Genomic DNA, 56,423 nt, shown 5'->3' with positions numbered 1-56,423 from the left:
CCAGGTCGACGCCGCCCGCCCCCCGCACCCGCATCGGGCGCAGGTAGTTGTCGGCGTGGAACCCGGTGGCGAGGACGACGACGTCCAGCGGGTGGAGCACTCCGTCGGTGGTCCGGATCCCCTCCCGCTCGAAGCGCAGGATGCCGTCGGTGACGACGTCGACGTTCGGGCGCTGGACCGCGTCGTAGAAGGTGCCCGAGATGACCAGGCGCTTGCAGCCGATGTCGTAGTCCGGCGTCAGCTTGGCCCGCAGGACCGGGTCGCGCACCGCGGCCAGCGCATCCCGGATCACCTGGTTGCGCGCCTCGACCTGCTCCGCCGTCCCCGAGACCGCGATCTCGCCCAGGCGCAGGCTCTCGGCCTCCATCGCGGCGTAGTGCTTCCGGGCCCCCTCCGGCGAGGCCAGCATCTCCGCCCGCACGGCCTCGGCGACGGGCTCGTTCGCCCGCGGGTAGACCCACTGGGCGGTCCGCTGGAACAGGTCGAGGTGGGCCACCTGCTGCGACGCGGCCGACACGATCTGCACCGACGACGAGCCCGTGCCGATCACGCCGAGCCGCACACCACGCAGGTCGAGGTCGGGGTCCCACTGCGAGGCGTGGCGGACGACCCCCGCGAAGTCGGCCATGCCGGGGATGTCCGGGAAGCGGGGCCGGTGCAGGCGACCGACGGCGCCGACGACGATGCCGGCGGTCCAGCGCTCCCCGCTCGCCGTCTCGACCTCCCAGGCGGTCCCGTTCCACGCGGCGGAGGTGACCTCGGCGCCGTAGCGGAGGTGGCCGGCGAGCCCCCGGTCGGTGGCCACGGAGTCGAAGTACGACCACAGCTCGCGGCCGGTGGCGTACCGCATGGGTGCGCTCGTGTTCGGCGCGAAGGAGTAGCTGTAGTAGATCGCCGGGACGTCGCAGGCGACCCCGGGGTACACGTTGTCGCGCCAGGTCCCCCCGAGCGACCCGGCCTTCTCGAGGATCACGAAGTCCTCGATGCCGCGCTCCCGCAGGCCGATGCCCATGAGGATCCCGGCGGCCCCCGCGCCGATGACCAGCACCGAGACCTCGCGGGCCGCGGGCACACCTGCTCCCGCGCGCATCACTCCGAGGGAGACCGCTTCTCGAGACCCACGACGACCTCGTCGTCGCGGCCGGGGCCGGCGACCAGGCCGTCCTCGACCGGGAGCGTGTTGGCGGGCGTCGTCCACTCGGGGTCGGCGTCCTCCGTGCTCGCCGGGGCCTCCTCGAGCTCGGCCGGCGACACCTCCTGCCCCACCGTGCGGCTGCGGTCGCGCTGGATGCGCGGGTCCGGGATGGGGACGGCGGCGAGCAGCGTCCGCGTGTAGGGGTGCTCGGGCGAATCGAACACGCGCTGGGTCGGGCCCATCTCCACGATCCGGCCCTGCCGCATCACGGCGGTGCGGTGCGCGATGGCGCGGACCAGCGACAGGTCGTGAGTGACGAAGAGGTAGCTCAGGCCGCGCTCCTCCTGCAGGTCGCGCAGCAGGTTCAGCACCGAGGCCCGGATCGACATGTCGAGGGCGGCGACCGGCTCGTCGCAGACGATGAACCGCGGCTCGGGAGCCAGCGCCCGGGCGATGGCGATCCGCTGGAGCTGCCCGCCGGAGAACTCGAAGGGATAGCGGTCGGCCTGGTCGGGCCGGATGCCGACGCGGTCGAGCAGCCCGAGCATGCGCTCGTGCCGCTCCTCGCGGTCCCCGACCCCGTGGACCTGCAGCGACTCCTCGATGGTCTGCCCGATCACCAGGTGCGGGTCCAGGGAGGTGAACGGGTCCTGGAAGACCATCTGCGCGTTGCGGCGCCAGCGCCGCAGCTCGGCGCTGCCCAGGGCCAGGACGTCGCCGCCGTCGAAGGTCACCGAGCCGCTGTCGGGCTCGATGAGCCGGATCGCCATCCGGCCGACGGTGGACTTGCCGGCGCCGGACTCGCCGACGAGCGCGAGGGTCTCCCCCGCGGGGATGGAGAACGAGACGTCGTCGACCGCCGCGACGGGCTCGGCCTTCTTCCTCCCGAACCGCTTGCGCCCCGCGAAGGCCTTGCGCAGGCCCTGCACCTCGACCAGGTCAGACACGGGTGGCCACTCCCTGCAGCTCGAGCTCGTGCACGCGGACGCAGGCCGACCCGTGGCCGGCGTCCGCCCGGATCAGCGGGGGCTGCTCGGTGGTGCAGCGGTCCTCGGCGTAGGGGCAGCGCGGGTGGAACCGGCAGCCCTGCGGCATCGAGTCCAGCGGGGGCACGCTGCCCGGGATGGCGACGAAGCGGTCGCTCGGGGCCAGCACGTTGGGGATCGCGCCGAGCAGGCCCTCGGTGTAGGGGTGGGCCGGCCGCAGGAAGAGGTCGTCCACGGGTGCCCGCTCCACGATCCGGCCCGCGTACATGACCGCGACGTCGTCGCAGATGTCGGCGACCACGCCGAGGTCGTGCGTGATGAGCAGCAGCGCCATGCCCAGCTCGTCCTGCAGGTCGTGCAGGAGGCTGAGGACCGACGCCTGGACGGTCACGTCCAGGGCGGTGGTCGGCTCGTCGGCGATGAGCACCTTGGGCTCGCAGGCCAGCGCGATGGCGAGCATGACGCGCTGGCACATGCCGCCGCTGAACATGTGCGGGTAGTCGTGCATCCGCTCGGCGGCCCGGGGGATGCGCACCATGTCCAGCAGCTCGACGACCCGCGCTCGCGCCTCCTTGCGCGAGGCCCCCTGGTGGCGGCGGACGACCTCGGCGATCTGGTCCCCGACGGTGAACGCCGGGTTCAGGCTGCGCCGCGCCTCCTGGTAGATCATCCCGATGTCGCGGCCGCGGACGTCGGACAGCTGCCTGCGGTCCAGCGACAGCAGGTCGACGTCGCCGAGCAGCACCTGCCCGTCGGTCACCCGGGCATTGCGGGCCAGCAGGCCCATGACGGCGAAGGCGGTCATGCTCTTGCCCGACCCCGACTCGCCCACGATGCCGAGGGTCTGCCGCGGCCGGAGGTCGAACCCGACGTCGCTGAGCACCTCCAGCTCCTGCCCCTGGGTCCGCACGGTCACCCGCAGGTCCCGGACGCTGAGCACCGGCCTGTCCGGCCGGCCCTTCTCGAGCGCGGTCATCTCTCCCCCCGTCCGCCGAAGGCGTCGCGCAGGCCGTCCCCGAACAGGGTGAACGCCAGGATCAGGACGGCGATCACCACCGAGGGCGGGTAGATCGGGAACGTCGTCTCGTAGATGGCCTGGTAGCCGTCCCGGACCATCGTGCCGAGGCTCGCGGTCGGGGTCTGGGCCCCCAGGCCCAGGAAGCTGAGGCTGGATTCCGCGATGATCGCCGCACCCAGGTGGAACGTCAGCTGCACGATGAGCGGGGACAGCGCGTTGGGCAGCACGTGCCGGCCGAGGATCCGCGCCGGGCTGCAGCCGACGGAGCGGGCCGCCTCGATGTAGTCGGCGTTCCGGGTGCTCAGCGCCGCCGCGCGGGCGATCCGGAACAGGGTGGGCGCCAGGATCACGCCGAGCGCGATCATCGCGTTGGTGAGGCCGGGGCCGAGCACCGCGACGATCGCGATCGCCAGGATCAGGCCAGGCATGCTCATGATCGCCTCGGCGACGCGGGAGAGCACCGCGTCGACCCACCGGCCGGCGTACCCGGCGATCAGCCCCAGTGGCAGGCCGAGGACGACGGCGACGGCCACTGCGAGCAGCGCGGCGAACAGCGAGGTCCGCATCGCGTACATCAGCCGGCTCAGGAAGTCGCGGCCGAAGGCGTCGGTACCCAGCCAGTGCTCACCGCTCGGCGAGAGGAAGCGGGCGGTGAGCTCCTGCGCGTCCGGATCCGCCGGCGCCAGGACGGGCGCGGCGACCGCGATCAGGGCGAGCAGGAGCACCACCCCTCCGGCCACCAACGCGACGCGGTTGTGCCGGAGGGCCCGGGCGGGCCGGGACCGGGCGCGGCGGCGGATGCCGGTCAGGAAGGCGGTCATGTGCGCAACCTCGGGTTCAGGTAGGCGTAGGTGATGTCGACCAGGAGATTGACCAGCAGCACCAGGATCGCGCTCAGGAGCACGATGCCCTGGATCATCGGGATGTCCCGGTTCGAGACGGAGTCGAAGGCCAGGGCTCCCATGCCGGGGATGCCGAAGATGAACTCGATGGTGATCGACGAGCCGAGGATCGCCCCGACGATCACGCCGAGCATCGTGAGCACCGGCGCGGCGGCGTTCTTGGCCGCGTGCTTGAGGACGACCGGGCGGCCGCGCAGGCCCTTCGACCGCGCGGTGCGGATGTAGTCGGCGTCGAGCGTGTCCACCATCGACGCGCGGGTGTGCCGGGCGAGCTCGCCCATCGGGATGGTCCCCAGGGCGATGCCGGGCAGGACGACGCTGCGCAGCCACTCCCCCGGGTCCTCGCCGAACCGCACGTAGCCGGTCGCCGGCAGCCAGCCGAGCGTCAGCGCGAACAGGATGACCAGCAGCAGCCCGAGCACGAACGGGGGGACGGCGAGGCTGAGCGCGGCGAAGGCGCTCACGCCCCGGTCCACCCACCCGCCGGGCCGCATCGCGGCTGCGATGCCCACGCCGACACCGACGACGATCGCGAAGGTGAGCGCCACGGCGCCCAGCGACAGCGTGATCGGGACGCGGCGCAGGATCGCGTCGAGCACGTTCTCGCCCGAGACGTAGGACTGGCCGAAGTCCCCCTGCACGGCGTTGACCAGCGAGTTCCAGAATCGGGAGAGGGCCGGGTCGTTGAGCCCCAGCTCCTCGCGGACTGCCTCGACCTGCTCCTCGGACGCCGACGGGCCGGCGATCGTGTCGGCCGCGTCGCTGTCCACCAGTTCCAGGATCAGGAAGAGCAGCGCCACGACGATCACGATCAGCGGCACCATCGCGAGGAGCCGGCGGGCGATGTAGCCCCACATCGGTAATCGCGTCCCTTCGTCGGGCCCGCACGACCGGTCCGGTCCTGCGGCGGATGGGTGGTGGGAGGTGGACTCGCCGGGGGCTCCGGCGGCGGGACGGCCACGGCGACGGTGGTGCCCGTCGCCGTGCCCGGGTGCCGCCCGTCACATTAATTGACGTCGACGTCGACTTCTAGTGCTGGCGCGGAACCAGTCGGGCAACGAGTCGAACCCGCCGGTCGGGGGCCCTCCGGAGCGAACTCCGCGAGGACCCCCGCCGGATGAGCCGCTGCTACGAGCGGCCGACGTAGCGGAAGTCCGCCGCGGCGGCGTAGGTCAGACCCAGCCGGTCCAGGCCGACGATGTCGCCGGCACCGGCATAGCCGAACTGCGCGGTGCAGATCGGGATGAGGATCGCCTGCTCCATCACCCGCTCGTTGATCTGCTGGTACAGCTCCGCACGCGCATCGGGGTCCAGCTCGGCACGCGCCTCGTCGGCGAGGGCGACCAGCTCCGCGTCGTCCGCGGCGAGCGGCGTCCGGCTGAAGATCGCCGAGGTCGTGAACAGCGCGGGGTCGACCTCGCCGGGGATGGCGTTGGTCGCGGCCGGGAAGCCCTGCTGGTTGAACACGGTGATCGACTCGGCGGGCGGCACCCCCTGCCCCTCGAGCGTGACGCCGATCTCGTCCAAGCCGCCCTGCAGCGCCGTCGTGATGGTGTCCTGCGTGCCACCGGCGGGATACACGATCCCGAAGCTGAGGTCGGCCGCCCCCGCCTCCTCCAGTGCCGCCTGGGCCGCATCCGGGTCGTAGGCGTACGGGTTCTCGTAGTCCTCGTCGTGGCCGAGCATGCCCTCGGGGTAGAGCTGGTCGATCGGGTCGCAGGAGCCGTTGAGCGCCCCCTCGCCGATGCCCTCGCGATCCACCGCCTGGGCGAGGGCCGCGCGGACCGCCTGGTCGCCGAGCTCCGGCGAGTCCGGCTTGATGAAGATCGCCGTGGGCGTCCGCGAGACGGCGGTGAGGTTGGTGAACTGCCCGTTCGCGGCGAGCCGCTCACCCTCGGCCACCTGCAGCGACGCCAGGAAGATCATGTCGTAGTCGCCGGCCTGCAGCCCCGAGATGCGGGTCGTCGCCTCCGCGACGCCGACGATCTCGATCTGCGCGAGCTGCCCGGCCTCCGGGTCCCAGTACTCGCCCTCGGCCCGGTCGAAGGTGACGCTCACGCCGGGCTCGAACGCCGAGACGACGTAGGGCCCGGAACCGGCCTCCGGCGGCACCTCGAGGTTGAGGTCGACGCCCGGGTCGTTGATCACGGCCGGGTTGAGCACCGCACCGGAGCCGGTGGCCAGCGCCGCGGGCAGCGTGGCGTCCGGGGCGCTGAGGTTCAGCTGCACCGTGTACTCGTCGACGGCCTCGATCGACTCCACCCGGTTCAGCGCCGCGCCGGCCTGGAACGTCGACCGCTTCGCCCGCTCGAGGCTGGCCTTGACCGCCTCCGCGTTCACCGGCGAGCCGTCGTGGAAGGTCACGTCCTCGCGGAGCTGCAGGGTGAACTGCAGGCCGTCGTCGGAGTACTCCCACGACTCGGCGAGCATCGGGCTGACCTCGCTGGCGTTCGGGTCGTCGGGCGTGCCGAGCATCGTCAGCCGGTCGTAGACCGGGAAGATGTACTGCGAGCCGTTCAGGCCGGCGGTGATGGAGCCGTGCGGGTCCAGGCCGGGCGGAGCCGTGCTCGAGGCATAGCGGAGCGTCGCGGAGCGGTCGGCCTCGGCGGCACTGCCGCTCCCCGAACTGCTGCTGCCGCCGTTGTCGTCGTCCGACCCCCCGCCGCAGGCCGCGAGGACCAACGCAGCCGCCGCGAACGCCGCCGATGTGCGGATCCCTCTACCCATGATGATGCCGCTCCCTGATGGAAATCGTGACCTGGCTCATTCCCCCGTCACCATGCCGCCGCGACCGGTTTCGACATAGACGTCAGTTTCATTCTTGACCGTTTCGTGACCTGGGTCACTCTGCGTGACCGTCACCCGGACGGGTCAGAGCGGGGTGTCGGCGGGCAGCAGCCAGGAGGGGCCGAGCTCCTTCACCGTGGCCACGCCCATCAGCGTCATGGTGCGGCGGATCTCCTGCCGCAGGATCTCGACGACGTCCTGCGCGCCCGCCGGCCCCCGGGCCGCGAGCCCGTAGAGGTAGGGCCGGCCGATGCAGACGGCCGTCGCGCCGAGGCACAGCGCCTTGACGACGTCGCTCCCCCGCCGGACACCGCCGTCCACCAGCACGTCGACCCGGTCGCCGACCCGCGCCACGATCGCCGGCAGCGCGTCGAGGGCGGCCACCGCGCCGTCCAGCTGGCGGCCGCCGTGGTTGGACACGATGACGCCGTCGACCCCGCGGTCGACGGCGATCGCGGCGTCGTCGGCGTCGAGCACGCCCTTGACGTACAGCGGGCCCTGCCAGTGGTCGCGCACCCAGGAGAGGTCGTCCCAGTCCAGCTCGGGCCGCATCATGCGGTACTGCGCCCCCAGCGACTGCACCGCGGCCTTCGCGCCGCCCTTGGGCACCAGGTTGCGCGCCGAGATGCGCCGGTGCCGCAGGAACCCCGCGGACCAGCGCGGCCGCAGCGCCCCCTCGAGCACGCGCCGCGGGGTGACGATCGGGGGGATGCCCATGCCGCGGGTGCGCTCGGCCTCCCGGTTGCCGTGGACGGGGACGTCGACGGTCACCACGAGTGACCGGTAGCCGGCGTTGCGGGCGCGGTCGATGAACGACTGCGTGAGGTCGTGCCGCCCGGTGTCGGGGTCGGCCCACGGGTAGAGCTGGAAGACGTGATCGGTCTCGGTGGCCGCCGCGACCTCCTCGATCGTGTAGGAGCCGGCGGTGCTGACGATCGACACGGTGCCGGCGCGCTCGGCCGCCTGCGCGACGCCGACCTCCCCGGTCCAGTGCGACAGCCCGGCCACCCCGGTCGGCGCCAGCAGCACCGGCAGCGAGACGTCGGTGCCCAGCACCGAGACGCCGAGGTCGGTGGCCTCGTTGCCCGTCAGCACGCGGCTGCGGAGCCGGTACCGGTCGAACGCCGAGCGGTTGGCATCCAGGGTGGTCAGGTCCTCCGCACCCGAGTCGACGTAGGCCCACACCATCTCCGGCACGGCGCGCCGTGCCCGCCGGCGGTAGTCCTCGACGGTGATCGGTGCGCTCTTCGACGACAGGCGGTACTGGAACGCGGGCACGGGACTCCCCTACTTGATCGCGACGGGGGCGGCCGGCGACCCGACGCCGCCGGTGACCCGCAGCGGCGGCGCGGAGAGGAAGACGTCCCACCGGCCGTCGGCGGCGCAGTCCTCGGCGAGGGCCTCGAGGTCGAACATCTCCCCGAGCATCATCCCCAGGTCGCGGATGAGCACGCAGTGCAGCGGCAGCATCGAGCCGGGCACCGGTGACGGCATCGCCTCGACGGCCCAGTTGTCCGACGCCACCGTGGCGACGTCGTGGCCGTGCAGCCACTCGGCGCAGGCGAGGTCCAGGCCCGGGCTGACCGTGATCCACTCGGGGGTGGAGCCCTCGACGACGGCCTTGCGCCGCCAGCCGGTGCGCACCAGCACCGCGTCGCCGGGCCGGACCTCGACGCCCTGCGCGCGGGCCGCACGGTCCAGCTCGTCGGGGCCGATCCGGTCGTCGTCGGCGGCGATCCAGTCGACGCCGCGCAGCCGGGCCACGTCGAGCAGGACCCCGCGGCCGACCATCCCCGGCGCCATCGCCTCGATGCCGTTGTGGATGGCACCCCGCCGCGCGGTGACGGTCGCGGCGGCCGGGACGTCGTTGTAGAGCCGGTCGGCGTACCCGACGTGCCCGAGCCCGTCCCACTGGGTGGCGCACTGCAGCGGCATGGTGACCTGGTCGTCGACGATGAACGACCCGTCGGGCAGGTCCCAGTCCCCCGGCAGCATCGTCATCGTGTGGATCGGGTTGAACCGGCCCCCGCCCTGCTGCGGCCCGCCCTTGCCCAGCGGCAGGCTGAGCTCGAACACCCGGCCGCTGCGAATGCTCTCCCGCGCCGCCAGCACCCGCTCGGGCGTCAGGTGGTTGAGGGTGCCGCGCCGGTCGTCGGGGCCCCAGCGACCCCAGTTGGACAGCCGCCGCCCCAGCTCCTCGAAGGTCTCCACGTCGTCCTCTCCTCAGCCCGCGGCCAGCGGCACGGCCAGGGGGCCGCGCAGCGAGAAGCTGCGGCCGAAGTCCACCGGGCCGGCCAGCTCGAAATCGGGCAGCACGTCCAGCAGCCGGTCCAGGAGCACCGCCACCTCCAGCCGGGCCAGATGGATGCCCAGGCAGACGTGGATGCCGAAGCCGAAGCCCAGGTGGCCGCGCACGGGCCGGGCGACGTCGAACTCCGCCGGCCGCTCCCAGCGCTGCGGATCGCGGTTGGCCGCGCCCAGGACCGGGGTCACCGCCGCCCCGCGCGGAACGGTCACACCCTCGACCTCGGACGCGTCGCCGGTGGCCCAGCGGGGGTCGGTCTGCACCACCGTCGACCAGCGGTGCACCTCCTCGACCGCCTGCGGGATCAGGCTGCGGTCGGCGACCAGGGCCCGCCGCTGGTCGGGATGCCTCGCCAGGGCCACCAGCGCCGTGGCCATCAGCTTCGCGGTGGTCTCGTTGCCGGCGAAGACCATCTGGGTGTTGCTCGCGACGATCTCGGACTCGTCCATCTCGGCGGCGAAGTCGGCGTGCACCATCCGCGAGACGAGGTCGTCGGCCGGGGGCCGGCCGCGCCGCTGCGTGACCGCTTCGGCCATGTAGCGGTTGAGCTGCTGCGTGGCCTCGGCGCTCGCGGCCAGGGCGGCCCGCTGCCCGGGCGTCGGGTCCGGCACGTTCGCCGCGGCGGAGGCGCCGATGGCGTCGCTCCACGCGCTGAACCGGTCGACCATCTCCGGCTCGACGCCGAGCATCTCCGCGATCACGAGGGTGGGGATGGCCCGTGTCAGGGATCCGACCGCGTCGAGCACCTCGCCCGCCCGGAGCCGCTCGGCGAACGGCCCCACCCGGGCGGCCACGATGCGGGTGACCAGCTCGCGCCGCCGCTCGGCCAGGGTGTCGCGGCGGAAGTCCGGGGCCCACACGTCGCGCATCCGGTGGTGGCGCGGGGTGTCGATGGCCATCATCGTCAGGCCGCCGAAGATCCGCCGGACCGTCTCCGCCCCCGGCTGCGAGTCGAACGCGTCCAGGGTGCTCAGCACCCGGGTGCTCCCCCGGAACGACAGCACCAGGTACCGCTCGTCGTGCGCGTTGAACACGACCGGCCCGCGCGCCCGCCACTCCTCGAGCACGGGGTAGGGATCGGCGTTGAAGCCGGGGTCGCTGAGGTCCTGGTCGACGACCGGGCAGCCGGCCGCGGCGCTCACGAGGACCCCGCGGCGAGGTCGGCGAGGAGGGCCCAGGTGGCCTCGACGGTGGCGGCGTCGGGGCCCGTCACGTGCGCGGCGAAGTCCGTCACGCCCAGCCCGGCGAACCCCGCCAGCCGGTCGCGCACCTGCGCCGCCGTCCCGACCACGGCGAGGTCGGCCACCCCCGCGACGCCCTCCCGCTCGAGCACCTTCCGGTAGGAGGGGAACCGGTCGTTGGCGCCGAGCCGCCGCTGCACGTGCCCGCGGGCCGCCGCCTCGTCGTCGGTGACCGTGACCGGGAGCGCGGCCACCACCCGCACCCCGGTACGGCCGCTCCCGCGCACCGCGGCGCCGACGACGTCGCGCAGCGTGGCCTCGCCGGCGGACCAGGTGACCACGCCCGAGCCGAGCTCCACCGCGAGCGCCACCATCGCCGGGTTGACCGCGCCCAGCAGGACGTCGGTGTGCAGCGCGGGCGCCCCGGCCAGGCGTCGGTCGCCCTCGCCGCCCAGGATCGCGAGCAGCTGCGCCAGGTGCTCCCGGGCGGCGGCCAGAGGGGGCCGCCACGGCTCGCCGAACAGGTCGCGGGTGACGGCCTCGTGCGACGTGCCCAGGCCCAGCACCAGCCGACCTCCGACCGCCTCCTGCACCGTGCGGACCTGCTGCGCCAGGGCGAACGGCCCGCGCAGCGGCATCGGCACGACGGCCGTGCCGAGCTCCACTCCGGGGACCTCGCGGCCGGCGATCGCCAGCGCGGTCAGCGTGTCCTGGCCCCCGAGCATCGGCGCCCAGTACCCGGCCAGCCCGGCGTCGGCGGTGCGGCGCACCTCGGCGACGACGTCGTCCAGGGAGCCGTAGTTGGTGAGGGCGGAGTGGATCGCGATGCGCACGGCCGGGGTCTCCTCGGGCTCAGTGGGCGATGCGCAGGGCGTGCCCGCCGTCGACGAGCACCTCGGCGCCGGTCACGAAGCCGGCGTCCGGGGAGGCGAGCATCGCGACGACGTTGGCGACGTCCTCCGGCGTGCCGACCCGGCCCAGCAGCGACGCGGCCGACAGCCGCTCGACGGTGGCGGGGTCGTGCATGGGGGTGTCGATCGGGCCGGGCAGCACCGAGTTCACCCGGATCCCGTGCTCGGCGTACTCGCGCGCCGCGGTGAGGCTCAGGCCGCGGGCGGCCCACTTGGAGGAGGTGTAGGCCGCGTGCCGGTCGAACGGGCGCAGCGCGGCGTTGCTCAGGTTGTTCACGATCGCGGCGTCGGAGCCCCGGCCCAGCAGGCCGAAGGCGGCCCGCATCCCGAGGAACATGCCCAGGCAGTTGACCCGCCAGAGCCGCTCGAACTGGGCCGCGGTCTCCTCGTGCAGCGGCGCGCGGCCGAGGATCCCGGCGTTGTTGACCAGCACGTCGAGGCCGCCGAAGCGCTCCTCCGTCGCGGTCAGCGCCGCCGACCACGCCGCCTCGTCGGTCACGTCGAGCACGACCGGGACGACGTCGTCGCCGAGGTCGCCGCACGCCGCCTGCAACTCGTCGGCCAGCACGTCGGCGGCCACCACGCGCAGCCCGTCGCGGCGGAGCCGGCGGACGATCGCCAGCCCCTGGCCTCGCGCGGCTCCGGTGACCAGGGCGACCCGGGTGTTCGTCATGCGTCTCCGATGCTCGTGCCGGTGCTCCCCGTCCGGGGGACCCGACAGGCATACCAGGGAAGGGGCCGCCTGCGCTAACTTCGACGTCGGAGTCGAGAAGTACCGAGGGGGAATCATGGCGAGCAGGCAGCTACGCACTGTCCTGGAGGGCGGTCGCTTCTTCGAGGCGCCGCGCTGGCACGAGGGCGCCTGGTGGACGTCGGACTTCTACCGGCACGGCGTCTACCGGGTGACCCCGGACGGCGAGGCGACGCGGGTCGTGGAGGTCGAGGGACAGCCCTCGGGGCTGGGCTGGCTGCCCGACGGCTCGCTGCTGATCTCCTCGATGAAGGACCGGCGGGTGCTCCGCCTCGCCGACGGCGAGCTGACCACCCACTGCGACCTCTCCGGCCACGCCATCGGCGACCTCAACGACATGGTGGTCGACGCCAACGGGCACGCCTTCGTCGGCGAGTTCGGCCGGCTCGGCGCGACGCCCGCCGAGGACACGCTCGTCACGCTCAAGCGGGTCGCCCCGGACGGCACCTACTCCCCCGCCGCGGAGGGGCTGCACTTCCCCAACGGCATGGCCGTCAGCGCCGACGGGCGCACCCTGCTGGTCGGTGAGTCCCGCGGACGCCGGTACTCCGCCTTCGACCTCGCCGCCGACGGCACGCTGTCCAACCGCCGGTTCTGGGCCGAGCTCGACGAGGGGCAGGTGCCGGGCCAGACGCGCGTCGTCCCGGACGGGTGCACCCTGGACGCGGAGGGTCACCTCTGGGTCGCCGACACCCTGTCCGACCGCTTCGTGCGGCTGGCACCGGGCGGCCGGATCGTCGAGGAGATCGCGCTCTCCGACGGGCTGCACTCCTACGCCTGCGCGCTCGGCGGCGAGGACGGCCGCACCCTGCTGCTCGCGGTGGGACGCACGCACGGGCCGGAGGCACGGGACGGCGACGCGATGCTGCTGGCCACCGAGGTCGAGGTCCCGCACGCGGGCCTGCCCTGAAACCCGGCCGCCCCGTGGCATAGGAAGCTTTCCCCACGTCTCCGGCTCGGATACGGGGGAAAGGCTTCCTATGCCTCGACCGTTGGGGCGGGGCAGCCCCCTCGACCGCCGGAGCCGCCGGGGGGCTCGGCGGTCAGGACGCCGCCGACTCCACCTCGTCCGCCGGCACCTTCACGAAGCCGCGGTAGTCGTCCGCGGCCACCTCGTCGCACGCCCGCATGTAGGCGGGGAGGCCGCCCAGGTAGAACATCAGCACCCGCGGCTTGCCGGGGATGTTCGCGCCGATGTACCAGGAGTCGGCCTCGAACATCATCGAGTGCTCGGCCAGCGAGTTGCAGTGCTCGGTCCAGGCGTCCTGGGCCGCGGGCTCGGCCTCCAGCGCGGCCAGGCCGTGGGAACGCACGTAGCCCAGCGCGTCGGCCACCCAGTTCACCTGCTGCTCCGACGTCAGCACCATGTTCGCCAGCACCGAGGGGCTGCCCGGGCCGTTGAGCAGGAACAGGTTGGGGAAGCCGGCCACGGCGATGCCCAGCGCGGTCCGCGGACCCTCGGCCCACTCGTCGCGCAACTGCCGGCCGTCCCGCCCCCGGATGTCCAGCCGCGTCACCGCGCCGGTCATCGCGTCGAACCCGGTCGCGAAGACCAGGTCGTCGATCTCGACCACCCGGCCGCTGCGCAGCCGCAGCCCCGCGGGCTCAAGCCCCTCGATCGGGTCCTCGCGGACGTCGACCAGCGTGACGTCGCCCCGGTTGAACGTGTCCCAGTAGCCGGTGTCCACGCAGACGCGCCGGGCCCCGATCGGATAGGTCGTCGGCGACAGCTTCGCGGCGACCTCGGGATCGCGGACCCGCTCGCGGATCTTCTCGTGCACGAAGGCGACGGCCTCCGCGTTCGCCGCGTGGTCGCTGGTCGTGTCGGTGAAGGTGCGCAGCCACCGCGCCCCGCCGACGGCCCACCGCTCCTCGAAGATCCTGCGCCGCTCGGCCTCGTCCACGTCGAAGGTGCCCTGGGTCGGCGCGGGGTTCGGCGAGCCGCCCGCGTTCTGCCAGGCCCGGGCGCGGCGCTCGCGGTAGCCCGCCTTGGCCTCGGCGAGCGCGTCCGGCTCCCAGGTGAAGTTGTGCGCGGGGATCGTGTAGTTCGGCGTCCGCTGCAGCACGTAGAGGTGGTCGGCCTGCTCGGCGATCCGGGGCGCCACCTGGATGCCGGAGGACCCGGTGCCGATGACGGCGACCCGGCGGCCGGTGAAGTCGACCGGCTCGTGCGGCCAGCCGCCGGTGTGGAAGGTGCGGCCGGCGAAGGTCTCCTGCCCCGGAAGCGAGGGCACGTTGGCCACCGACAGCGGCCCGGTCGCCAGCAGCAGGAAGCGGGCCCGGACCTCCTCGCCGGACGAGGTGCGCACGGTCCAGGTCACGGAGTCCTCGTCGAACGCCGCGGCGTCCACGCGGGTGCCGAAGGTGATGTCCCGGCGCAGGTCGAGCCGGTCGGCGACGAACTGCAGGTACCGCAGGATCTCCGGCTGGCTCGCGTAGCGCTCCGTCCAGTTCCACTCCTGCTCCAGCTCCGGGGAGAAGGAGAAGGAGTAGTCCAGGCTCTCGACGTCGCAGCGGGCCCCCGGATAGCGGTTCCAGTACCACGTGCCGCCGACGTCCGTGGCGCCGTCGAAGCCGCGGACGCTCAGCCCGTCCCCGCGCAGCCGGTGGATCGCGTAGAGCCCGGCGAACCCGGCCCCGACGACGACGGCGTCCACGTCCACGTGCGTGCTGGCGTTGCTCATGGTCGGGACCTCACCTGGTCAGGATCGAGACGGCGGCGACCCCGGGGGCGCCGTAGAGCTGGGCGACGCCCACGCGGGGCACGGTCGGCATCTGGCGGTCGCCCGCGCGGCCGCGCATCTGGGTGACGAGCTCGTGCACCTGGCGCAGGCCGGAGGCGCCGACGGGCTCGCCGTTGGCGATCAGGCCGCCGTCGGTGTTCACCGGGATCCGGCCGGTGATCGTCGTGGCCCCCGCGGCGATCAGGTCGTTCTGCTCGCCGTCGGCGCACAGGCCCACCTCGGCCATGTGCATGACCTCGTTGCCGGCGTCGGTGTCCTGCAGCTGCGCGATCTGCACCTCCTCCGGGCCGATCCCGGCGGCCTCGTAGGCCGCCTTCGCCGCGTCGACCGTCGGGGCGGGCACGTGCTCGATCGCGGCCGACGTGCCGTGCACCTCGAAGGCGCCGTAGCGCCGGGTCCGGGTGGCGACGCTGCGCAGGTAGACCGGGGTGTCGGTGTACCGGTGGGCGATGGCCGCGTCGCAGACCACCACGGCGGCCGCGCCCTCGTCGGGGGTGCAGAACATGTAGTGCGTGAGCGGGAAGTTCAGCATCCGCGAGGCGAGGATCTCCTCCTCGCTGAGCGCCTTGCGCCGGAACGCCTGAGGGTTGATCGCCCCGTTGGCGTAGGCCTTGGCCGCGACCCGGGCCAGCGTCTGCTGGGTGATCCCGTGGTCGTGCATGTACCGGTTGATCTTCATCCCGAAGAACTTGGTCGTCAGGAACAGGCCCATCTCGCCGTACCACTCCGGGGCGGCGTAGGACGTCGGGTCCGCCGTGAACGCGCCGCCCTCGTGCTTGTCCAGGCCGAGGACCAGGCCGATGCGGTGCTCCCCCAGCTCGATCTGCTGCTTGGCCAGGGCCAGCGCGCTGCCGGCGGTCGCGCAGCCGTTGTACACGTTGGTGAAGGGCAGCCCGGTGAGACCGATCTCGGCGACGACGGCGTCCGGCTGGTCGACCTCGTAGCTGCCGCCGACGGCGAAGTCGACGTCGGTCCACGCCACGCCGGCGTCGGCCAGCGCGAGCCGGGCCGCCTCCGCGCCCATGGTCAGCGCGGGCTTGCCGGGGTACCGGCCGAAGGGGTGCAGGCCCACCCCGATGATCGCCACGTCAGGCACGGGCGCCGACCTCCTCGGTCTCGCTGGAACGCTGTCCGTCCGGGTCGGGGGCGAACGCGAACGTCACCACCTCGCGGCCCTCGTCGTCGGTCCGCCACGGCACCACGACCAGCCGCAGCGGCATGCCGATCCGCAGGTCCTCCTCCGACACCCCGGTCAGCAGTGCCTCGACCCGGATCTCCCCGGGGATCTCGACCAGACCCACGTACCACGGGACGCCGAGCCCGCCCTCCCCGATGGCGCCGTTGAACGGCTCCTTCGGGGCGAAGCCCTGCGAGGTCCAGGTCCACAGGGTGCCGCGGGCGCCGATGAGGTGCTCGACCGGGCCGCTCGCGCCGCAGCGGGGGCAGCCGGCCCGGCGGGGGAAGCTGAGCGCGCCGCACCTGCCGCAGCTGCCCCCGATGAGGCGGGGCTCGTCGCTGGGCCAGGTGAACAGTCCGTCGGCGATCGGTACGCCGGCCACGGCGCCTCCACTCTCTCGTCTCATGAGCGCCCGGCCATCGGGGTGAGCGCCTCCTGCCACGTCGCCATCACGTCCCGGATCACGTCCAGGTGCGCGTCCGGCCACGCGAGTCCGGCCTCGAGGGTGTTGAGCCCGACGTGCGTGGCGCCGAGGTCGATCCACCGCCCGAGCCGGTCGACCACGGTCTCCGCGCCGTGCCGGTAGGGCACCGCGCCCTGCAGCCCCAGCGTGTCCGGGTCGCGCCCGGCGCGCTCGGCGGCCTCGCGCACGGCCCGCCACCCGGCCTCGACCTTCTCGCCGTCGCCCAGGTTCGGGTGCGGGATCCAGCCGTCGGCGAGCCGCCCCACCCGGTCGAGCGCCGACGGGGCGTCCCCGCAGCCGATCCACAGCGGGACTCCCCGCGCGGGCAGGGGGCGGATCCCGGCCCGGTCGATCACGTCGAACTCCCCGGCGTGGTCGACGCCGTCCTCGGTGAGCAGCCGGCGCAGCAGCGGGACCTGCTCCTCGAACCGCCGCGCGCGGGTCCGGAACGGCACGCCGAGGCCGACGTACTCGACCTCGTTCCAGCCGATCCCCAGGCCCAACCGCAGCCGCCCGCCGGTCAGCACGTCGACCGTGGCGGCCTGCTTGGCCAGCAGCGCGGTCTGCCGCTGCGGCGCGACGAGGATGTCGGTGACGAACTCCAGCCGCGGCACCTGCGCCAGGAACGCGAACAGCGCCATCGGCTCGAGGAAGGGCACCGTGTGGTCGTAGTACCCGTCCCAGTCCGGCCGGGCCCGCGAGTCCGCGCCCAGCACGTGCTCGAAGGCCAGCAGGTGGTCGAAGCCGAGCCGCTCCACCTCCCGGACGAACGCGAGGACGGCGGCGGGGTCGCTCGGGCGGATCTCCGCCTGCGGCAGCACGGCCCCCAGCGACGGGACGCGGCTCACCGGGCGCCCTCGGGGCTCGCCGGGAGGGGTGCGGTGCGGGTGCGCCAGGTCGCGGTGAAGCGCCGGCGCCGGATCAGCCAGCCGGCGCCGGCGCGGACCAGCTCGTCGTCGTAGCGCCCGAAGATCGACGTCGCCCCCGCGCCGTCGGCGTCGACCAGGACGGCGTGCAGGTAGGCGGTGGCAGTCGCGGCGTCGCCGTCGATCCGCACGCGGTGGCTGCTGTTCTGGTGGAGGGTCGGGCCCAGGGCCTCGTGGAAGGCCGGCGCCCACTCCAGGAACTCGTCGGGACCGCCGGTGCGCGCCGGGCGACCGAAGCCGATCGACGCGTCGTCGGCGAAGCAGGCGCGCAGCGCCGGCCAGTCGTGGGTGTCGATCGCGACGGCGTAGGCGTTCTGCACGCCGATCACTGCCGTGACGTCCTCGGCCTCGTCCACGGAGCCTCCCGTAACGCTCACGCCACCCGCTCCGCACCGACCGGGGACGGGCCGCTTGTCCTTGCGGCCACCGAAATCCTACACTGACGTCAATATCAAGGACAGGGACTGGAGGACCGCGTGCAGGAGCCAGGCCCTGGGGACCTGTCGCAGGAGGACCTGGCGGGATTCGCCGACCGCTTCCGCGACTGGATTGCGGCCTTCTCGGCCGAGCTGGCACCTCTCCTCACGGTGCACAGCGACTACGACACCCGCGTGCGCGACGCGCGGGCCATGCGGCGACTGCTGTGCGAGCACGGCTGGGGCCGCGCCGGCTGGCCCGAGGCCGTCGGTGGCCTCGGCGGGAGCATCTTGCACCGCGCGGTGGTCACCGAGGAGCTCTTCCGCGCCGGCTGGACGGGTCCGACGGTCTTCGAACACCTGGAGATCGTCGCGCCCACGCTCGTGCGCTTCGCGGAGCCGGACTTCGCCGCGGCCGTGCTGCCGTCGTTCCTCGACGGCTCGCGGGCCTGGTCGCAGGGCTTCTCCGAGCCGGAGGCCGGCTCGGACCTTGCCGCCCTCCGGACCCGGGCCGTGCGCGACGGCGAGGACTACGTGGTCGACGGCGCCAAGATCTGGACCAGCTGGTCGAAGTGGGCCGACTGGTGCCTCGCCCTGGTCCGCACCGGCACCCCGGAGGAGCGCCACCGCGGGCTGACGATGATCGCGATCGACCTCTCCTCGCCCGGCGTGGAGGTCCGCCCCATCCGGCAGGCCAACGGCACGGACGAGCTCGCCGAGGTCTACTTCACCGACGTGCGGGTGCCCGCGGGCCAGGTGATCGGCGAGGTCGGCCGCGGCTGGGCCGTGGCGATGTTCCTGCTCGCCCACGAGCGGGGCACGCTGTCGTGGCTGCGGCACTGTGCGTTCCGGCAGTGGTTGACCCCGAGCACGAAGATCATGCGCGAGGACGCCGACCGCCAGCTCGGCGACGTCGTCCTCCAGCTGGCCGGGGTCCGGGCGGCCGCCGTCGAGCTGATGCAGCGCGCCGCCGCCGGCGCGCAGTTGGGCCCGGAGGCCGCCTTCAACAAGCTGCTCATGACGCGCACCGAGCAGAACCTGTTCAACCTGCTGCGCGAGACCGACGGTGCGCGGATCGCGCTGCCCGCCGACACCCCGGAGGAGGTGCTCCAACAGCAGGAGTACCTCTTCTCGCGCATCGTCACCGTCTACGGAGGCACCCAGCAGATGCAGCTCATCACGGTGGCCCGCCACATCCTGGGGCTGCACGATGGCTGACGCCGTCGCACGGCCGGCCGAGTACGTGGGCTTCCGGGACGCCGCGGCCGCCATCCTGACCCGGCACGAGGGCGCCGCGGCGCTGGACGCCTTCGGGTTCGCCGACGTCTACGCCGACGGTGCACACGACCTCCGGCCGGCGTACGCCTTCCTCGAGGCCCAGGGCTTCCGGGGCGCGTCCACCCCCGCGCTGGGGCTGCTGCCGCTGGCCGGCGCGCTCGACGGCCGCCTCGCCGGGGCACCCTTGTTCGGCGCCCCCTTCGGCAGCTCGTCGCTGGTGGCCGTGCCCGGCCTGACGCCGGGGGCGACCGTCGTCGTCGACCGCCCGGGCTCCGGCCTGGTCGCCGTGGCGGACCCGGCGGCGGTCACGCGGGGAGCCCCGTCGCCGGCGGCGGACGACTACCTCGCCGTCCTCGACCCGGACCCGGCGGGTCTCGTGCCCGTCGTCCCCGACGACGAGGCCGAGGCCCTCCGCGAACGGATCGTCGTCCGGGCCCGGCTCGGCGCCGCCGCCGAACTGCTCGGCCTGACCGACCGCCTCCTCACCGACGCAGCGACCTACGCCGGTCAGCGGCAGCAGTTCGGCCGCACGCTCGCCAGCTACCAGGCGATGCAGCACCTGCTGGCGTGGGCGGCGACGGACCGCCACCAGCTCACCTGCCTGTTCGACATCGCGGTCGAGCGCTCCGCGGCCGGCCCGGTGGACCCCGAACTGGCCCGGGCGGTCAAGGCCATGGCCGGGCGGGTCTTCCACTCCGTCGCGCAGACCGCGATCCAGGTGACCGGCGCGATCAGCTTCACCTGGGAGCACTCGCTCAACCGGCTGCACCAGCGGGGCATGGCGCTGGACCAGGTGGCCGGCTCGTCGGCCGACCTGGTGGCGGCGATCGGCCGGCAGGCACGCACCGAGGGCGTGATCCCGGAGCTGTTCACCCTCGCCGGCTCCCTGCCGGCGACCTGACCCGAGAGGGAGCGGCATGGCCCTCACCGTCGAGGACCTGCTGGCCACGCAGGAGATCACCGAGGCGCTGTACCGCGTCGCCCGAGCCACCGACCGGGCCGACCCGGAGCTGTACGCCGCGCAGTTCCACGAGGACGGCGAGGACCACCACGGCCTGGTGGGCGGGCCGGTCGGCAACATCATCGCGAACCTGACGAAGGCCACCCACCTCGTCTACAGCCAGCACGCGATCAGCAACGTGCTCGTCGACCTGCACGGGGACGTCGCGCACGTGGAGTCCTGCTTCGATGCCGCCCACCAGGCGCGCCGCGACGACGGGAGCCTCGAGGACGAGTTCATCCGCGGGCGCTACCTCGACCGCTTCGAGCGGCGGGACGGCGGGCCGTGGCGGATCGCCCGCCGTGTCGTCGTCTGGGACTGGTCGCGCATCCAGCCGTCGGGCGAGTCCTGGTTCGACCGCGTCCGGCAGCGGCCCGGGGTCGAGGACCGGTTCGTCTTCGGCCGGCGCGACCGCACCGACATGGTCTACGACTTCGAGCTCCCCGCCGAGCTGCGCGACCGGGCCGGCGAGGGATCCCGGTGACCCGGGTCCTGGTCCTCGACGAGATCACCGTGAAGCCGGGACTGGCCGCCGAGTTCCGGCTCGCCCACCGCAACCGGTACCTCCCCGGCGCGCTGGGCCGGGGCATGAAGCTCGAGGGCGCCTGGCAGAACCCGCCGGAGCGCGACCTCCCCGAGCTGCCCACCACCCTGTACTACCTGTGGTCGCTCGAGGACGTGGACGCGTGGTGGCGGATGCGCCTGAGCCGGACCGCCGACGGCGGAGACGAGCGCTTCGTCAAGCACGCCTTCTGGCAGGAGGCCGACCGCCTGACGATGTCCCGGCGGCGCACCGTGCTCTCCGACCAGCCGACGGAGGACTGAGCCGTGTTCGTCTCGCTGCGGATGCTGACCCTCCCGACGGACCGCGCCGGGGAGCGCGAGGCCCTGGTCGCCGGGTTGTCCGGAGCCGCGGCGGAGCTACCGGGGCTCCGGTCGTCCTGGGTGGCCCCCATCTCCCCCGTGGCGGTGATCAACGCCGGCGACGTCGTGTGGCGGGCGGAGTTCGGCACCGAGGCCGAGGCGATCGCCGCCCCGCTGTCGCCGGTGTGGCGCGACCGCGTCGCACCGCTGGTGGACGGGGCAGCGGTCACCGGCGTCGGCTACCGGGTCACCCGCACCGCCGTCCGGCAGGCGGGGCCCGGGATCTGGCGCGCGCTCGTCTTCCGGGTGATGCCGCACGGCTACCCGCAGGCGGCCCGCGACCTGGAGGAGGCCACCCTGCTGCTCCCCCGGCACGTACCGGAGATCCGCAGCTGGGCGCTCAGCACGGTCGCCACCGTCGAGGGGCCGAAGGCCTACACCCACGTGTGGGAGCAGGAGTTCGACGACCTCGGCGGGCTCACCGGCCCCTACATGCGGACCCCGGTGCACTACGGGCTGGTCGACGCCTGGTTCGACGCCGAGTACCCGCAGTACGTCGTCGACCCGCACGTCGTCCAGGTCGTCGGGGACATCGACGCGACCATCATGCGCGCCCCGTGACCCCCGACCGCCCGCTGGAGGGCCGCGCCGCCGTCGTCACCGGCGCGAGCCGGGGCATCGGCAGCGCCATCGCCCAGCGCCTGGCCTCGGCCGGCGCCCACGTCGTCCTCGGTGCGCGCAGCGTGGAGCGGCCCGTCGGCGGCTTCGCCGGCACGGTCCACGAGACCGCCGAGGTGATCCGCGCGGCCGGGGGCACGGCCACCCCGCTGGCCCTGGACGTGACCGACGACGCGAGTCGCCGGGCCTTCGTGGCGGCCGCGATCGAGGCCACGGGCGGCATCGACGTCCTGGTCAACAACGCCGGAACCGCGCTCTACGAGCCGATCGGCGAGTACACCCTCGAGCAGGCGACGGCGCAGGTCCAGAGCTACTTCCTCGGCCCGTGGCGACTGTGCAACCTGCTGGTGCCGCACATGATCGACCGCGGACGCGGCTGGATCCTCAACCTGGGGTCGAGTTCGGTGGCCAAGACCCCCGAGCCGCCCTACGACCGGCACCTGGAGTACTTCGGCCACGACGCGCTGTACGCCTCGCTGAAGGCCGCCGTCCACCGGCTCACCCAGGGCCTCGCCGCCGAGCTGTACGGGCACGGCATCGCCGTGAACCTCGTCGCCCCCGTGGGCGGGGTCTTCACCCCCGGTCTCGACAGCCTCGGGCTCGGGTTCGGTCCCGACCACGCCGCCTGCGAGATCCCCGAGCAGATCGCCGAGGCCGCCCTCGACCTCGTCACCCGGCCGCCGACCGAGACGACCGGGGTGATCGCCTTCTCGCACCGGTACCTCGACGACATCGGCCGTCCCACCCACAGCCTCGACGGGCGCACCGTGCTGGTCGACCGCACCCCTCGAGGAGCCACCCCATGACCGGTCCGATCCGCGTGGGCATCGTCGGCGCCAACCCCGACCGCGGCTGGGGCCGCGACGCCCACCTGCCCGCGCTGCGCGCGCTCCCGCAGTTCAGCATCGCGGCCGTCTCGGCCCGCACCCAGGAGGGCGCCGACCGCGCGGCCGCCGCCTTCGGCGCACCGCGGGGGCTCGGCGATTCCCTGGAGCTGGCCCGCGACCCGGACGTCGACGTCGTGGTGGTCACCGTCAAGGTGCCAGAGCACCGGGCCGTCGTGCTCGCCGCGCTCGCGGCCGGCAAGCACGTCTACTGCGAGTGGCCACTCGGCGTGGACCTCGCCGAGGCCCGCGAGATGGCCGCCGCGGTTCCGGCCGGCGTGCACGCGGTCATCGGGCTGCAGGGCCTGTCCGCCCCGGCGATCCGGCAGGCGGTGCGGCTCGTGGAGGACGGCGCGATCGGCACTCCGCGGGTGCTGCGGGTGTTCGCCACCGCCGCGGCGTGGGGCGAGACCGCGGACCCGAACGCGGCCTACCTCCAGGACCGGCGCAACGGCGCCACCCTGGAGACCATCGGCGGCGGGCACACCCTGGCCGCGATCGAGGCGTTGGTCGGCCCCTACGTCGAGGTCGACGCCCGGAACAGCATCCTGCGGCCGAAGGTGCCGGTCGCCGGAACCGGCGAGCTCGTCGACCGCACCAGCGCCGACCACATGTTCGTGATCGGTGCGCACGACAGCGGCTGCGTCTCGGGGCTGGAGGTGCTCGGCGGCACCTCGACCCGGCCGGCGCTGTTCGAGGTGCAGGGCTCCGAGGGCTGGCTGCGCGTGGTCGGCACCGTCCCCGGCACCTACCAGATCCCCCGGCTGGCCATCGAGGCGAGCGTGCCCGTACCCGCGCTGGCCGACCCCGTTCCCCCCGGTCTCATCGGCCCGCCCGCCAACCTCGCCGAGGTCTACACCCGGCTGGCCGGGGACCTGCAGGCCGGTACCCGGACGCTGCCGGACTTCGCTGCCGCCGTCCGGCTCACCGCGCTGCTCGAGGCGATCGACCGCGCCTCCGCCACCGGCGCGCGGCAGGCACCCTGACCCCGGATGGCCACCGCCCCGGTGGAGTCGCGGCCTCGCGCGGCCGACCGCTGACGGAGTGGATCGGTGCCCGAGACCGGCACCGATCCACTCCCTCACCTGTCGAGGGCGCGGCGGAGCGCGTCGACCTGGGCGGCCGTCTCGCGGACGGCGAAGGGGTGGTTCGGGGCGAAGGAGTCGAAGCCGTGGCAGGTGCCGGGGACGACGTGCAGCTCCGTGGGCACCCCGGCCTCGAGGAGCCGGCGGGCATGGTCGATCGCCTCGTCGCGGAGCGGGTCGACGGCCGAGCAGCAGATGTGCGCCGGCGGTAGACCCGCGAACGACTCCGCGCGGGCGGGGCTGGCGTAGGCCTCGGCGGGCCGCCCCGCCAGGTAGCCGTCCCAGGAGAACCGCGCACTCTCGGAGTCGAAGCCGGGCGTCGCCACGAACTCCCGCATGGACGGCGTCGCCGTCGCGTCGTCGAGCATCGGCTGGTGCAGCAGCTGGAACACCGGCTGCGGCCCGCCGCGGTCGCGCAGGGCCAGCGCCACGGCCGCGGCCAGCCCCGCGCCGGCGCTGGAGCCGGACAGCGCCAGGCGGGCGCCGTCGACGCCGAACGCCCCGGGGTCGGCCAGCACCGCCTCGGTGACGCCCACGCAGTCCTCGAACGCGGCCGGGTACGGGTGCTCCGGCGCCAGCCGGTAGTCGACGCTGATCAGCACGCACTCCGCGACGGCGGCCAGCGCCAGGCAGCGCGCGTGGTCGGTGTCGAGGTTGCCCAGGACCAGCCCGCCGCTGTGGAAGAACAGCACGACCGGCGCCGATCGGTCCGCCGTCCCCCGGTAGATCCGGACCGGGACCGCGCGGCCGGCCAGGTCGACGGACGAGTCCTCGACCGCCACCCCGCCGGGGTCGGTGGCCGCGGCCTGCTCGGCGCGGCGGGCGTCCAGGGACTGCCGGATGACCGGCAACGACTCGACCGTCAGCGGCACCCGGAAGAGCGTGGCCTCGGCGACCAGCCGGGCGTCGAGCCGGTCGAGGGCCTGCGGCTCCGTCATGCCGGTACCGGCCCGGCCGCGGTCGGAAGTGAAATCGACGCCGATGTCATGACGACCATGCTGGCGCACGCGGCCACGGCGGACAAGGAGCCACCCCTCCGGGCGAGGCCGGCGCCTTGCGGGCGGGCCGGGTGCCGGTTCTCGCCTATGCTCTTGCGTGATCACGAGGTCGCAGAGCCCGTGCGGCCCGCGACCGGCGGGCGCCGGTCAGGAAGGTGTTTCCCCATGGACACGGAGCCCCGGTCGGCCAAGGGCCGGCGGACCCGAGCGCGCCTCATCGACGCCGGCAAGCGGGTGTTCGAGCGCGACGGCTTCCTGCAGGCCCGCATCTCCGACATCGCCGCCGAGGCCGAGGTCTCGCACGGGTCCTTCTACCACTACTTCGAGTCCAAGGAATCGCTGTTCCGCGAGATCGCCGCGGAGGTCGAGGTCCGCCTCGTCTCCATGGACGACACCGGCGCCGACGGCGAGCGCCCGACCGGGCCCATCGACCGCATCCGCGCGGCCAACCGCTCCTACCTCACCGCCTACCGCGACGAGGCCGCGATCATGCGGGTCATCGAGGAGGTCAGCCGCTACGACGAGGACGTCCGCCGGGTCCGCACCGAGCGCGACGACCAGCTCGCCGCCCGGCTCGAGGCCACGATCGCCCGCCTGCAGGCCGAGGGGCTGGCCGACCAGCGGATCGACACCCGCTACGCCGCGCAGGCCCTGGGCGGGATGGTGGCCCGGTTCGCCGAGACCCTCTTCTTCGGCGCCGGGTCCTTCGACCTCGAGACCGCCGTCGAGCAGCTGACCCTGCTCTGGGCCAACGCGCTGGGCCTCAAGGAGAACCGGGCCCGCAAGGCCCGCGGCGCCGCCGGCGCGGCCTGAGCTACCCGGGACGCCCCGGCATCGCTTAAAGTCGACGTCGACCAAGGTTTTCTCTCCTCTGGAGTTCCCGTGACGTCGAGCGACACCGTCCTGACCACCGCACCGAACGAGGACGGCGTCGCCCTCGTGACGCTGAACCGGCCGGCGGCGCTCAACGCGGCCGACGAGGAGCTGCACGGCGCGATCGCCGAGGTCTGGGGCGGCCTGGCCGATCAGCCGGGGCTGCGTGCCGTCGTCCTCACCGGGGCGGGCACCGCGTTCTCCGCCGGCGGCGACCTCGACCTCCTCGAGCGGATGGTCGTCGACGAGGAGCTGCGCAAGCGGATCATGGCCGAGGCCGGCGAGCTCGTCCGGGCCCTGGTCGCGTTCCCGCACCCGGTCGTCGCCGCGGTCAACGGCCCGGCGGTAGGCCTCGGCTGCAGCCTCGCCTCGATGGCCGACCTGGTGGTCATGGCCGAGGACGCCTACTACGCCGATCCGCACGTCTCCCTCGGCCTGGTCGCCGGCGACGGCGGGGCGCTGACCTGGCCGCTGAACATGGGCCTGCAGCGCACCAAGGAGTGGCTGCTGCTCGGCGGCCGGATGAGCGCGCAGCAGGCGCTGGAGTACGGCCTGGCCAACCGCGTCGTGCCGGGCGACCAGGTCATCGGCGAGGCGACGAAGCTGGCCACGAAGCTGGCGAAGCTGCCGCCGCAGTCGCTGCGCGAGACCCGGCGGGTGCTCAACCAGCCGCTGCTGGCCCGGGTCGAGGCCGCCCTGGACGACGTCCTCACCGTGGAGACCGCCTCCTTCGACGAGCCGGCCTTCCAGGCGACGCTGGCGAAGATGCGGGCGCGGTCGAAGTGACCGACGCCTACTCCCCCGCCGACCGGCAGGACGTCGAGGACCTCCTGTCGGCGTACGTGCTCGCGCTGGACACCGACGACGTCGACGCGGCGATGGCGCTCTTCGCCGAGGGCGCGGAGTTCCGCACCTACGGCCGCGCCTTCGTCGGCGAGAAGCTGCGCCGGATGTTCGAGACCGCGCCCAAGGGCCAGCACCTGACCGGCCGCAGCCTGGTCACCCCCACCGCGGAGGGCGCCACGGTCCGCTCGCAGCTGGTCTTCCTGCCCGCCGACCGCAGCGAGCACCGGCTGACCATCTACGACGACGAGGTCGTGCGCGACGGTGACCGGTGGCTGTTCCGCAGCCGCACGGTGCGCTTCATGGACTCCGCCGGCCGCCTGCAGGAGCGCCCGGAGTAGTCAGGTCGTCTCCCGGCGGACGGCCTCGACCGGGGGCAGCGCCGCGCGGAGCGCCTCGGACACGTCGGTGGGTCCGCCGCCGGCGATGGCCGCGGCCAGCCACTCGGCCGCCCGGGCGGTCAGGTCCATGCCGCGCATGCGCACGGTGCTGAGCAGCGGTGTCGTGAGACGGGCGTGCCAGGTGTCGCCCACCCCCACCAGCGCCATGTCGCCGGGGGCCGTCCAGCCGAGGTCCGACATCGCCGCCAGGACGGCGACGGCGGTGCGGTTGTCGTGCGCGCACACCGCGGTGACGCCCGCCTGCCGCAGCCCCGCCAGCTCCGTGGCCACGGTCTCGCGGACCAGCGGGACCGGCACCGCCACCGGCGGCGCCAGCCCGAGCTGCGCGCAGGCCGCCTGCGCCCCCGACAGCCGGGCCCGGGCGGTGAGCAGCCGGGACGAGTGGGGGCCGGGCAGCAGGAAGGCCAGGCGCGTGTGCCCAAGCCCGGCCAGGTGCCGGACCTGCGCCTCGCCGATGACCATCTCCCAGAACCGGTCGCCGTCGTCCGCGCCCTCCGGCCGCGGGCCCAGGCCGACCACGTGGCGCACCCCCAGCGCGGACAGCCGCTCCCGGGTCGCCGACGACACGAAGCTGGCCAACAGCAGGGCGAAGGGCTGCACCGACGCGACCACCTCGCACAGCCGCTCCTCCGAGCGGTTCTCGTGGGTCAGGGCCGGGTGGCCGAGCTCGGCGACGCCCGCGGTCAGCGCGCTCACGAGCTGGGCGCCGGTCTCGCCGGCCAGCGTCGCGTCGGTGACCACGACGACGATCCGGTTGTGCCCGCGCCGCAGGCTCGCCGCAGCGGCGTTGGGCACGTACCCGAGCTCGGCGGCCGCGGCGAGCACCCGCTCGCGGGTGGCGGTCGACAGGCTCTTGTCCGGGCGGTCGTTGAGCACGTAGCTGACCGAGGCGATGGACACCCCGCTGAGCCGGGCGACGTCGGTGAGCGTCGGCCGATCGCCGCGCCGTGCTGCCACTCGCCCTCCCCGATCCACTCGCCGTGCCAGTCTGCCGCGCCCTCCCGGAGCGGCACGGACAGGACGAAGGTTAAACGCTTGACCCGTCGTGCGACAGCCCCCTAACCTCCGCTGCAATCCCTGCTGCCGCACCGGGCAGCCGGTCGTCCCCGATGCATCCGGAGGACCGATGACCGCCGCCGGCCCGCCGTCCACCCCGAGGGTGCTCGTGCTGCCCGCGGGGCCGCCCGAGGACCTCGTCGCAGCCCTGGACACGGCGATCGACGCCCCCTGGGAGCTCCTCGCGCCGGGCGCCGACCCGACCCCCGACGAACTGCACCGACTCCTCGCCGCCAGCGACGTCGTGGTCGGCGACTGGTCGGGCGGGTGGCCGCTCGGGAAGCGCGAGGCTGCCGCCGCCACCGGGGTGCGCCTCGTGCAGCAGCCGGGCGTGGGCGTCGAGCACGTGGATCTGGCCGCGTGGGCCGCGCGCGGGATCCCGGTGGCCAACGCCGCCGGGACGAATGCGACCGCCGTCGCCGAGTGGTGCGTGGGCGCCACGCTGTCGCTGCTGCGCGGCCTCGGCTGGGCCGACGCGGCCGTGCGGCGCGGCGAGTGGCCCTCGCCGGTCGAGGCGCTGCCCCGGGTGCGCGAACTGCGGGGCCTGCGCGTCGGCCTGGTCGGCATGGGCGCCATCGGCACGGCCTGCGCCCGCCTGCTCGCGCCGTTCGGTTGCTCGCTCGCGTACTGGAGCCGGCACCCCCGCCCGCCCGAGGAGGCCGCAGGCGCGGCGTACCGGGAGCTCGACGACCTGGTCGCCACCAGCGACGTCCTCGTCCTGGCCGTGGCGCTCGCGCCGGAGACGCGGGGGCTGATCGACGCCGACCGGATCGCCCGGCTGCCGGAGGGTGCGCTCGTCGTCAACGCGGCCCGCGGCCCGGTCCTCGACGAGCCGGCCCTCGCGGCGGCCCTGACCGCCGGCCGCCTCGGCGGCGCCGCGCTCGACGTGTTCTCGACCGAGCCCCTGCCGGCCGACTCGCCCCTCCGCACCGCGCCCAACGTGCTGCTCAGCCCGCACCTCGGCGGCGCCACGGCCGCCGCACGCGCCCGCACCATCGACGCCGCGGCCGAGAACGTCGCCCGCGCCGTCCGCGGCGACCCCCCGGCGTCCGTGCTCAACGGCGTCGTCCCTGCCTCCACCCCCTCGCCCAACCAGATCGGGAGCCCCGCATGACCCTCACCGCCCAGCCCGCCGGCGACGTCCGGACCGACGCGGTCGTGGAGATCGTCAACCCGATCGCCACCCCGCGGCAGGAGGAGGAGGGCTTCGACCGGTTCCCGCCGGCGCCCCGCCTCGCCGATCTGCGCGGCGCCACGATCGGCTTCTTCTGGAACGGCAAGGCCCTCGGCGACGTCGCCCTCGAACGCGTCAGGACCAACCTCGTCGCCCGCTTTCCCGACCTGAAGTTCCGCGACTACATCGGCGTCAACGGGCAGCAGCTGCGTCGTTCGACGCCCGAGCAGCTGGACCAGATGGCCGCCGAGTGCGACGCGATCGTCGGCGCGACCGCGGACTGTGGCAGCTGCTGCTCCTGGCTGGTCTACGAGATGGTCGAGCTCGAGCGCCGCGGCGTGCCCACGGTCGCGATCACCGCCGAGGGGTTCGTCGAGGACGCGCACTGGAGCGCCAAGCTGTTCGGCTGCCCGGAGGCGCCGCTGCTGGTGACGAAGTACGCCATCACCAGCCAGCCCGAGTCGCTGATCCACGAGATGATCGACGCCGCCACCGACCAGGCGATCATCGCCTTCACCGAGGACCCGAAGGTCCCCGACGACGAGTTCGTGCACCTCGTCCCGACGCCGAAGACGCCCACGCTGCGCTACTCCGGCTCGGACCAGCTCGACGCCTTCGACCAGATGCAGTCCGACTTCATCGACAAGGGCTGGAGCGACGGGCTGCCGCTGGTCCCGCCGACCCGCGCGAAGGTCGACGCGATGATCGCCGCCTCCGGCCGCGCGCCCGAGGAGGTCGTCGGCTACTTCGAGCCCGGTTACGGCATCGGCACCGTCGAGAAGATCGCCGCCAACGCGGTCATGGCCGGTGCCCGCCCGGAGAGCATGCCCGTCATCCTCGCGATCGCCGAGGCCTACCTCGACCCGTGGTACGGGCTGCGCTGCCTGTCCATGTCCACCGGCCCGCAGCACCCGCTGATCCTGGTCAGCGGCCCCTACGCCCAGCAGATCGGGATGAACAGCGGCTGCTGCGCGCTGGGCCCCGGGTCGGTGTCGGCGGTCAACGTCGGCATCGGCCGGGCCAGCCGGCTGATCATGATGAACGTCGGCCTGTGCTACCCCGGGATCAGCGACCTGGACACCATCGGCGCGACCGGCAAGTTCGGCGCCTGCGTCGCCGAGAACGAGGGCCGGACCCCGTGGGAGCCCTACCGCGTCGCCAAGGGCTTCACCGCCGACCAGACGACGGTCACCCTGCACGGGCCGTACGCCTCCAGCGACGTCACCGACTTCACCAGCGCGACGCCGGAGGACCTGCTGGAGACCTTCGCCATGGCCGCCCGCAACGCGGCGGTGACCTCGGCCGGGATCTGGCTGACCGCCGCCGGACAGGGCACGACCGAGGGGCCCTTCCACGCGGACTGGAACCCGCTGATCATGCTGGCCCCCGACCACGCCGAGATCTTCCGCATCGCCGGCTGGTCCCGGGAGCAGGTGCAGGAGGAGTTCTTCCGCCGGGCGCGCCTGCCGTTCAGCACGGTCATGCACCACCAGCCGCCGGAGCTGTTCGACAACGCCCACCCGCACCTGCGCTTCCTCTGGGACGCGCCGGACACCGAGGTGTCCCTGTACCGCCGCCCCGACCAGATCGACCTGTACGTCGTCGGTCAGGACGCCGGCCGCAGCCAGTTCTGGTACGGCGGCACCGGGGTCACCACGAAGCAGGTGGTCCTCCCGTGAGCGCCCCCGACGCCGATGCCCGCGCCGTCGTCGCCCACTTCCAGCGGATGCTGGGCAGCGACGGCAGCGTGCTGGAGGTGCGCTCCCTGGAGGGCGACACCCTCACCGTCGAGTACCGCATCGGCGACTGCGACACCTGCGAGCTCCAGCCGTCCGACCTCGCCGGGATGATGGAGGAACTCCTCGGCCGGCGCGGCTCGACCATCACCAAGGTCTCGGTGGCCGGATGAGCCCACTGCGCCGCACCGTCGCGGCCGACGGTGCCCTGCCGGCCAGGGCCACCCGACCCACCACCGCAAGCGCGGCCCTCAAGGGGCTCCGCTTCCGGTTGGCGACCGACCCGACCCCGATCTCGGTCGACGGCTACCGCGAGCGCGCTCGCCGTGCGCTGCCGGACATGATCTGGTCCTACGTCGACCACGGTTCCGAGACCGAGGACACGATGCGCGGTAACCGCGAGGCCTTCTCGCGGTACCGGGTGGAGGCCCGCATGCTCGGCGGACAGCCCCCGAAGACGCTGGAGACCGAGGTCGCCGGCCGGCGGGTCAGCCTTCCGGTCCTCCTGGCTCCCACCGGGCTCACCGGGCTGAGCCACTGGACCGGCGAGCTCGGTGCGGCGCACGGCGCAGAGCGCGCCGGCACGCTGTCGATCCTCAGCACCTCGAGCACCTGGTCGATCGAGGAGGTGGCCGCGGGCACGCAGGAGGACCACCTGTTCCAGCTGTACCCGTTCTCCGGCGGCGACGGATTGCGCAGCGGGTCCGCCGAGCTGATGGAACGGGCCCAGCGTGTGGGTTACTCGGCGCTGTTCGTGACCGTGGACGTGCCCGTCATCGGCAACCGCGAATGGGAACGGCTGCGCGGGATGGGGGCTCCGCCGACCATCACCCCGGCTCGGGCGTTCGACGCCGCCCGGCACGTCCGGTGGACCTACCGGTACCTGAGGCACCAGCGGGTGTCGGCGCGCAACCTGCTCGACCAGGGCGGCAGCGCCGCCGCGGTCGAGTCGGTGAACCGACTCGCCGGGCTCATGAACCCGGAACTCAACTGGGACGACATCGCCTGGATGCGGGACCGGTGGCCCGGCCCGTTCTACGTGAAGGGCATCCTGCATCCCGAGGACGCCCGCCGTGCGATGGCCCTCGGTGCCGACGGCGTCGTGGTGTCCAACCACGGCGGCCGGCAACTGGACCAGGCCCGCGCGACGCTGGACGCCCTCCCCGCGGTCGCCGCCGCGGTCGGGCAGCAGGGCGAGGTCCTGCTCGACGGCGGGGTCCGCCGCGGCTCCGACGTCGTCAAGGCGCTCTGCCTGGGCGCGACCGCGGTGTGCATCGGCCGGCCCTTCATCTACGGGTTGGCCGTGGACGGCGCCGACGGCGTTCGGGCAGTCCTGGAGATCTTCCGCGAGGAGATCCAGCGGACGCTGACCCTCATGGGCGTGGAGTCGCTGGAGCACCTCGGTCCGGAGTGGCTGGCGCCGGCGTCCGGACCCGGGACGCTCGCGGACCTGCCGGCCACCGCCGTCGACGTCCTCCCCGGCTGACCGTCAGCCGCCGCTGCGGACCAGCACCTTCATCCGCCGGCCGGCGTGCAGGTCGGCGAAGGCCCGCTCGACGTCGTCCAGACCGACCTCCTCGACCCATCCGGTTGCGTCGTAGCGGCCGTCGGCCATGGCGGCGATGACCGCGTCGAAGTCCTCGGGCAGGTAGGCGAGGCTCCCGACCAGCGAGAGCTCGCGCATCTGGAGCCGGTTGGTCTCCATCTCCACCGGCCGCCCGTGGGTGGCCACGACCACCAGCCGCCCGCCGGAGACCAGCGCGTCCAGCCCGGTGGTGAGGGCCGCGGGCACCCCGGCGGCGTCGAAGACGACGTCCACGCCGTCGGGCGCGAGCCCGGCCAGCACGGCCGGCAACCCGTCGGGGTCGACGACGTGCGGACCGCCGAGCCGCTCGATCGCGGCCCGCCGCTCCGGGCTGGGCTCGGCGACGACGACGGTCTCGACGCCGTGCGCGCGCAGCGCGAACCACAGCCCGATGCCGATCGGCCCGGCGCCGGCCACGAGGGCCGTCTCCCCCGGCTGCACCCCTCCGGCGCGGACCGCCCGCCAGGCGACCGCCATCGGCTCCACCAGCGCCCCGAGGCGCAGGTCCACCGACGCGGGCAGGACGTGCAGCATCGAGGCGGGGACGACGGTGTACGCCGCCATGCCGCCGCCGTGCGAGGTGAGCCCGTGGAAACCGATCCGCCGGCAGGCGTTGATCCGGCCCCGGCGGCAGGCGGTGCACGTACCGCAGGAGTAGACGGGGAAGACGGCGACCCGGTCCCCGACCGACACACCGGTCACGTCCGGGCCGAGCTCGACCACCGTGCCGGAGAACTCGTGGCCGAGGACCTGCGGTCGCGTCGCACCGGTGAGCGGGTGCGGGGTGCCCATGCCCGGTGGCCGGGGCAGCGAGTACACGTGCAGGTCGGAGCCGCAGATGCCGGCGTAGGCGTTGCGCAGCTTCACCTGACCCGGCCCCGGCGTCGGCTCCTCGATCTCCTCGACGCGGAGGTCCTCGGTGGTGTGCAGGCGTACCGCTCGCACCGCCGGCCCCCGCTACCGCAGCCGGGGGGCGAGGAAGGTGCGGCTCCCGGCGCCGTCCGCGGCGAGCATCCGCCGCTGCACCTTGCCGCTCTCGGTGCGCGGCAGCGGCTGCTCCCACACCACGACCTGCTCGGGCAGCTTCCACTTGGCCAGGCCGGCGTCGAGCAGCCAGGCGGTGACGGAGTCGAAGTCGACGGCGGCGACGTCCCGGGCGACCACGGCCAGGGCCAGCCGCTCCCCCGTCTCCGCGTCCGGCACACCGAAGGCGGCGACCTCCTCGGCGCCGGGCAGCCGCCGGGCGACGTCGTCGATCTCGGTGAGCGAGATCTTCAGTCCCTTGCGGGAGACGATCTCCTTGAGCCGGCCGGTGACCGTGAGCCGCCCGTCCTCGAACCGGCCGAGGTCGCCGGTGCGGTACCAGCCGCCGTCGGTGAACGCCTCGGCGTTGTCGCCCTCGTCGAGGTAGCCGAGCATCCGCATCGGGCCGCGCAGCAGCAGCTCCCCCGGCTGGTCGCCCAGGATCCGCACCTCGGTGCCCTCCGCGCAGGCTCCGTCGTCGGCGTACCGGCCCTCGCCCTCGTCCGACGGCAGCGTGCCGGTCGAGACGGGCACCTCCGAGGAGCCGTACACCCGGACCGGCCGGATGCCGTACCGGTCGAGGGCGACCTCGAGGATCTCCCGCGGGATCATCGCGCCGCCCAGCGCCATCGTGCGCAGCGGCAGCTCGTGCAGGTCCTCGGCCTGGGCCTGGCGGAACAGCTCCTCGATGATGACCGGCGCGCCGCCGAGGACCGTGGCCCCCTCCGCCCGCAGCCGGGCCAGCGACCGGGCCGCGTCGAACCGGTCCTCGAGCAGCAGGCCGGCCCCGCGCTCGGTGGTGAGGTGGGTCTGGAGCAGGCCGGTGATGCTGGCCAGCGGAGTGGACAGGAACGCGACGTCGGCGTCGGTCATCTCCACGATGTCGGCCATGTTCCGGGCGCCGGCGCGCAGCGTGTCGAGGCTGTGCACGACCGCCTTGGGCCGGCTCGTCGTCCCGGAGGTGAAGACGATCGCCGCGGGCAGGGACGGGTCGCGCTCGGTCCAGCCCTCCGACGGGGTCGCGCACTCCATGACGTGGTCGAAGGAGACCGTCGGGACGTCGAGGTCGGCGACCTGCAGGCTCGTCGCCAGCTCCGCGGTGGTCACGATGAGCTCGACGCCGGCGGCCTCCACGGCGTTGACGACGTCGGCGCGGCCGGAACGGCGGTCGAGCATCACGGCCACCCCGCCGCAGCGCAGGACGGCGTGGTAGACGGCGACCGCGGGGGCGATCAGCGGGGCGATGACGAGGACGGCGGTGCCCGGCCCGCAGCCGTGCCCGCGCAGGCAGCCGACGGCCCGGTCGACGGCGGCGGCCAGCTCGCGATAGGTCCAGGTCGTCGTCCCGTCGGCGACCGCGACCCGGTCGGGCGTGCGGGCCGCGACGGCCTCGACGCCGTCGCGCAGCCCCACCCCGCCCCAGAGGCCCGCGGCGACGTAGCCGCGGCGCACGTCCTCGGGGATCGGCTCGACTCCTGCGATCTGCACGGTGCTCCCTCTCGTCAGGCGGTGGTCGGGGCGGGCAGGCCGGCCGCGGCGCACAGCGCGTCGACCTCGCCGCCGGGCAGTCCGAGCTCGGTGAGGATCGCCCGGGTGTGCTCGCCGACCGCGGGGACGGGCGCCAGCGGCGTCGTCCACGCGTCGCTGGTCCACGGCGGCAGCAGAGAGGCGACCGGTCCCACCGGGCTGCCCACCTCCTGCCAGCGGCCGCGGCCGGTCAGCTGCGGGTGCTCGACCACGTCGAGCACCTCGTTGTAGACCGCGTTGCCGATCCCCGCGGCGTCCGCGCGGGCGAGCACGTCGGCGAGGTCGCGGCCGCGCGCCCACTCGCCGATGGCCGCGTCGATCCGGCCGCGCTGCTCGCAGCGCTGCCCGTTCGTGGCCAGCGCCGGGTCGTCGGCGAGGTCGGGACGGTCGACCACCTGGCGGGCGAGCCGCTGCCACTCCGCGTCGTTGGTGGTGCCGAGCACGGCGATCCGGCCGTCCCGGGTCGAGTAGGCGCCGTACGGGGAGACGACCGGCGAGCTCATCCCGATCGGCGGCCGCTCCCGGCCCGAGTAGCGGGCGTGCAGGAGGGCGAACCCCAGGAAGTCGGTGACGGTGTCGAACATGCTGACCTCGATCGCCGCACCCCGGCCGTGCACGCCCCGGCCGACCAGGGCGGCCAGGATCGCGACGGCCGCCTGCAGGCCGCTGCCGACGTCGGCCACGGGCGGGCCGGGCTTGGCCGGGCGCCCGGGCTCGCCCGTGGTCGCGCACGCGCCCGCCTCGGCCTGGACGAGCAGGTCGTAGGCGCGCCGGTGGTCCATCGGCCCGCCGGTGCCGTAGCCGGACATGTCGACGGCGACCAGCCGGGGACGGGCGGCCACGAGGCCGGCCGCGTCGAGGCCCAGCCGCTTCGCCGCGCCGGGCGCCAGGTTCTGCACGACGACGTCGGCGGTGTCGAGCAGCCGGTCCAGCGCCGCGCGCGCGGCGGGGGCCTTCACGTCGAGGGCGAGGGACTCCTTGTTGCGGTTGAGCCACACGAAGTGGGTCGCCAGGCCGTCGGCCACGTCGTCGTAGGCACGGGTGAAGTCGCCGGCGCCGGGGCGCTCGACCTTGACCACCCGCGCGCCGAGGTCGCCCAGCAGGCGGGTGCAGTAGGGCGCGGCGACCGCCTGCTCGAAGGAGACGACCGTGAGGCCCGCCAGGGGCGGCGGCGCGCCCGATCCGTCCGGCATGCGGCTCCCGTCGTCGTTGACCCGACCGTTCAGCGAACTATAACCTGACGTCGATGTCGACTCTGCCGCCTCGTACGCCCGGCTCGTCGCCGTCCGATTACTCGCGCCTCCTGGCTGAGGCGGCCGAGCGTGCCCCCGAGCACATGGCCGTGCTGGCGGAAGACGCGCAGTACACCTACCAGGAGCTGCAGGCCGCCGTCGAGCAGGCGGCCGCCGGCCTGTCCGCCCTCGGCGTCCGTCCGCGGGACCGCGTGGGGCTGTGCCTGGGCAACGAGCCGGCCTGGATCGTCGCCTTCTTCGCGCTCGCCCGGCTGCGCGCGGCCGCGGTTCTGCTGTCCACCGCGTGGCGCGAGCACGAGATGGCGCACGCGCTCGCGCTCACCGGGCCGGTGGCGGTGATCGCCGACGCGGCGAGCGCCGCCGTGGTCGACGCCGTCGGCCGGCCCGGGCTCGCCGTCGTCGTCGGCCCGGAGCCGCGGGAGGGCTGGACACCGTTCGGCGCGCTCCGCGGGGACGCGGGCACCCTGCCCGAGACGGGCGACCCCGCCGAGCTCGAGCTGGCCCTGCCGTTCAGCTCCGGCACGACCGGCCTGCCCAAGGCCGTCCGGCACACCCACCGCTCCCTGTGCGCGGCGACCACGCAGTGGCGGGAGTCGCTCGGCGTCACGGCGACAGACCGGCTGCAGGGCATCACCCCGCTGTCGCACATCCTCGGCATCGTCAACGTCGGCGCCACCTTCGAGGGGACGGCGACCATCCGGCTGTTCCGCCGGTTCGACACCGCCTCGATGGTCGAGAGCTTCGCCGCCGACCGGATCACGATCGGCCTCACCGTCGCGCCGATCGCCGCCGCGCTGGCCGCGATGCCCGACCTCGAGCGGTTCGACCTGCGCTCGCTGCGCTACCTCAACTGGTCGGCCACCCCCGTCAACGCCGAGATCGCCCGCCGGGTCACCGAGCGCACCGGCGTCGGCTGGCGGCCGGCCTACGGCACCACCGAGGTGCCGATCCTGGCGATGAACCCGGCCGAGGGCGCCCGCCTGGACTCCGTCGGGCTGGCGCCGCGGGGCGTCCAGCTGGAGGCGATCGACCCGGGGACGCTGGAGTTCCTGCCGCGCGGCCGCACGGGAGAGCTGGTGGCCCGCAGTACCGCGGCGATGCTCGGCTACCTGCCCGAGGACGCGCCGGACCCCTTCCTCGACGGCGGCTGGTACCGGACCGGCGACCTCGGGCACGTCGAGCCCGAGGGCTGGATCGTGGTGAGCGGCCGGCTCAAGGAGCTCATCAAGGTGTCGGGCTACCAGGTCTCCCCCGTCGAGATCGAGAACCTGCTGGCCACCTCGCCGCTGGTCGCCGACTGCGCGGTGTTCGGCGCTCCCGACGACCGGCGCGGCGAGGCCCCCTGCGCCGCGGTGGTCCCGGCCGCGGGGTGGACGCCGGACGCCCAGGAGCTGCTGGACTGGCTCTCCCCGCGACTCGCGCCCTACAAGCGGCTGCGCGACGTCTTCTTCGTCGAGGCGATCCCCCGGACACCCTCGGGCAAGATCCAGCGCCGGCACCTGACCCCGCTGACCGGCGCGTGAACTTCTTCCGGGAGGAACCCCCGTGGCCGACGGCCCGCAGCAGCTGACGACCGGCACCGACGAGCTGCTGGCGACCCTCGACGAGGGCGTCCTGACGCTCACCCTCAACCGGCCGGGGTCGCGCAACGCCTACTCGCTGGCGCTGCTGGACGCGCTCGGCGCCGCCCTGGACTCCGCCGACGGCGACGAGCGGGTGCGCGTCGTCGTCGTCACCGGGGCGGGCGAGAGCTTCTGCGCCGGCGGGGACGTGAAGGTGATGGCCCGCGGGGAGAGCCTGTTCGGCCCGGCGGACGACGTCGAGGCGCGCCGGACGCGGCACGCCGGGGCGCAGCGGGCCACCACCGTCCGGCTGGCGGAGTTCGCCAAGCCCACCCTGGCGCTGGTCAACGGGCCCGCGGTCGGCGCCGGGCTCGCCCTCGCGCTGGCCTGCGACCTGCGGGTGGCGGCGGAGTCGGCGGTGCTGCGGACCGGCTTCACCCGCGCCGGCCTGGCCGGGGACTTCGGCTGCAGCTGGCTGCTGACCCGGCTGGTCGGCCCGGCCCGCGCCACCGAGCTGCTGCTCACCTCCCGCGCGCTGACCGCGGCGGACGCCCGGGACTGGGGACTGCTCACCGACGTCGTCCCCGATGCCGAGCTGGCCGAGCGCGGCACGGACCTGGCCCGCGCGCTGGCGGGCATCTCCCCGCTCGCGCTGCGCGCCGTGAAGGAGAACGTGGCCCGGGCACTCACGCACGGCCTGGCCGAGAGCGCCGACGCCGAGGTCGACTGGCACGTGCGGCTGGTCGACACCCCCCAGCACCGAGCGGCAGTGGCCGCGCTGAACGTGAGGAACGGACGATGACCACACAGCAGCACACGGACCGGCCCCTGGACGGCAAGGTGGTCCTCGTCTCCGGGGCCAGCCGGCGACTGGGTCGCACCTACGCCCATGCCCTGGCGCGGGCCGGTGCCCGCGTCGTCGCGCTGGCCCGGACGCTCGGTGACGACCCCGCACAGATGGGGACGTTGCGCGAGGTGGAGGCGTCGGCCCGCGCCCAGGGACTGGACGTCACCGCGCGCCGGGTCGACCTCACCGACGAGGACTCGGTCCGCGGCGTCGTCGAGGACGTGGCCCGCGAGCTCGGCGGCATCGACGGGATCGTCAACAACGCCGTCGCGTCCTCCGAGCGGATGGAGTGCCGCGGCATCTCGCAGCAGGTGTGGGACGAAGCCTTCGCGGTCAACGTGCGCGCCCCGTACCTGCTGGTCGACAGCGCGCTCCCCTACCTGCGGGCCGGCGACGGCGGCTCGGTCGTGAACATCACCTCGCTCGCGGCCGGCCCGACCGGCAAGGGCGGGGGCGCCCACGCCGGGCTGCTCCTCTACGGGCTGACCAAGTCCGCGCTGAACCGCCTGACCAGCTGGTACGCGGCCGAGCTGGCCGACGACGGCATCGCGGTCAACGCGATCAGCCCCGGCGACGTCAGCGTCTACCTGCGCACCGTCAACGACATCACCGAGGAGCGGTCCAACCGCGAGGTGGTGGCCGGCGAGCAGCTCGACGAGGACTTCTGGGGCGCCCCCGTCGCGTGGCTGATCGGCGCCCGACCCACCGATCTCACCGGGGAGGTGCTGCACACCTACACCTTCGGCGAGAGCTGGGGCCCGGACCGCACCCGGGAGCTCTCCCCCGCGCTCTCGGACATCCTCGGCCGGGACAACCTGCGCGCGCGCTGAGCCCCGGCGCCGGCCGCACGCGGACGCCGAGGCGTCCGGACACGCGTGCCGTCTCCTGCTCGTGACGCAGGCGCGGACGTACCATCCCCGGCCATGCCTGCGGCCGAGAGCACGACCCCACCGACGGCTCCCCAGGCGACCACGAAGGGCCCCGACGACGAGACGCGGCAGCGCCTGGTCGAGGCCACGACCCGGTGCATCGCCGCCCGCGGGTCGGTCCGGATGACGGTGGCCGACGTCGCCGTCGAGGCCGGCGTCGCCCGGTCGACCGTCTACCGCTACTTCCCCACCCGCGACGACCTGCTGCTCGGCGTGCTGGTGAGCCGGATCGACGCGTCGGTCGACCGGCAGGTCGCCGCCCTGGGCGACCCCGACGACGCGGTGGGCTCGATCGCGGAGCTGGTGCTGGGGTCCATCGAGCTGGTCGGCGGCGACCCCGTGAACGAGGCGCTCTTCTCGGCGGAGGGGCGCTGGGTGGTCACCGCCCTGGAGTTCGGTGCCGAGCCGGTCGTCGACGCGGTGTACCGGCACCTGCGGCCGCTGCTCGAGCGCTGGCAGGCCGATGGGCAGCTGCACCCGGACCTGGACCTGCGCGAGACGGCGCGCTGGATCAACGCGGTCTCCAACCTGATGCTGTCCCCGCCGCTCGCGCAGCGGTCCGCCGCGGCGAAGCGGCTCTTCCTCGACCACTACCTGCTGCGGGCGCTCGTCCCCGCCGGAGGCGCCGAGTGGCCGCCGTCCCGGATTCGTTCGCGCGAGTCATAGGACAAAGCGGGGTGTTTGTCCTACGGTGACGGTGCCGCGCTCGCGGCGTCCCCACCGATGTGGACCCTGCTGGAGGCCTGCGCATGATCCGAGTGAAGGCGGCGTTCGTCAGCCTCACACCCCCGTTGCCGGCGGACGACGACGGCAGCTACCTGCGCTGGCACCTGCTCGACCACATGCCGGAGCAGTACCAGCTCCCCGGGCTGGTGCACGCCCTGCGGTACATCGCCGACGGCGACTACCCCGCCGCGCGCATCGCCGGCGAGGGCCCGCTCGCCGACATCGGCGCGGCGGTCACCTACCTGATCGGCGACCCGGTCCAGCGCACCCACGACGACTTCATGGAGCTGGGACTGCGGCTGGCGGAGGTCGGACGCTTTCCCATCCGGCGCCCCTCGCTGCAGCTGCGGATGCCGGCGCTGCTGCGGTGGTACGCCGCGCCACGCGCCCTGGTCTCGGCCGAGGTCGTGCCGATGCGGCCGCACCGCGGCGTGCTGCTGCTCGTCGAGGAGCCTGCGGGGGACGACGTCGACGGCTGGCTGAACTGGCTGCACACCGACCACGCCCCCGCGCTGCTCGACGTGCCCGGCGTGGCCGGCGCGTGGACGTTCGGCTCGACCGACTTCTGGGAGCAGCACCCGCACATCCAGGGTTCCCCGCAGTACACGACCGTCGTCTACCTCGACGAGGACCCGCTGGCGGTCACGCAGCGCCTCACCCCGCTGATCGAACAGCGGTGGGCCTCGGGCGCCGTGCGGCCGCTGTTCGCCGGCCCACTGCGGTCGATGGTCCGGTGGGACGCGTGGCCGGAGTGAACTCGACGACCCGATCGGAAGGACCTCGACGATGAAGCTGTCCGTGGGCACCCCCGTGGTGTCGATGCTCCCGGGGGCCAGCGGGGAGTGGGAGCGGAGCGGCACGATCGCCGACGTCGCCCGCATCGCCGAGACCGCCGACCACCTCGGGTACTCCCACCTCACCTGCAGCGAGCACATCGGGGTGCCGGCCGACCAGGCCGCCCGCCGGGGCGCGCGGTACTGGGACCCGCTCGCCACGTTCGGCTACCTCGCCGCCCGCACCGAGCGCATCCGGTTCGCCACCGCGGTCCTGGTCCTCGGCTACCACCACCCGCTGGAGATCGCCAAGCGCTACGGAACGCTGGACCTGGTCAGCAACGGCCGCGTGGTCCTCGGCGTCGGGGTCGGGACCCTCAAGGAGGAGTTCGACCTCCTCGGCGCACCGTTCGCCGACCGCGGCAGGCGCGGGGACGACGCGCTGCGGGCCCTGCGCGCGTCGCTGTCCCGGCCCGAGCCCAGCTACTCGGGTGAGTACTACGACTTCGGCGGCCTGATCGTCGACCCGTGCGCCGTCCAGCCGCACGTGCCGATCTGGGTCGGCGGCCAGACCCTGCTCTCGCTGCGCCGGGCCGCGACGCTCGCCGACGGGTGGACGCCCTTCAACGTCACCCCGCAGCAGGCCCAGGAGTGGCTGGCCCAGGTGGAGCTCCCCGCGGACTTCACCGTCGGCCTCGGCCCGTCCACGCCCTTCGATCCGATCGACGAGCCGGGAGCCACCGCGGACGCGCTGGGCGAGCTCGCCGCGGCCGGCGTGACCGTCGCCTCCGCCCGCTTCGTCCACTCCTCGCTCGAGCAGTACCTCGATCAGCTCGAGGCGCTCGCCGCCGTCAACGCCGACCTCTGACCCCTCTGGAGGGAGTCCCGTGGAACAGCACGACCCTGGCGTGACCATCCTCGAGCGACTGGAGGCGATCGAGGACATCACGCTGCTCAAGGGGCGGCGCGACCGCCTCGTCGACACCCAGGACTGGGTGGCACTGGAGGCCCTCCACGCGCCGGACTACCACGGCTACAACGGCGACTACCCGCCGTTCACGTCGGCGGCTGAGATGATCGCCGGCGTCAAGGTGATCATGAAAGACCTCCGGACGGCGCACCACTCCCACACGCCGGAGATCACCGTCCACTCCCCCACCACCGCGAGCGGCATCTGGGGCATGACCGGCATCTCGCTGTGGCAGCAGGGAGACGAGGAGCACTGGTTCCTCGCCACCGGCCACTACTTCGAGACCTACGAGAAGCGCGACCGTCGGTGGCTGTTCACCAGCCGGCGCCTGGAGTACGTGCTCACCAAGACCTCGCCCGGCGGCATCTTCCCGCCACCGGCACCCGACCGCACGACCGGCTGAACCCTGGCGCCGCCCCGCCGAGCCGATCAGGCCAGCAGGGTCGACGCCCCACCGCCTCGGGATCGCGGCCGTCCACTGCCTTCATGTGACGCCCGGCCCAACTGGTTCTCGGACCCTTCCGGACTACCCCCGGACCGCCGCCGACGACGGGCGGCTCGCACCGCGGATGACCAGCGCCCCCAGCGCCGCCGCCGCCGCGGTGGCTGCCAGCACCAGGAAGGCAGCGGTGTATCCACCCTCCGCGGGCACGCCGTCCGAGCCGGCACCTGCCGTGACCACGGTCGTCGTCACCGCGGTTCCCAGGCTGCCCCCGATCGTGCGGAGGTTGGCGTACATCCCGCCGGCGACCCCCGTCCTGTTCTGCGGCACGCCGGACACGACCACGTTCGCGAGCGCAGCCTGGCTCAGGCCCAGGCCGGCCCCGGCGAGCACGAGCGCCACCTGGACATGCCAGAGCTGGTCGTGGGCGAGCGCGAGCGTCGCGTACCCGGTCGCGCCGACGAGGGCCGCGACCACCAGCACGCGCCTGAACCCGATCCGTGCCGCGAGCCACCCGGCGCTCAGGCCGAGGACGAACGAGGCGGCCGATTGCGGCAGCAACAGCAGGCCCGACTCGGTGTTCGATGCCCCGAACCCGTATCCCGCCGACGGGTCGGTCTGGAGTAGTTGAGGCACGAGGACCAGCGCAGCGAAGACACCGAAGAAGAGGAGGACAGCGACCAGGTTCGCCGTCCACACGACCCGCAGCCGCATCAGCCGGAGGTCGATGAGCGGCTGCTCCGACCGCAGCTCCACGGCCCCCCACAGCGGCGCGAACACGGCAACGCAGGCCAGCAGCCCAAGCACCGTGGGTGACGTCCAGCCCCGGGTCGGGGCCCAGCTGACTGCGAGCAGCATGCAGACCAGCCAGCCCGTCAGGAGCGCCGCCGCGAGCCAGTTGATCCGCCCGGGAGCGCGCACCGTTGACGGCGGCACCACCCGATACGCGGCGACAGCCGCCACCAGGACCGCGATCATCGGCAACCAGAACAGCCACGGCACGCCCAGGAGCCCCACGACCGGTCCGGCCAGCGTCAGGCCGGCCGCCGCGCCGAGCGCCAGCATGGGGGACAGCGCGCTGATGGCCCGGGGCACCGCGCGGTCGGGGAACACGTCTCGCACGATGCCGAACGCCAGAGGGGCAACCGCCGCACCGAAGCCCTGGAGGACGCGGCCACCGATCATGAGCGGCAGGGAGGTGGCCGAAGAACAGAGCAGGCACCCGGCGCCCAACGTTCCCAGCGAGACGACCAGCATCCGCTGCCTGCCGTGGATGTCGCCCAGACGGCCGACGATCGGCGTCGCGACGGCGGATGCCAGGAGGTTGCCGGTGATCAGCCAGGACACCCCGGACTGGGTCGTCCCGAGGCGCTCCTGGAGCGTCGGGAGTACGGGCAGCACCATCGACTGGAGCAGCGCGAAGGTGAGCACGCCGACGGCGAGCACCGCCAGGACCGCGCGGCGCGAGGGGCCGGGCGCCGCAGAGCCCGTGGGGAAGCCGCCACCGGTCGCGGCCGTCTCGGGAGGTTCGCTGGACCTCAGCCACATCTCGCGCCTCCCCCGAGTCCGTCGTCGTTGCGGCCGGCGCGGATCCGGGGACCCGGGACGCGACCGGCGTCGGTGTCGCCTCGGACGAGCGCTGCGGGATCCCGTCGTGTCGGGCCCACGGCCGGGCCGGGGGGGCGCCGTCGGGCGATGGGCGCCCCGGGCAGCTACCGGGAGTTGTCGGCCCCAGGTCTCCGGGCCGTGATGGCCCCGAGGATCCCGTCCTCGGCCCGCCCGGAGGGATAGCCGTCCTCGTGGATCGTCGACCAGTGGGCGTGGTTGAGCTCGTGCAGGGTGAAGCACGCTCGAAGCGCGTTCTGGAACCCCATCATGTCGACGGACTGGTTGACCGACTCCTTGACCAGCAGCGCGGTCACCGTGGGCAGCGCGGCGATCCGGCGGGCGAACTCCAGCGTCCGGTCGTCCAGCTCGTCGGGGGCCACGACCTTGCTGACCATGCCCAGGGCGCGCGCCTCTCGGGCGTCGATCGAGTCGCCGGTGAGCAGCAGCTCCTTGGTCTTTCGCGGCCCGAACTCCCACGGATGCGCGAAGTACTCCACCCCGCACATCCCCAGCCGCTGCCCCACGACGTCGGAGAACACGGCGTCGTCCGCGGCGACGATGAGGTCGCACGCCCACATCAGCATCAGGCCCGCGGACATCACGTTGCCGTGCACCTGCGCGATGGTGATCTTGCGCAGGTCGCGCCACCGGCGGGTGTTCTGGAAGAAGTAGCGCCACTCCTGCAGGAACAGCTTCTCGACGCCGAGGCGCGTCCCTCCGTCGATCTGCGTGGTCGGGTGCTGGTCCGGCCCGGGCAGGTACTCGGCCATCGCCTGCTGGGAACCGGTGTCGTGCCCGGCCGAGAACATCGTGCCCTCGGCGCCGAGGATGACGACCCGCACCCGGTCGTCGGCCTCGGCGGCCCGGAATGCCCCGTCGAGCTCGACCAGCAGCCCGCGACTCTGCGCGTTCCGCTGGCGCGGGCGGTTCAGCTTGATCCGGACGATCGCGCCGTCGTCCAACATCTCGGTGGTGATGAACCGGAAGTCGGTCATGGGGTCGGTTCCCTTCATCGGCAACGAGGGGCTCAGAACTGCTGCGGTCCCTCCTGGAGGCGGGCGAGCAGTGCGGGGCCCGCCGGATCGCCGTCCAGAAGGTAGTTCTGCCGGTGATCGATCTGCCACCCGCCCTCCGCCTTCCGGGACAGCTGGATCCGGGAGGCGCTGAGCCGCCAGACGGAGAAGCCCGTCTCGCCCTTCCGGACCACCATGGTGTGGCACGTCGCGACGGCCCGGTCGCCGTCGATCACCACGTACGGCAGGGTCGAGACGTGGGCGCAGCCCGCCTCCACGAGACCGACGTGCACCTCGTCCTGGGTGATCGCCGCGATCCGCTCGCGCCCCTCGAAGGCCGGCATGTCGGCGACGGCGTACACCGCGTCCTCGGCGTAGAGGGATCCCACCGCGTCGGCATTGCGGCCGTCCATCGCGTAGCCGTAGCCGCAGATCAGCTGGTAGATCGCCAGCCGGTCCTCGACCGCGCGCAACCGCTCCTCGACCGAGAGCTGCCCGTTCTCGCTCATGTCCCCTGCTCCCCTGCTGCTCAGCCGACCATGACGCCGCCGGCGTCACAGTTGATGGATTGACCCGTGATGGTCCGGCTCTCGTCGCCGGCGAGGAACAGCGCAAGGTTCGCGATGTCCTCCGGCTGGGAGATCGTGCGCAGCGGCACCGCCTCCAGGGCGGTCACCTTCCACTCCTCGAACTCGATGCCCTGCTCGGCCGCCATCCGCCTGCCCCAGTTCGACCACAGCTCGGTCTCGATGCCTCCCGGGACCAGGCAGTTGCACCGGATGCCGTATTCCCCGACCTCCAGCGCGATGGTCTTGGTCAGCGCGCGCAGCGCCGCCTTGGCCGACACGTAGTGGGTCTTGCGCGGGATCCCGTTCCACGCGGCGGTCGAGGAGAAGTTCACGATCGACCCCGTCCGGCGCTCGAGCATCGACCGGTTGAGCACCTCGCGGGTGCACAGCATCGCGGCGGTCAGGTCGACCGCGAGCGTGGAGTTGAAGTTCTCGACCGTCTGCTCCCAGACGTAGAGGTCCTTGCCCGGGGCCGCGGCGTTGTTCAGCAGGATGTCGACCTGGCCGAACTCCTCCATGCACCGGTCGACCATCGCCCGGACGTCGTCCTCGTTCGTCACGTCGGCGCGCATGCCGATCGCGCCGTCCCCCGCCTCGGCCGCCGCCTGCAGGACCAGCTCCTCCCGGCGGGCCGACAGCAGCACGCGCGCGCCCTCCCGCACGAACCGCTTCGCCATCACCGGACCCGTGCCCGTGCTCGCTCCCGTGATGATCGCGACCTTGCCCGCGAGCCGTCCGTTCTCGTTGCCCATCTGTCCCCATTCCGGATGCGCCGGTGCACGCCGAGCCGCTTCCGCAGCCGCTGACCTAACAGGCGTTAGGTTAACTGGCGTGTGGCGCAGACCACCAGGGCGGAGCGGGGATCGGGCGCGAACTACGCGGCGAAGATCCGGTCGAGCACGTCGGAGACGAACCGCTGGACCCCGGCCGAGAAGTTCCCGGGCCGGTGCGGGGCGGTCTGGGCCAAGGCGATCCGACCGTGCGCGATCGACAGGACGAGCAGGACCGTCGTGTGGGCGTCCGCTGCCGGGAGCGAGCGGCCCGCCGCGAGCATCGCCTCCACGCACTCCAGCACGTTGCGGTACGCGGGCTGGACCGGGCCAGGCAGGTCCCGGGCGGCCTCCGCGTCCAGCGGCTGCAAGGCGAACAGCAACTGGTAGCGCGAAGGGCGCTGCATGGCGTAGGCCACGTAGGCCGACATCTGCTCCTTGAGGACGGCCAGCGGCTCCTGCTCGGCCGGCCGCCCGGCACTCTCCCGCATCGCGTCGCCGAGCTGCTGCCAGCACTCGCGCACGACGTCGGCCATCAGCGTTCGCGCATCCGGGAAGTGGTCGTAGACCGAGGGTGGCGCCACCCCGGCCTCGCGGGCGACCATCCGCAGACTCAGCCCGCTCGCCGGGGACCGGTCCAGGACACGGAACGCCGCGTCCAGAAGCTCCAGGCGGAGACGACCCCCGGCGCCGCGCTGGTTGGGCTGCCTCTGCTGCACGTGCACTCCCCTGCCCCACCGGCCGACGTGCTCGCGGCGACGAGGGCCGTCGCCGCGACGGTCGGGCGAGTCTAGGTTCGACGGCATCGACTCCGGTCGGCCTCCGACCGGCCCGGGCCGGGACCCTCAGTGCAGGCGGCCGGCGACCGTCTGGGCGGCCCAGAAGCCGCCGTCGACCGGGAGGTCGGCGCCGGTCACGTAGGACGCGGCGTCGCTGCCCAGGAACAGCAGCGGACCGACCTGCTCCTCCGGCGTCGATCGGCGCCCGCTCGGCTGCTCCACGGCGGCGAGAGCTGCGGCCGGGGTGACCGCCTCGATCGCCGCGAGCATCGGCGTCTGCACCGAGCCCGGGCTCGCGACGTTCATGCGGATCCCGCGCCCGATCAACTCGGCCGACGCCAACATCGTCCAGACGGTCAGCGCCTCCTTGGCGAACCGGTACGCGTGCCCGGCCTCCTCCCGATGCGCCGCGTACCAGGCCAGCCCCGCCTCGAAGGTCGGCGTTCCGACGAACTCCCGCACGAACGCGCTCCTGGTCCGCCAGGCGAACCCGCCGTTGGACGACACGTTCACGACCGCGCCGCCGGGGCCCATGCGCTCCAGCATCCGCTCGGTGAGCAGCCGCGTCCCGAGGAAGTTCACCGCCACGACGACGTCCGGGTCGAGCATCGGCACGACGCCGGCGCAGTTGAACAGCACGTCGACGGGCCCGCCGAGGCCGGCCTCCGCCTCCTCGATGGACGCCGGGTCGGCCAGGTCGAGCTCGCGGAACGATGCGAGCCCCTCCCCCGACCCGGTGAGTGCCGCGCCGTGGACCTCGGCGCCGAGGTCCACCAGCGCGCGGGCCAGCGCCCGGCCGATGCCCGACGAGGCACCGGTGACGACGACGCGCCTGCCGCGGTAGCCGGGAAACGTCACGACCCCAGCGCCCGGACGTCGGGGTAGCCGGTGATCTCCCAGCCCCCGTCCACGACGAGGGCGGTTCCGGTGACGTAGCGGGCGTCGTCGCTCGCGAGGTACAGGCACGGGCCGGCGACTTCGTCGGGATCGGCCGCGCGCCCCAGCGGGATGCGGGCGAGGAAGGCCTCATGGACCCGCGGCCGGTCGAACACGGCGGCCGTGCCGGGGGTCCGCACGAGCCCGGGCAGGACCGAGTTGACCCGGATGCCGTCCTCGGCGAGCTCCAGCGCGGCGGTGCGGGTCAGCATCTCCACCCCGCCCTTGCCGGCGGCGTAGGAGCCGCCACCCCGCATCGGGACGTGGGCGTTGAGCGACGACACGTTGACGACGGCTCCCCCACCGGCGGCGCGCATCACCCGCGCCTCGTGCTTGACGCTCAGGAACACGCCCTTCAGCACCAGGTCGACGGTGGCATCCCAGTCGGCCTCGGTCAGGTCGACGATCGGGCCCGGGCGCGCGCCGCCGGCCACGTTGAACGCGAGGTCCAGGCGCCCCCACGCGTCGGTGGCGGTGGCGACCATCGCCTCGACGTCGGACTCCACCGTCACGTCGGTCACGACCCCGCGGAAGGCGGCCCCCAGGTCGCCCGCGAGCGCCTGCAGGCGCTCCGCGGAGAGGTCCCCGCCGATGACCTGCGCCCCCTCGGCCACCAGCCGCCGCACGACCGCTTCACCGATGCCCGAGGCCGCCCCGGTCACCACCGCGACCCGCTCGTCGAACCGCGCCACGCCGCTCCCCGTCCCTCGGTCCGCCCGCCGACCCGAGTCTTGTGCAGGCACCCGCACGGAGCAATAGTCGACGTCGAAGTCGAAACCGGTGACCGGGAAAGGACGACCATCGTGAGGATCAACGGCGGGACCGCCCTGGCCCGGTCACTGGCGTCGCTCGGCGTCGACCGCGCCTTCGTGCTCCACGGAGGCCACCTCGACGCCTTCCTCGTGGCCTGCCGCGACGCCGGCATCGGCCTGACCGACACCCGGCACGAGAACACCGCCGGGCAGGCGGCCGCCGCGTACGCCCGCGTCACCGGGGGCGTCGGCGTCTGCGCCGTCACCTCCGGGCCCGGCTTCACCAACTCGCTGACGGCCATCGCCGACGCCCACCTGGACGCCGCCCCGGTGCTGGTCATCTCGAGCTCACCGCCGCTGCGCGAGGCCGAGACCAACGTGCTGCAGGGCGGCATCGACCAGGTCCTCATGGCCGCGCCGGTGACCAAGTGGGCCCACCGCGTCACCCATGTCGAGCGCATCCCCGACCTCGTCGACAAGGCGCTGCGCATCGCCCGCTCGGGGCGCCCGGGCCCGGTCTACCTCGAGTTCCCCATCGACGTGATGTTCGGCCCGCTCGACGACGCCGACATCGAGCTGCCGCGCCCGCCCGGCCTCGTCACGCGGCCGGCGCCCTCACCCGCGGCGGTGGATCGGCTCCTGGAGATCCTCGCCGGCGCGCAGCGGCCCGCGATCATCGTCGGCGGCGGCGCGCTGTTCTCCCCCGATTGCCCCCGCGAGCTCGCCGCCTTCGCCGAGCGCACCGGCATCCCGGTGTTCTACGGCGCCAAGGGCAACGGCGTGCTGCCCGCCGCCCACCCGCTCAATGCCGGACCGGTCGGGGTGCTCGCGGCGGCGGCCGCCGTCGCCCAGCAGCCGCCGGACGTCGTCGTGCAGCTCGGCGCCCGCGGCGGCATCTTCCTGGGCGGGCGCGGCGGCGCGATCGTGCCGCACGCGGCGACGCTGATCCAGATCGACGTCGACGGCGCCGAGATCGGACGGATCCGCACCCCGGAGCTCGCCGTCGTCGCCGACACCGGCGAGACGGTGGCCGCGCTCAACCGGGCCCTCGACGCGCGTCCCGTGACCGCCCCGCCGAGCTGGGCGGAGCTGCTGCGCGAGGTCCGGAAGGGCACGCTCGCCCGCTTCGACGACGCCCCCGAGACCACGGAGAACGGGTTCATCCACCCGCATGCGGCGGCCAGGGCCGTGCTCGGCGCCCTGGACCCCGACACGGCGATCATGTTCGACGGGGGCGAGACGCCGTCCTGGATCATCCCGCTGGCGGCCTCCCCCGGTCCCGGCCTCTTCGGCGGGAACGGCTACCTCGGCACCCTCGGCGTCGGCCCCGGCTTCGGCATCGGGACAGCGGTCGCCCGACCCGGCCGGCCCGTCGCGGTCATCACCGGCGACGGCGCCGCGGGCTTCCACCTCACCGAGTTCGACACCATGGCCCGGCACGACCTGCCGATCGTCACCGTCATCTTCAACAACGCCGGCTGGGGCATCTCCAAGCACGGCCAGGAGCTGGTGTTCGGCGCGAAGAACACCACGGTCGTCGACCTGGCCCGCAGCGCCTACCACGTGGTCGCGCAGGGCCTGGGCTGCGCCGGCGTCGTCGTCACCCGCGTCGAGGAGATCGCCCCGGCGATCCGGGAGGCGCAGCGCAGCGGCGTCCCGACCTGCATCAACGTCATGACCGACCCCGAGGTCATGCACCCCAACGTCGAGCGCATGGTCGGCTTCACCGACAGCGAGGACGAGATCGCCATCCCCTACTACGAGAACATCCCCGTCCCCCGCTGAGCCCGCGCCGACGCCCGGGTGGACGGGCGTCGCGAGTCCTGCGCACTCGTGGCGATCGGCCCGTCATGGCCCCGAGTGCGCAGGACTCGGCGCGCGCCGGCCCGATCCGCCGGAACTCAGGAACCGACGGGCCGCCAGCGGAGCCGCCCGTCGTCCGACCGCGCGGTGACGCCGGGCAGGCCCACCGGCTCGCGCCGGCCGTCGGTGAGCAGGTCGAGGGTCGCGCGGTCCTCGCGCGGGACCCGGGCCAGCACGCGCTCCCCCGCCGGGTTCCGGCAGACGGCGACGGCGTCGGCGGGCTCGCCGGCCCCGTCGTAGGGCACCTGGTAGGTCTCGAGCACGACCTCGCCCTCGTGCGCGTCGGTCAGTGGCGGCAGCGGCCCGCGCAGCGCGTCGGCCTCGGCCTGGGCGTCCGGATCGGCCACCCGCGGCTCGCCGGCGGCCGCCGGCGCCGACAGCACGAGGGTGTGGTTGTGCGTGCAGTGGCCGCCGTTGGCGTACAGCAGCCCGTGCCGGCCGCCGTCGCGCAACCGGCGGACCATCGCCGCGGTCGCGTGGGTCATGTAGTTGCCGATCGGCCCCCCGCCGAAGGTCAGGCCGCCGTGCACGGTGACGGGCCGGTCGAGCGGCCGGCCGAGCACCCGGCGGGCCATCTTCGGCACGCACGGGAAGCAGGAGTAGAGCTCGACGGCGTCCAGGTTCGCCGCCGTCAGGCCGTTGCGCTCCAGCGCCCGGGTGAGCGACACCCGCATCCCCGGCGGGGTGGTGAAGTCCGCCCGCGCGAGAGGGTCGTCGGGCTCGTGCGCGGCCGCGCCGGACCCGACGGCGACCAGCCGCGCGTCCGGGATCCCCGCCGCCCGGGCGAGCGCCAGGCTGGTGACCAGCACCGCCGCGCCCTGGTTGACCGAGGGGTTGGCGACCGTGAACTTCGTGTACGGATGGCTGATCCGCCGGTTGCCGGGGCCGGCGTCCAGGATCTCGCCGGGCGTGCGGGGCGTCCGGAGCCAGGCGCCCTCCGCCCCGGCCGCCACCTCGGACATGAGCGCCCAGATCCGCCCGGTCTCCTCCTGCGCCTCGGCGAGCGTCTGCCCCCACGCCGCCCGGGTCGCCTGCTCGTACAGCGGATAGATCTCCGCCGGGGTGACCAGCCCGTAGGCCGAGCGCAGGTCGCCGGCGGTCCGCCGGGAGCCGGCGAACAGCTCGCTCGTGCCACCGGCGGCGCGCGCCCGGGCCGCGGCCGTGCGCAGTGCCTCCCCGCCGACGACCGCGCAGACCGCGGCGTCCCCGGCGGCGATGCGGGCCGCCGCCTCGTCGAGGAACCGCACGGGGGTGTCCCCGGAGGCCTCGGCGGCCTCGGCGATGCGGCCGGCCGGCAGGCCGAGCTCCGCGGCCAGGGCCTCCGGGACGTCGAGCTCCCGGAACGAGATCTGCGGAACCACGAGCAGGCGGTCGCAGCGGTCCAGGAAGCCGCCCCCGGCATCGGCGTCGGCGGCCCGCAGGGCGGCGGCCATGAGCCCGGCGGAGTCCAGCCCCGCCTCCGGGACGGCCGGCCGGTCGTTCACCTCGCCCACGCCGACGACCACGGGGATCCGGGCGGGATCGGGCAGCACGGGAACCTCCGGGGACGCGGGCGACGGCCGACGCCCCACCCTCTCGCACCGGGCGCCGGGTGCGAGAGGGTGGGGCGGATCCGACGTCGACGTCAGGAGGACGACGAGATGCCCGACCGCTCCGCGCCCGCATCCGAGCCGGTCCGCTTCGAGGTCCTCGGCGAGCACGTCGCCCTCGTGACCCTCGACCGGCCCGAGAAGCGCAACGCCGTCAACGGCGCGGTGGCGCGGCTGCTCGAGGACGCCGTCCGCCGGGCCGACGCCGACCCCGACGTCCGTGCCGTGCTGCTGGTGTCCTCCCACCCGCGGGTCTTCTGCGCCGGCGCCGACCTCTCGCAGATCGGCGCGGGCAACACCGAGGGGCCCATGGAGACGGTGGAGGGCGGCTTCGCCGGCTTCGTCCGTGCCCCCCGGCGGACGCCGTGGATCGCCGTCGTGGAGGGCGCCGCCCTGGCCGGGGGCTTCGAGATCGCGCTGGCCTGCGACCTGCTCGTCGCCTCCACGGCCGCCACCTTCGCCCTCCCCGAGGTCACCCGGGGGCTGCTGGCCACCGCCGGCGGGGTGCACCGCCTGCCGCGGGTGCTGCCCCGCAACGTGGCGCTGGAGATGATCGCGACCGGCGCCCCGCTGGACGCGGCGCGCGCGCACGCGTTCGGGCTGGTCAACCGGCTGACCGAGCCGGGCGCGGCCCTCGCGGCCGCCGCCGAGCTGGCCCGCGGCATCGCGGGCAACGCGCCGGTGGCCGTCCAGGAGGCGCTGTCCGCCGCCAAGGCCGCCGCTGGCCTGCCCGACGCCGAGGGACAGGCGCTGGTCGAGGCCGCCATGGCCCGCCTCCGCGGCACCGAGGACTACGCCGAGGGTCCCCGCGCCTTCCTCGAGAAGCGCGCCCCGCGCTGGACCGGGCGCTAGGCAGGCCGGTACCGCAGCAGCGTGAACCCGGGATAGGTGCCCGCGTCGAAGACCGGGGTCAGCGCCATGCCGATCCGCACGTCGTCGGGGTCGGCGTGGACCAGCGTCGTCGGCACCCGGACGCCGATGCCGAGCTCCGCGACCGCCAGTACCGGCCGGTGCAGGTGTGCGAAGTGCGGCGACACCGGCGCCTCGGCGACGGTCCAGGTGTAGAGGGTCGCGGCCGGGTCCACGGTCCGCCACGCCAGGTCCCGGCCGCCGCAGGACGGGCAGAACGGGCGCGGGTAGAACACCCAGCCCGCGCACGACGAGCACGACTGGACGGCGACCTCGCCGCGGGCGAGCGCGTCCCACCAGGGGCGGGCGATCTCGGTGACGACCGGGGGCGCGCCCGCGCTCACGCGGCGGCCCGCAGCACCAGCGCCACCTGCTCGCTCATGACGCCGCCGTTCCCGCTGACGAAGACCGTGCCGCACCCGGGCACCTGCCGGTGCCCGCACCGGCCCGCCGCCTGCCGGTACCCCTCCACGACGTGCGTCATCCCGCCCGCTCCCCCCGCCTGGCCGAAGCCGAGTTGGCCGCCGTTGGTGTTCAGCGGGAAGTCCCCGCCGGGCCCGAACCCCCGGGTGCGGAGGAACTCCATCCCCTCCCCCGCCGGGCAGAAGCCGGCGGCCTCGAGCGCCAGGAGCACGGCGATCGTGTAGCAGTCGTAGACCTGGGCGGCGTCGACGTCAGCGGGCCCCACGCCCGCCATCGCGAACGCCGTCGCCGCCGCCTCGCGCAGCGGGACGTCGAGCAGGTCGCGCGCCCAGTGCGGCGACTTCGTGGCGATCCCCTCGCCGTAGCCGGCGAGCTCGACGGGCCGCGACCGCGTCCGCGCGGCCACCGCCGGGGAGGCCAGGACCACCGCCGCCCCGCCGCGCACGGGGCGGACGATCTCCAGCAGCCGCAGCGGCGGGGCGATCATCCTGCTCGCCAGCACGTCGTCCTCGGTCACCGGTTGCCCGAACGTGATCGCGGCGGGGTTCGCGCAGGCGTTGCGCCGCTGCTGCACCACCAGGCGGGCCATCGCGCGCGGGTCGTACCCGCGCTCGTGCGCGTACCGCTGGGCGATCAGGGCGTAGGGCACGTTCTGCCCGAGGTGGCCGAGCGGGATCTCGAACTCCGCCTGCGGGGAGCCGGGCAGGTAGGACGACGCCCCGAAGCTGCGCCAGTCGCCGTCGGGCGCCGGCGGCGGGTAGTTGCCCGGGTACACGCAGACGACGACGTCGGCGACGCCCCGCTCGATGGCCGCGCCGGCGCGCCACACCATCCCGGCCGCGGTCGCCCCGCCGAGGTCGGGGGCGTCACCGAACCGCAGCCGCACCCCGAGGTACTCCGCGACGGTCGCGGGGAGGAACTGGTCGCTGACGTAGACCCCGCGCACGGAGAGCCCGTCGAGGTCGGCCAGGGTCAGACCGGCGTCGGCCAGCGCGAGCAGCACGAGGTCGGCCGCCTGCTCCAGGGTGGTCGCGGTGGGCGCCTGCGAGAAGCGGCGGGCCGGGTACTCGGCCGCACCGACCAGCCGGGCGCGCAGCGGCGGGCGGTCCCCTGCGCCGGGTCGGGAGTCCACGGACGGAGCTTCGCAGACCGCCGCCGCGCCGACGTGACCCGGCCCACAACGATGTGACAACGTGTCACATCGTGACCCGAGAGCACCGCCTGGACGCCCTGCTCAATCCCTCCTCCGTCGCGATCGTCGGGGCCTCCGAGCGCAACCACTACTCGAACCTGGCCATGACCGCCCTGGAGGGCATCGGGTACCGCGGCGGCGTGCACCTGGTCAACCGCCGGGGCGCGCCTGCCTACGGCCGGGCCTCCGCGATCGACTGCCGCTCGATCGGCGAGCGCGTCGACACCGCCTACCTGTGCGTGCCCTACGAGGCGATCCTGGACGCCGCCGCCGACGCGATCGCCGCCGGCGTCGGCAACCTCGTCGTCCTCGCCGGCGGGTTCGCCGAGGTCGGCGGCGAGGGCGCGGCCCGGCAGGCCGAGCTCGCCCGGCTGTGCGCATCGGCCGGCGTGCGCGTCCTCGGGCCCAACTGCCTGGGCTTCCGCAACCTCCTCGACCGGGTCGCGCTGGGCTCCATCCCCTTCGTCCCGCAGGAGGGCCCGGGCTCGGTCGCCGTGGTCGCGGTGAGCGGCTCGGTGGCGACGGCGATCGCCCGGTACGGCGCCCAGCAGGGGGTCGACTTCACCCACCTGATCGCCACCGGCAACGAGATGAACGTGTCGTCGGCGGATCTGGTCGACTACCTGGTCCAGGTGCCCGAGGTGCGGGCGATCGCCCTGTTCCTCGAGGGGATCACCGACGCCGCGGCCTTCACCGCCGCCGCCGAGCGCGCGCTCGCCGCCCGCACGCCCCTCGTCGCCATCAAGGCCGGCGCGGCCCCGGCCACCGCGGCCATCGCGGCGGCGCACACGAACGCGGTCGTGGGCGACGACCGGGTGTTCGACGCGGTGTGCCGGCGGCTGGGCATCTCCCGGGTCGGCACCGTCGAGGAGCTGGTGACCACCGCCGCGCTGCTCGCCGACACCGGCCCGATCCGGCCGACCGGCGTCGCCGTCGTCTCCATGTCGGGCGGGGTCTGCGAGATCGCCTCCGACCTCGGCGCGGCCACCGGCGTGGAGCTCCCCGAGTTCGCGCCGGAGACCCGGGCGGAGCTGCGCGAGGTCCTCTCCGACCTCGGCCAGCTGCACAACCCCCTGGACCTCACCGGCGCGGCCGTGCGGGACGAGTCGCTGTGGACCAGCGTCCCCGACATCGTCTCCCGCGATCCCGCCGTCGGGCTGACGCTGGTCAACTGGGACGTCCCGGCGACCGATCCGCCGCGGATGCCGACCACGCTGGAGCTCATCGGCCGCGCCGTCGGCGGCGCCGCCCGGCCCACCGCGCTGTTCACCAACCACGAGCAGCCGGTGAACTCCCACGGCCGGGCGTACCTGGCGCGGCACGGCATCGGCTTCGCCGCCCCCGGCCAGCGGCACGTGATGGCGGCCGTCGGCCACCTCACCCGGTGGTCGCGCAGCCTCGACGCACCCCGGCCGGCCCCCACCCCCGCCGGACCCGCGCCGGCGACCCCGCCGCGGACCGAGCGGGAGGTGCTGGCGCACCTCGCCGCGCACGGCGTCCCGGTGGCCCCGGTGCTCGTGGCCACGACGGTCGCGGAGGCGCAGGCGGCCGCCGAGCGGATCGGCGGCCCGGTGGCCGTGAAGGTGCTGTCGGCCGACATCGCGCACAAGAGCGAGGTCGGCGGCGTGGTGCTCGGCGTCGAGGGCGCCGCCGCCGGGGAGGCGTTCGGCCGCGTCGTGGCGTCGGTGCACTCCGCGGTGCCGGAGGCGGAGATCGACGGCGTGCTGGTGGCGCCGATGCGGACCGGCGGCGTCGAGCTGCTGGTCGGCGTCGTGCGCGACCCGCAGTGGGGTCTCGTGCTCGCGGTCGGG

General features: G+C 74.2%; 56 protein-coding genes (2 of these 56 running past the window's edge). 25 read left to right on the top strand and 31 right to left on the bottom strand.

Features of this window, described 5'->3' with window-relative positions:
* The 11 genes from BMY88_RS02955 to BMY88_RS02905 form a co-directional block, all read right to left on the bottom strand.
* Window positions 1-1,072, bottom strand: the 5' portion of a protein-coding gene (locus BMY88_RS02955) for a flavin-containing monooxygenase (RefSeq protein WP_170860933.1). Its footprint begins 410 nt before the window's first position; the window shows 1,072 of its 1,482 coding nt (coding positions 1-1,072); it begins with the start codon at window positions 1,070-1,072; its stop codon lies off the left edge, out of view.
* Between the two features lie 17 nt (window positions 1,073-1,089).
* Entirely contained in the window at window positions 1,090-2,082 is a 993-nt protein-coding gene (locus BMY88_RS02950; protein ID WP_211435444.1) for an ABC transporter ATP-binding protein, read from the bottom strand.
* On the bottom strand, window positions 2,075-3,097 hold the full coding sequence (locus tag BMY88_RS02945; RefSeq protein ID WP_091939858.1) for an ABC transporter ATP-binding protein: 1,023 nt from the start codon (window positions 3,095-3,097) through the stop codon (window positions 2,075-2,077). Before BMY88_RS02945 ends, BMY88_RS02950 begins: the two co-directional genes overlap by 8 nt.
* On the bottom strand, window positions 3,094-3,960 hold the full coding sequence (locus tag BMY88_RS02940) for an ABC transporter permease (protein ID WP_091939856.1): 867 nt from the start codon (window positions 3,958-3,960) through the stop codon (window positions 3,094-3,096). Before BMY88_RS02940 ends, BMY88_RS02945 begins: the two co-directional genes overlap by 4 nt.
* Window positions 3,957-4,898, bottom strand: a complete 942-nt coding sequence (locus tag BMY88_RS02935; protein ID WP_091939854.1) for an ABC transporter permease — start codon at window positions 4,896-4,898, stop codon at window positions 3,957-3,959. Before BMY88_RS02935 ends, BMY88_RS02940 begins: the two co-directional genes overlap by 4 nt.
* Before the next feature lie 271 nt (window positions 4,899-5,169).
* Complete coding sequence (locus BMY88_RS02930) at window positions 5,170-6,768, bottom strand: ABC transporter substrate-binding protein (RefSeq protein ID WP_091939851.1); 1,599 nt, start codon at window positions 6,766-6,768, stop codon at window positions 5,170-5,172.
* A gap of 144 nt (window positions 6,769-6,912) precedes the next feature.
* Complete coding sequence (locus tag BMY88_RS02925; RefSeq protein WP_211435443.1) at window positions 6,913-8,106, bottom strand: alpha-hydroxy acid oxidase; 1,194 nt, start codon at window positions 8,104-8,106, stop codon at window positions 6,913-6,915.
* 9 nt (window positions 8,107-8,115) lie between these two features.
* Window positions 8,116-9,039 carry a cyclase family protein gene (locus tag BMY88_RS02920; protein ID WP_091939849.1) on the bottom strand — a complete coding sequence of 308 codons (924 nt, stop codon included), beginning with the start codon at window positions 9,037-9,039 and terminating at the stop codon, window positions 8,116-8,118.
* A 12-nt stretch (window positions 9,040-9,051) separates the two neighbouring features.
* Window positions 9,052-10,275: a cytochrome P450 gene (locus tag BMY88_RS02915; RefSeq protein ID WP_091939847.1), complete on the bottom strand. Its 1,224-nt coding sequence runs from the start codon at window positions 10,273-10,275 to the stop codon at window positions 9,052-9,054.
* On the bottom strand, window positions 10,272-11,147 hold the full coding sequence (locus tag BMY88_RS02910; RefSeq protein WP_091939845.1) for an LLM class flavin-dependent oxidoreductase: 876 nt from the start codon (window positions 11,145-11,147) through the stop codon (window positions 10,272-10,274). Before BMY88_RS02910 ends, BMY88_RS02915 begins: the two co-directional genes overlap by 4 nt.
* 19 nt (window positions 11,148-11,166) lie before the next feature.
* Window positions 11,167-11,898, bottom strand: a complete 732-nt coding sequence (locus BMY88_RS02905; protein ID WP_091939843.1) for an SDR family NAD(P)-dependent oxidoreductase — start codon at window positions 11,896-11,898, stop codon at window positions 11,167-11,169.
* 115 nt (window positions 11,899-12,013) lie between these two features.
* Between BMY88_RS02905 and BMY88_RS02900 the strand changes: the two genes are divergently transcribed.
* Window positions 12,014-12,886 carry an SMP-30/gluconolactonase/LRE family protein gene (locus tag BMY88_RS02900; RefSeq protein WP_091939841.1) on the top strand — a complete coding sequence of 291 codons (873 nt, stop codon included), beginning with the start codon at window positions 12,014-12,016 and terminating at the stop codon, window positions 12,884-12,886.
* Between the two features lie 133 nt (window positions 12,887-13,019).
* On the opposite strand, the gene BMY88_RS02895 is transcribed toward BMY88_RS02900, so the two are convergent.
* From BMY88_RS02895 to BMY88_RS02875, 5 genes are read right to left on the bottom strand one after another with little or no spacing between them, the layout of a single operon-like run.
* Window positions 13,020-14,660 (bottom strand): flavin-containing monooxygenase, encoded by a 1,641-nt coding sequence (locus tag BMY88_RS02895; RefSeq protein WP_091939839.1) that lies wholly within the window; start codon window positions 14,658-14,660, stop codon window positions 13,020-13,022.
* Window positions 14,661-14,670: 10 nt separating this feature from the next.
* Window positions 14,671-15,816: a thiolase family protein gene (locus tag BMY88_RS02890; RefSeq protein WP_091939837.1), complete on the bottom strand. Its 1,146-nt coding sequence runs from the start codon at window positions 15,814-15,816 to the stop codon at window positions 14,671-14,673.
* Window positions 15,809-16,279 (bottom strand): Zn-ribbon domain-containing OB-fold protein, encoded by a 471-nt coding sequence (locus BMY88_RS02885; protein ID WP_211435442.1) that lies wholly within the window; start codon window positions 16,277-16,279, stop codon window positions 15,809-15,811. Before BMY88_RS02885 ends, BMY88_RS02890 begins: the two co-directional genes overlap by 8 nt.
* A 20-nt stretch (window positions 16,280-16,299) precedes the next feature.
* Complete coding sequence (locus BMY88_RS02880) at window positions 16,300-17,208, bottom strand: LLM class F420-dependent oxidoreductase (protein ID WP_091939832.1); 909 nt, start codon at window positions 17,206-17,208, stop codon at window positions 16,300-16,302.
* Window positions 17,205-17,663 carry a nuclear transport factor 2 family protein gene (locus BMY88_RS02875; protein WP_091939830.1) on the bottom strand — a complete coding sequence of 153 codons (459 nt, stop codon included), beginning with the start codon at window positions 17,661-17,663 and terminating at the stop codon, window positions 17,205-17,207. The genes BMY88_RS02880 and BMY88_RS02875 overlap by 4 nt, the downstream gene beginning before the upstream one ends.
* Window positions 17,664-17,762: 99 nt before the next feature.
* Between BMY88_RS02875 and BMY88_RS02870 the strand changes: the two genes are divergently transcribed.
* Genes BMY88_RS02870 through BMY88_RS02840 form a run of 7 tightly spaced genes read left to right on the top strand, consistent with a single transcriptional unit; the run spans window position 17,763 to window position 23,392 of the window.
* A complete protein-coding gene (locus BMY88_RS02870; RefSeq protein WP_091939828.1) occupies window positions 17,763-18,920 on the top strand; it encodes an acyl-CoA dehydrogenase family protein in 1,158 nt (385 codons plus the stop codon).
* The gene (locus tag BMY88_RS02865; RefSeq protein ID WP_091939827.1) at window positions 18,913-19,881 is read left to right on the top strand and encodes an acyl-CoA dehydrogenase family protein; all 969 of its coding nucleotides are present in this window, start codon (window positions 18,913-18,915) and stop codon (window positions 19,879-19,881) included. Before BMY88_RS02870 ends, BMY88_RS02865 begins: the two co-directional genes overlap by 8 nt.
* A gap of 16 nt (window positions 19,882-19,897) precedes the next feature.
* Entirely contained in the window at window positions 19,898-20,464 is a 567-nt protein-coding gene (locus BMY88_RS02860) for a nuclear transport factor 2 family protein (protein ID WP_091939825.1), read from the top strand.
* Window positions 20,461-20,805, top strand: a complete 345-nt coding sequence (locus tag BMY88_RS02855; protein WP_091939823.1) for a hypothetical protein — start codon at window positions 20,461-20,463, stop codon at window positions 20,803-20,805. Before BMY88_RS02860 ends, BMY88_RS02855 begins: the two co-directional genes overlap by 4 nt.
* 3 nt (window positions 20,806-20,808) lie before the next feature.
* The gene (locus BMY88_RS02850; RefSeq protein ID WP_091939821.1) at window positions 20,809-21,465 is read left to right on the top strand and encodes a Dabb family protein; all 657 of its coding nucleotides are present in this window, start codon (window positions 20,809-20,811) and stop codon (window positions 21,463-21,465) included.
* A complete protein-coding gene (locus BMY88_RS02845) occupies window positions 21,462-22,328 on the top strand; it encodes an SDR family NAD(P)-dependent oxidoreductase (RefSeq protein WP_170860931.1) in 867 nt (288 codons plus the stop codon). Before BMY88_RS02850 ends, BMY88_RS02845 begins: the two co-directional genes overlap by 4 nt.
* Window positions 22,325-23,392, top strand: coding sequence for a Gfo/Idh/MocA family protein (locus BMY88_RS02840; RefSeq protein ID WP_091939817.1), 1,068 nt, complete (start codon window positions 22,325-22,327; stop codon window positions 23,390-23,392). The genes BMY88_RS02845 and BMY88_RS02840 overlap by 4 nt, the downstream gene beginning before the upstream one ends.
* 95 nt (window positions 23,393-23,487) lie before the next feature.
* Here the strand turns inward: BMY88_RS02840 and BMY88_RS02835 are convergent, their stop codons facing one another.
* The gene (locus BMY88_RS02835; RefSeq protein ID WP_091939815.1) at window positions 23,488-24,429 is read right to left on the bottom strand and encodes an alpha/beta hydrolase; all 942 of its coding nucleotides are present in this window, start codon (window positions 24,427-24,429) and stop codon (window positions 23,488-23,490) included.
* Between the two features lie 225 nt (window positions 24,430-24,654).
* Here BMY88_RS02835 and BMY88_RS02830 point away from each other — a divergent pair, with 225 nt between their 5' ends.
* The 3 genes from BMY88_RS02830 (at window position 24,655) to BMY88_RS02820 (ending at window position 26,546) form a co-directional block, all read left to right on the top strand.
* On the top strand, window positions 24,655-25,302 hold the full coding sequence (locus tag BMY88_RS02830; protein ID WP_091939813.1) for a TetR/AcrR family transcriptional regulator: 648 nt from the start codon (window positions 24,655-24,657) through the stop codon (window positions 25,300-25,302).
* A 69-nt stretch (window positions 25,303-25,371) separates the two neighbouring features.
* Complete coding sequence (locus BMY88_RS02825) at window positions 25,372-26,148, top strand: enoyl-CoA hydratase/isomerase family protein (RefSeq protein ID WP_170860930.1); 777 nt, start codon at window positions 25,372-25,374, stop codon at window positions 26,146-26,148.
* Window positions 26,145-26,546: a nuclear transport factor 2 family protein gene (locus BMY88_RS02820; protein WP_091939811.1), complete on the top strand. Its 402-nt coding sequence runs from the start codon at window positions 26,145-26,147 to the stop codon at window positions 26,544-26,546. The genes BMY88_RS02825 and BMY88_RS02820 overlap by 4 nt, the downstream gene beginning before the upstream one ends.
* Here the strand turns inward: BMY88_RS02820 and BMY88_RS23210 are convergent, their stop codons facing one another.
* Window positions 26,547-27,563, bottom strand: coding sequence for a LacI family DNA-binding transcriptional regulator (locus tag BMY88_RS23210; protein WP_170860929.1), 1,017 nt, complete (start codon window positions 27,561-27,563; stop codon window positions 26,547-26,549).
* A gap of 169 nt (window positions 27,564-27,732) precedes the next feature.
* Here BMY88_RS23210 and BMY88_RS02805 point away from each other — a divergent pair, with 169 nt between their 5' ends.
* From BMY88_RS02805 to BMY88_RS02790, 4 genes are read left to right on the top strand one after another with little or no spacing between them, the layout of a single operon-like run.
* Entirely contained in the window at window positions 27,733-28,776 is a 1,044-nt protein-coding gene (locus BMY88_RS02805) for an NAD(P)-dependent oxidoreductase (RefSeq protein ID WP_091939809.1), read from the top strand.
* Window positions 28,773-30,515 (top strand): UGSC family (seleno)protein, encoded by a 1,743-nt coding sequence (locus BMY88_RS02800; protein ID WP_091939807.1) that lies wholly within the window; start codon window positions 28,773-28,775, stop codon window positions 30,513-30,515. The genes BMY88_RS02805 and BMY88_RS02800 overlap by 4 nt, the downstream gene beginning before the upstream one ends.
* A complete protein-coding gene (locus BMY88_RS02795) occupies window positions 30,512-30,745 on the top strand; it encodes a NifU family protein (RefSeq protein ID WP_091939804.1) in 234 nt (77 codons plus the stop codon). Before BMY88_RS02800 ends, BMY88_RS02795 begins: the two co-directional genes overlap by 4 nt.
* Entirely contained in the window at window positions 30,742-32,058 is a 1,317-nt protein-coding gene (locus tag BMY88_RS02790; protein ID WP_091939802.1) for an alpha-hydroxy acid oxidase, read from the top strand. Before BMY88_RS02795 ends, BMY88_RS02790 begins: the two co-directional genes overlap by 4 nt.
* 3 nt (window positions 32,059-32,061) lie before the next feature.
* Here BMY88_RS02790 and BMY88_RS02785 read toward each other — a convergent pair whose 3' ends face one another.
* The 3 genes from BMY88_RS02785 to BMY88_RS02775 are packed head-to-tail and all read right to left on the bottom strand — an operon-like array spanning window position 32,062 to window position 35,900.
* Window positions 32,062-33,102, bottom strand: a complete 1,041-nt coding sequence (locus BMY88_RS02785) for a 2,3-butanediol dehydrogenase (protein ID WP_091939800.1) — start codon at window positions 33,100-33,102, stop codon at window positions 32,062-32,064.
* Between the two features lie 12 nt (window positions 33,103-33,114).
* On the bottom strand, window positions 33,115-34,668 hold the full coding sequence (locus BMY88_RS02780) for a class I adenylate-forming enzyme family protein (protein ID WP_170860928.1): 1,554 nt from the start codon (window positions 34,666-34,668) through the stop codon (window positions 33,115-33,117).
* A 14-nt stretch (window positions 34,669-34,682) separates the two neighbouring features.
* A complete protein-coding gene (locus BMY88_RS02775) occupies window positions 34,683-35,900 on the bottom strand; it encodes a CaiB/BaiF CoA transferase family protein (protein ID WP_091939795.1) in 1,218 nt (405 codons plus the stop codon).
* Window positions 35,901-35,953: 53 nt separating this feature from the next.
* Between BMY88_RS02775 and BMY88_RS02770 the strand changes: the two genes are divergently transcribed.
* The 7 genes from BMY88_RS02770 to BMY88_RS02740 all read left to right on the top strand — a co-directional run bounded on the left by BMY88_RS02770 (window position 35,954) and on the right by BMY88_RS02740 (window position 42,170).
* Window positions 35,954-37,483, top strand: coding sequence for a class I adenylate-forming enzyme family protein (locus tag BMY88_RS02770; protein WP_091939793.1), 1,530 nt, complete (start codon window positions 35,954-35,956; stop codon window positions 37,481-37,483).
* A 22-nt stretch (window positions 37,484-37,505) separates the two neighbouring features.
* Window positions 37,506-38,324: an enoyl-CoA hydratase/isomerase family protein gene (locus tag BMY88_RS02765; RefSeq protein WP_091939791.1), complete on the top strand. Its 819-nt coding sequence runs from the start codon at window positions 37,506-37,508 to the stop codon at window positions 38,322-38,324.
* On the top strand, window positions 38,321-39,199 hold the full coding sequence (locus BMY88_RS02760) for an SDR family NAD(P)-dependent oxidoreductase (RefSeq protein ID WP_091939789.1): 879 nt from the start codon (window positions 38,321-38,323) through the stop codon (window positions 39,197-39,199). Before BMY88_RS02765 ends, BMY88_RS02760 begins: the two co-directional genes overlap by 4 nt.
* Window positions 39,200-39,292: 93 nt before the next feature.
* Entirely contained in the window at window positions 39,293-39,964 is a 672-nt protein-coding gene (locus tag BMY88_RS02755) for a TetR/AcrR family transcriptional regulator (RefSeq protein ID WP_091939787.1), read from the top strand.
* An 83-nt stretch (window positions 39,965-40,047) separates the two neighbouring features.
* Window positions 40,048-40,779 (top strand): hypothetical protein, encoded by a 732-nt coding sequence (locus BMY88_RS02750; protein WP_170860927.1) that lies wholly within the window; start codon window positions 40,048-40,050, stop codon window positions 40,777-40,779.
* 31 nt (window positions 40,780-40,810) lie between these two features.
* Window positions 40,811-41,665, top strand: coding sequence for a TIGR03619 family F420-dependent LLM class oxidoreductase (locus BMY88_RS02745; protein ID WP_091939785.1), 855 nt, complete (start codon window positions 40,811-40,813; stop codon window positions 41,663-41,665).
* 40 nt (window positions 41,666-41,705) lie between these two features.
* A complete protein-coding gene (locus BMY88_RS02740) occupies window positions 41,706-42,170 on the top strand; it encodes a nuclear transport factor 2 family protein (protein ID WP_170860926.1) in 465 nt (154 codons plus the stop codon).
* 123 nt (window positions 42,171-42,293) lie between these two features.
* On the opposite strand, the gene BMY88_RS02735 is transcribed toward BMY88_RS02740, so the two are convergent.
* The 7 genes from BMY88_RS02735 to BMY88_RS02705 form a co-directional block, all read right to left on the bottom strand.
* Complete coding sequence (locus BMY88_RS02735; RefSeq protein WP_091939781.1) at window positions 42,294-43,757, bottom strand: MFS transporter; 1,464 nt, start codon at window positions 43,755-43,757, stop codon at window positions 42,294-42,296.
* Window positions 43,758-43,921: 164 nt separating this feature from the next.
* Window positions 43,922-44,812, bottom strand: a complete 891-nt coding sequence (locus tag BMY88_RS02730) for an enoyl-CoA hydratase (protein ID WP_091940049.1) — start codon at window positions 44,810-44,812, stop codon at window positions 43,922-43,924.
* A gap of 32 nt (window positions 44,813-44,844) precedes the next feature.
* Window positions 44,845-45,339 carry a nuclear transport factor 2 family protein gene (locus BMY88_RS02725; RefSeq protein ID WP_091939779.1) on the bottom strand — a complete coding sequence of 165 codons (495 nt, stop codon included), beginning with the start codon at window positions 45,337-45,339 and terminating at the stop codon, window positions 44,845-44,847.
* A 20-nt stretch (window positions 45,340-45,359) separates the two neighbouring features.
* Window positions 45,360-46,151: an SDR family NAD(P)-dependent oxidoreductase gene (locus BMY88_RS02720; protein WP_091939777.1), complete on the bottom strand. Its 792-nt coding sequence runs from the start codon at window positions 46,149-46,151 to the stop codon at window positions 45,360-45,362.
* A 122-nt stretch (window positions 46,152-46,273) separates the two neighbouring features.
* Window positions 46,274-46,888 carry a TetR/AcrR family transcriptional regulator gene (locus BMY88_RS02715; RefSeq protein WP_170860925.1) on the bottom strand — a complete coding sequence of 205 codons (615 nt, stop codon included), beginning with the start codon at window positions 46,886-46,888 and terminating at the stop codon, window positions 46,274-46,276.
* A 126-nt stretch (window positions 46,889-47,014) separates the two neighbouring features.
* Window positions 47,015-47,806 carry a coniferyl-alcohol dehydrogenase gene (locus BMY88_RS02710; RefSeq protein ID WP_170860924.1) on the bottom strand — a complete coding sequence of 264 codons (792 nt, stop codon included), beginning with the start codon at window positions 47,804-47,806 and terminating at the stop codon, window positions 47,015-47,017.
* The gene (locus BMY88_RS02705; RefSeq protein ID WP_091939770.1) at window positions 47,803-48,576 is read right to left on the bottom strand and encodes an SDR family NAD(P)-dependent oxidoreductase; all 774 of its coding nucleotides are present in this window, start codon (window positions 48,574-48,576) and stop codon (window positions 47,803-47,805) included. The genes BMY88_RS02710 and BMY88_RS02705 overlap by 4 nt, the downstream gene beginning before the upstream one ends.
* Before the next feature lie 111 nt (window positions 48,577-48,687).
* Between BMY88_RS02705 and BMY88_RS02700 the strand changes: the two genes are divergently transcribed.
* Entirely contained in the window at window positions 48,688-50,421 is a 1,734-nt protein-coding gene (locus BMY88_RS02700) for a thiamine pyrophosphate-binding protein (RefSeq protein ID WP_091939768.1), read from the top strand.
* A 116-nt stretch (window positions 50,422-50,537) separates the two neighbouring features.
* Here the strand turns inward: BMY88_RS02700 and BMY88_RS02695 are convergent, their stop codons facing one another.
* Window positions 50,538-52,031, bottom strand: coding sequence for a hypothetical protein (locus tag BMY88_RS02695; RefSeq protein WP_211435439.1), 1,494 nt, complete (start codon window positions 52,029-52,031; stop codon window positions 50,538-50,540).
* Between the two features lie 108 nt (window positions 52,032-52,139).
* On the opposite strand from BMY88_RS02695, the gene BMY88_RS02690 reads away from it, so the two are divergent.
* Window positions 52,140-52,940, top strand: coding sequence for an enoyl-CoA hydratase-related protein (locus tag BMY88_RS02690; RefSeq protein WP_091939766.1), 801 nt, complete (start codon window positions 52,140-52,142; stop codon window positions 52,938-52,940).
* On the opposite strand, the gene BMY88_RS02685 is transcribed toward BMY88_RS02690, so the two are convergent.
* Both BMY88_RS02685 and BMY88_RS02680 read right to left on the bottom strand, forming a co-directional pair.
* Window positions 52,937-53,341 (bottom strand): Zn-ribbon domain-containing OB-fold protein, encoded by a 405-nt coding sequence (locus BMY88_RS02685; protein WP_170860923.1) that lies wholly within the window; start codon window positions 53,339-53,341, stop codon window positions 52,937-52,939. The genes BMY88_RS02690 and BMY88_RS02685 overlap by 4 nt on opposite strands.
* Window positions 53,338-54,552, bottom strand: coding sequence for a thiolase family protein (locus BMY88_RS02680; RefSeq protein WP_211435438.1), 1,215 nt, complete (start codon window positions 54,550-54,552; stop codon window positions 53,338-53,340). Before BMY88_RS02680 ends, BMY88_RS02685 begins: the two co-directional genes overlap by 4 nt.
* A 71-nt stretch (window positions 54,553-54,623) precedes the next feature.
* On the opposite strand from BMY88_RS02680, the gene BMY88_RS02675 reads away from it, so the two are divergent.
* On the top strand, window positions 54,624-56,423 hold the 5' portion of the coding sequence (locus tag BMY88_RS02675) for an acetate--CoA ligase family protein (protein WP_139220380.1). Its footprint extends 294 nt past the window's final position; 1,800 of the gene's 2,094 nt are visible here — the first part of the coding sequence; its start codon is at window positions 54,624-54,626; its stop codon lies beyond the right edge, outside the window.

This window comes from Trujillonella endophytica, assembly GCF_900110555.1.
GTDB classification, from domain to species: domain Bacteria; phylum Actinomycetota; class Actinomycetes; order Mycobacteriales; family Geodermatophilaceae; genus Trujillonella; species Trujillonella endophytica.
The sequence above is the reverse complement of the archived record's forward strand: the minus strand, read 5'-3'. Positions and strand labels throughout refer to the sequence as shown.

What these genes read in the sequence shown, in the direction of transcription:
- BMY88_RS02945 (WP_091939858.1), bottom strand. Translation starts at nt 3,097, where the DNA reads ATGACCGCGCTCGAGAAGGGCCGGCCGGACAGGCCGGTGCTCAGCGTC.
- BMY88_RS02940 (WP_091939856.1), bottom strand. Translation starts at nt 3,960, where the DNA reads ATGACCGCCTTCCTGACCGGCATCCGCCGCCGCGCCCGGTCCCGGCCC.
- BMY88_RS02935 (WP_091939854.1), bottom strand. Translation starts at nt 4,898, where the DNA reads ATGTGGGGCTACATCGCCCGCCGGCTCCTCGCGATGGTGCCGCTGATC.
- BMY88_RS02930 (WP_091939851.1), bottom strand. Translation starts at nt 6,768, where the DNA reads ATGGGTAGAGGGATCCGCACATCGGCGGCGTTCGCGGCGGCTGCGTTG.
- BMY88_RS02905 (WP_091939843.1), bottom strand. Translation starts at nt 11,898, where the DNA reads ATGACGAACACCCGGGTCGCCCTGGTCACCGGAGCCGCGCGAGGCCAG.
- BMY88_RS02900 (WP_091939841.1), top strand. Translation starts at nt 12,014, where the DNA reads ATGGCGAGCAGGCAGCTACGCACTGTCCTGGAGGGCGGTCGCTTCTTC.
- BMY88_RS02895 (WP_091939839.1), bottom strand. Translation starts at nt 14,660, where the DNA reads ATGAGCAACGCCAGCACGCACGTGGACGTGGACGCCGTCGTCGTCGGG.
- BMY88_RS02865 (WP_091939827.1), top strand. Translation starts at nt 18,913, where the DNA reads ATGGCTGACGCCGTCGCACGGCCGGCCGAGTACGTGGGCTTCCGGGAC.
- BMY88_RS02860 (WP_091939825.1), top strand. Translation starts at nt 19,898, where the DNA reads ATGGCCCTCACCGTCGAGGACCTGCTGGCCACGCAGGAGATCACCGAG.
- BMY88_RS02840 (WP_091939817.1), top strand. Translation starts at nt 22,325, where the DNA reads ATGACCGGTCCGATCCGCGTGGGCATCGTCGGCGCCAACCCCGACCGC.
- BMY88_RS02835 (WP_091939815.1), bottom strand. Translation starts at nt 24,429, where the DNA reads ATGACGGAGCCGCAGGCCCTCGACCGGCTCGACGCCCGGCTGGTCGCC.
- BMY88_RS02830 (WP_091939813.1), top strand. Translation starts at nt 24,655, where the DNA reads ATGGACACGGAGCCCCGGTCGGCCAAGGGCCGGCGGACCCGAGCGCGC.
- BMY88_RS02805 (WP_091939809.1), top strand. Translation starts at nt 27,733, where the DNA reads ATGACCGCCGCCGGCCCGCCGTCCACCCCGAGGGTGCTCGTGCTGCCC.
- BMY88_RS02800 (WP_091939807.1), top strand. Translation starts at nt 28,773, where the DNA reads ATGACCCTCACCGCCCAGCCCGCCGGCGACGTCCGGACCGACGCGGTC.
- BMY88_RS02790 (WP_091939802.1), top strand. Translation starts at nt 30,742, where the DNA reads ATGAGCCCACTGCGCCGCACCGTCGCGGCCGACGGTGCCCTGCCGGCC.
- BMY88_RS02775 (WP_091939795.1), bottom strand. Translation starts at nt 35,900, where the DNA reads ATGCCGGACGGATCGGGCGCGCCGCCGCCCCTGGCGGGCCTCACGGTC.
- BMY88_RS02770 (WP_091939793.1), top strand. Translation starts at nt 35,954, where the DNA reads ATGTCGACTCTGCCGCCTCGTACGCCCGGCTCGTCGCCGTCCGATTAC.
- BMY88_RS02760 (WP_091939789.1), top strand. Translation starts at nt 38,321, where the DNA reads ATGACCACACAGCAGCACACGGACCGGCCCCTGGACGGCAAGGTGGTC.
- BMY88_RS02755 (WP_091939787.1), top strand. Translation starts at nt 39,293, where the DNA reads ATGCCTGCGGCCGAGAGCACGACCCCACCGACGGCTCCCCAGGCGACC.
- BMY88_RS02750 (WP_170860927.1), top strand. Translation starts at nt 40,048, where the DNA reads ATGATCCGAGTGAAGGCGGCGTTCGTCAGCCTCACACCCCCGTTGCCG.
- BMY88_RS02745 (WP_091939785.1), top strand. Translation starts at nt 40,811, where the DNA reads ATGAAGCTGTCCGTGGGCACCCCCGTGGTGTCGATGCTCCCGGGGGCC.
- BMY88_RS02735 (WP_091939781.1), bottom strand. Translation starts at nt 43,757, where the DNA reads ATGTGGCTGAGGTCCAGCGAACCTCCCGAGACGGCCGCGACCGGTGGC.
- BMY88_RS02730 (WP_091940049.1), bottom strand. Translation starts at nt 44,812, where the DNA reads ATGACCGACTTCCGGTTCATCACCACCGAGATGTTGGACGACGGCGCG.
- BMY88_RS02725 (WP_091939779.1), bottom strand. Translation starts at nt 45,339, where the DNA reads ATGAGCGAGAACGGGCAGCTCTCGGTCGAGGAGCGGTTGCGCGCGGTC.
- BMY88_RS02720 (WP_091939777.1), bottom strand. Translation starts at nt 46,151, where the DNA reads ATGGGCAACGAGAACGGACGGCTCGCGGGCAAGGTCGCGATCATCACG.
- BMY88_RS02690 (WP_091939766.1), top strand. Translation starts at nt 52,140, where the DNA reads ATGCCCGACCGCTCCGCGCCCGCATCCGAGCCGGTCCGCTTCGAGGTC.